We start from the raw sequence: 57671 nt of genomic DNA on the forward strand, positions 1-57671 counted from the left end.
ACGGACAAAACCGCGGGGTACTACATTACGGTATTCGAACCAATAGTCGAAAATATCCCCGAGCAGATAAATTGTCTGAGCATCGCCTTTAACCATATCGAGCCACCGGCAAAGCTTTCTCTCCACTTCGTGTTGTGGAAAATAATGATTGTCGACTTTGACCGAAGGCAGGGTCATTTGCTGATGCTTATCCACATTCTTTTTGTGAAAAGCAGACCCTAAATGTACATCTGATAAGAAATAGACTTTCTTCCCCACTCTGTCCTGTTTATAAAAATCCTAATTCCAGTTTGGCTTCCTCGCTCAACATATCCTTGTTCCACTGGGGTTCGAATGTCAGATTAACTATGACATTATTCACTTCCCGGATAGATTCTACCTTATACCTTACATCTTCGAGAATAAAGTCGGCAGCAGGGCAATTGGGCGCAGTCAGCGTCATTGTGATAGTCACATTATTATCGTCATCTACCTCCACCTCATAAATAAGGCCGAGATCGTAAACATTGACAGGTATTTCGGGATCGTAAACAGTTTTCAACATGTTTACTATTTTTACTTCTAAGTTTAGTAATTCGCTCATAATTCAAATTTATATTTGTTATAAACAATTCCGGATATTATTAGTTTATAACTATTTTAAGGCTGCAAGCCTCTTTATTAACTATTCAAGTATAATGACGGCTGATTGTCATAGTTTCAAGCGCGTCATTAAATACTCTCTTCTAATTGTTTCGTGCCACAAAGGTAATACTAAGTTACAAGTTATGAGTTATAAGTCGTGAGTTTTTTGAGTACCCAATGTCCTACATCCTCCCTCTGTCCATATAGCTGTAATATGAATGGTCGCACACTATAATATGATCGAGAAGCCTGACGTCCATTATTTGCCCTGCCTCTTTCAGCCGGAGGGTAATATTATCATCATCACCGCTCGGATCAGAGTTGCCCGACGGATGATTATGACAAAGTACCATAGCCGAAGCAAGAGAATCTATCGCTTCTTTCATTATCATGCGGATATCGGCGACAGTACCGGTAACACCTCCTTTGCTAACCTGTATTTTCTTCAATACCTTATTCGCTCTGTTCAATAATAATACCCAGACTTCCTCGTGCCTCAGGTCAGCCAGTATAGGATGGAACATCTGATAGACTGTTTCACTCGATGTTATCTGCGGCTGCACAACTACTTCCGATAGTTTCCTGCGTTTTCCCAGCTCCATCGCTGCAGCTATGGTTATCGCTTTAGCCTCGCCGATACCGTTAAAGTTCTTGATGAGGTCTTTTATCTCCTGCTTACCCAATATATTCAGATTATTGGATACGCTATGGAGGATGCGTTGCGCCAGTTCGACCGCAGTCTCGTTCTTATTTCCCGAACCAATAAGGATACCCAGCAATTCGGCGTCGGACAATGCTCCGGCTCCTTTCATAAGCATTTTTTCCCTCGGACGGTCTTCTTCTGCCCAGTCTTTGATATTCAGTTTTGTTTTGTTATCCATAGTTCAAAAAGTAAAGTCTGTTTGTGTTTTATTTACTATATATCGTTAAAAAGTAACAAAGGTAACAGTTTTTTCAGTCAACAGTCAACAGTTAGCAGTCAACAGTATTTCATCCAGAGACGCTAAGGCGCAAAAGGTAACAAAGGTAACAGATAATATCAGTTAACAGTTAGCAGTCATCAGTCATCAGTCAACAACTCGTAAGATGTAAAACTTTGCGCCTTTGCGTCTTTGCGTGAAACAAAACAAAACGCCAGCCAACTTGTAACTCGTAACTGCCCGAAGGGCGAAGTAACTCGTAACTGTTAAAAGGTAACAAAGGTAACAGATATATCAGTGAACAGTAAACAGTCAGCAGTTAACAACTCGTATCTTGTATCTCGTCTACTGGTAATCCGTCGACTTTTTTGTAACAGAGTAATCTAAAAATGAGAAAGAACGCTTTTGGTATATAGATAAACGTCCCTAAAATAAATTGATTTTTACAGAATAAATATAATGGACTGCAAACTCTCTCTTTTTGCTTACCTTTGTCTAAAAATTTTTCTATGGCATCTTTTTTACAGGTAGACGGACTAACAAAAAGCTTTGGCGACCTTATACTGTTTCGTGAAATATCTTTCGGAATAGCTGAAGGAGAACGTATAGGATTGATCGCAAAAAATGGTTCGGGCAAAACTACTTTACTCAATATACTTGTCGGAAGGGAATCGTACGATAACGGCGCGGTTGTTTTCCGTCGCGATTTACGCGTGGCTTATCTGGAGCAGGACCCTGTATATCCTGGCGATCTTACTGTTTTGCAGGCTTGTTTTAGTTCAGGAAACGAGATCACGGAACTGATTGCGGAATATGAGAAAGTGATAAATTCAAAAGACCATTCCAATCTCGATAATATCCTGCAAAAGATGGATATGTTGCAGGCATGGGACTATGAGCATAGGGCAAAGCAGATTCTGGCACAACTCAAGATTACGGATTTCGAACAGAAAATTTCAGAATTATCGGGAGGGCAGCTCAAGCGGGTAGCCCTTGCCAATGTGCTGATTACCGAACCTGACCTTATTATACTGGATGAGCCTACCAACCACCTCGATCTGGATATGGTGGAATGGCTGGAGGAATATCTTCAACGTTCGCGCCTTAGCCTGTTGATGGTTACGCATGACCGTTATTTCCTCGACCGGGTTTGCAACGAGATTATAGAGATAGACCAGCAGCAGCTCTACCAATATAAAGGAAATTATTCTTATTACCTTGAAAAAAGGGATGAACGGGTCAGCGCTCAGAATGTGGAGATAGACCGGGCCAATAACCTTATGCGCAAGGAACTCGAATGGATGCGCCGCCAGCCGCAGGCACGGGGGACAAAGGCAAAATCGCGAATCGACGCATTCTACGATCTGGAGAAAAAAGCACAACAGGTGCGTGATGCCGGAAACGTCCAGTTGCAAATGAAAGGCTCCTATATCGGTAACAAGATATTTGAGGCGAAGCATGTATATAAGGCTTTTGGCGATATTAAGATTGTAGAGGATTTCAATTATGTATTTGCCCGTTATGAAAAGCTGGGGATTGTCGGTAATAACGGGACAGGGAAATCTACTTTTATAAAAATGCTGATGGGGGAAGTTGCTCCCGATAAAGGAAATTTCGATATCGGCGAGACGGTGAAATTCGGTTATTACAGTCAGGACGGACTAAAGTTCGATGAACAAATGAAAGTGCTGGATGTGATACAAAATATAGCTGAGGTTATTGATTTAGGTAATGGCAACCGTCTGACAGCATCCCAATTCCTGCAACATTTCCTGTTTCCGCCCGAAAAGCAGCATAATTTTGTCTATAAGTTGTCGGGAGGAGAGAAACGCCGCCTGTATTTGTGTACGGTGCTGATAACCAATCCTAATTTCCTGGTATTGGATGAGCCTACCAATGATCTGGATATCGTCACGCTCAATATATTGGAAGAATACCTGCAACAGTTTAAAGGCTGTGTGATAGTGGTTTCCCACGACCGTTATTTCATGGATAAAGTGGTAGACCATCTGCTTGCTTTTCAGGGGAACGCGAAGATTAAAGACTTTCCGGGTAATTATACTGAATACAGGGAATGGAAAGAGATACAGGAAACCATTGAGAAAGAAAAAGAGCTGTCCGCGAAGCCAAAAGAAAATAAGCCTCAGGCTGTATCACCGAAGAGTGATGATAAAAAAAAGCTGTCGTTCAAGGAAAAACGGGAATTTGAAGAACTTGATGTCCTGATTCCGAAACTGGAAGAGGAAAAAGAGAAACTTGAAAACGAATTGTCGAGCGGAACTCTTTCTACTGACAAATTGCTATCCAAATCGAACCGCATCAGCGAATTGATTGATGAGATAGATGAAAAAACAATGCGCTGGATGGAACTTAGTGACCTCCTGTAACGTTAATGTGTTATGGAAATCCAAATTGCGAAACCGAAGCTATGGTCGTTAAGCTATCTGAATGTTTGCCTTGCAAACTTCCTGATGGCCTGTTCATTCAATTTACTGATGCCCTCTATCCCTCTTTACATAACAGAGCAGATGGGAGTTGCCCAGTCTAAAACGGGGATCGTACTGGCATCATATGCTATTGCCCTTATGTTTGTTCGTCCATTCTCCGGTTATATAGTCGATTTGTATTCCCGGAAGAAAGTTCTCCTAATAGCTTTTTCATGCTATGTCCTTATCTTTTTCGGTTACTTCTGGGCTACAACAGTCATGCTTTTTATCCTTGTGCGCTTCCTGCACGGTATTACATGGGGGCTTTCCACCGTATCGTCCAGTACACTGGCGATAGACGTAGTACCAACCGAGCGGCGGGCTGAGGGCATAGGTTATTATGGTACTTTTATGAATGTGGCAATGGCCATAGGGCCTTTCGTCGCAATACATATATACAATAACTGGGGCTTTCAGATATTACTTTGGTGCGCCATTGCTATGGGAACATTGGGTATTGTGGCCACTGCGATGATTAAAGCACCTGAAAGGCCCAAAATAGAACAAGCCCAAAAACTTTCGCTGGACCGTTTTTTCCTCCTGAAAGGCTGGCCTGTATTTCTCAATCAGTTGCTGCCGTGTTTTGCCTGGGGTACAATAGGCCCTTTTGTAGCGCAATACGGGAAGCAGATCGGGATATTTAATGCCGGTATCTTCTTCCTGTTCTGGGCGGGCGGTATCATCGCATCTCGGGTATTCGCGGGTAAGCTGGTAGACAGGGGTAAAATACATGAGGTGAATGTATCGGCAATGGCCATTGTGGCTATTGCATTCTTCGCTTTTGCCACTATACACAATATTTATGCATTCTGTATATCGGGGCTGTTTATCGGTGTCGGTTTCGGGATGATGTTTCCGGCTTTGCAGACCCTGTATATAAACCTTGCCGAAAACAGTCAGCGGGGAACTGCCAACTCCACGTATCTTATCGGTTTCGATCTCGGGTTGGCAATAGGCATGTTGTTAGGCGGATATATTACAGGCTTCTTTTCATTCGAGACCTTATACCTTGTCGCATCCGGTTTATGTCTTATCAGTGTCGTTATATACTGGACCTGCTCAAGGGTCTTGTTCGAAAGAAACCGGTTAAGATAACCAGCCACCCGGCTCCTTTGGGGAGGCTAGGAGGGGTTGATTATCATATCCATCACCCTTGACGTCCTTGCGCCTGATATTCCTGTAGACGGACAGGTTCCTGCACCCCTCAATTCATCGACAATGGTTTGAATAAGCGGCTGCTGGATATGTTCGGGATGTTCGGTTTCGAACAGTTCGGTTCCTTTTGCCGTGGTCAGGCAAATAGGACGGAAGTCGAATGTGTTGAAACGGATAAATCCATCAGTACCGTTGATAATGATTGTATCCTGCCGGGCATGTCCGGATGAAACGAAACACCATTGTCCTGTGCCTGTGACTCCTGATTTGAACTGCATAATCGCAGATATAGTGTCCGAAACGGAATAATAACCTCCGAGATTCTGTGCATATCCTTTAGCTTCTTCTATCTCCCCCAACAGGAAATCGAGGATGTCGAGCGTATGCGGGGCCAGATCGAAGAAATAGCCGTCTCCTGCGATCTCCCTGTTCACACGCCATGTTTGATTCCGGGTATCCATATCGGATTCACTGGCCGGACGGAAATACTTTACATCAACAGTCAGGACTTTTCCTATTCTGTTATTGTCGATCAATTCTTTTACTTTCAGGAAATAGGGCAGGGCGCGACGGTAGAAAGCTACGAATAGTTTCTGGTTCGCATTTTTGGCAGCATCCACTATTTCCATACATTCTGCATAGCTCATCGCCATCGGTTTTTCCACATAGACAGGTTTTCCCGCTTTCAGGGCTTTGATGGCGTATTCCTTATGTGATGCGGGCGGAGTGGCCACATATATCATATTTACGCCGGCGTCATTTATTAACTGCTCTGCATCCGTATAGTATTTACTCACACCATGACGGGCGGCAAAATCTTTTACTTTGGTTTCATCGCGGCGCATTACGGCAGCAAGTTCAGAATGTTCTATTTTGTAAAAGGCAGGGCCGCTTTTCTTTTCACATACATTCCCGGCTCCAATTATTCCCCATTTTATTTTATCCATAATTCTTCGGTTTTTTATTGAAAGTACAGAGCCCTAATTTAAGAAATAATCCGGATATATTCTTCTTTATCCGAAAGTAAATCAATTGGCAGATTGGCAGCTTTGCCAATACCCTGATCCGGAAATGTGCTAATGACGCAAACCGTAAAGCTTGTAGCTTTTGTTTTTTATACTACATTTGCATAGATATAACGTATAACGGATGAATATACAATCAAATACATTTGAACGTGCTCTTTCTTCACTAAAGGATATATATACCAGGACAGAGCGTGTAATTGACAGGATAGGCGATAGCAAGCTGAAAAAGTCATTCCTGTGGACTCTGACAGTTCTTTTCTGCCTTTCTGCTTTACTCTTTCTGAATATACTTACCCCGCTTATATCCGATGATTTTGCCTATCTGTTTATCTATGGAGAAAACATACGTGTCGCGTCTATAGGAGATATTGTCCAGTCCCAGATTAATCACTATTATCAGTGGGGAGGACGCAGCGTAGCGCATTTTATAGCGCAGGCACTGCTATTATTGCCTGCTTATTTTGCCGATGTATTGAACACATTGGTGTATCTGGGCTACGCTCTTCTTATCTATTTTCATGTTACAGGACGAAACAAGGCGAGTTTATCCCTGTTCATATTCATCAACTTAGCCATCTGGTTTATGCAACCTGTATTTGGAGATACGGTATTATGGCTTACGGGTTCGGCTAATTATCTATGGTGTACGTTCCTTATTCTTTTATTTCTGCTTCCATACCGTTTTTATAAAGGGGGCGAATTAAATGTCGCAGGGAAGATACTGGTATCGGCAGGGCTTTTTCTTTCCGGTATTATCGCCGGATGGACCAACGAGAATACAGCAGGCGCGATGGTCCTTATTATAGCCTTTTTCTTTATCTATTACAGGTCGCATAAATGGAAAATACCGGTATGGGCTGTTTCGGGGTTGCTGGGTGGTATCATAGGCTATGCGATTTTGATTCTGGCTCCCGGTAATTTTGAGAGGGCAGGGGAGTCTGCATTTGGCTTCTCGGTCATTGCCTACAGGCTATTCAATTGTACACTTACATTCTTTTTTTATTCAGGCACATTGATCTTGAGTTGTCTGGTAATATATATATTATACTACCGTTTTCCCGGAGGGGGGAGAAACGATAAATTGAAACTGAGTATTATCTATTCCATAGCCGCTATCGCTGCAGTGTATGCGATGTTGTTTTCACCTACTTTTCCCCGCAGGGCATTGTTCGGTGTTGTCACTTTTCTTATTGTCGGGGCGGGGATTTTATATTACAACCTCGATTTCAGTCAGAAACTCCTGCGTCAGTTACGCTTGTCGGTCATAACAATAGGAACCATCAGCTTTTTTTTCACGTTCTATCTGGCGGCAAAAGATATTAATACCTTCAGGAATATAATGGAAGAAAGGGAAATAAAGATAGAAGAGGCCAAACGGAAAGGTGTCGCTTCCTGCGAATTCGAAAGATATGAAGGTAGTGCATATATACATGGAGAAGATCCGTTTTCAGAAGAGTTGATGACTCGCCACTATGGAATAAAGATCAGGCTGAAAGGGCGTGATTAGAAGAAATCTATACCCATCAGTGTTCCGGTAATGATACCGGCAACTCCTAATCCGATAAGTAACAGTCCTATTATCCGGTTAAATATCTGTAATCCTCTCGGGTTGAACCGGCTACGCAGTTTATTCACAAAGTAGGTTACCAGCAACCACCACAGAAATGCTCCTATCCCGATAAACAGAATCGTTATGAGGTCGTAACCGAAAGGTTTATCGGCATCAATAACATTGAACCGGGCAAAGAGTGCTATATAAAGGAATAAGGTGGCAATATTGGAAACGGTAAGGATAAGAGAAGAAATGAACACTGTCCAGGTAGAGACCGACTTCTCTTTTAGTTTTGTGAGGCTTTTCGAGGGGTTTTTGTTAAATACGATATATCCGAAAACGATGAGGACAATACTACCCACGACTTTGAGCGGACCTTCGTGCTGTTGGATAAATTCCGTGCTGAAACCCAGTCCCAGAGCGGCAACAATGGCTAACAACGCTATCAGCATATCGCCTACCACAGCGCCTATACCCGTTATTAAACCGTTTTTTCTGCCTTCATTCAGGGTGCGCTGTATGCAAAGCATACCCACAGGCCCCATTGGAGCTGAAGATAAGAATCCGATAAACAAACCTTTTATAATGATATATACCATTAATTACCTTTTATGTCAGACGTTTCGCCCTTGTAAAGTAATGTACAAAAGCTATATTATCCGCCGATCTGACTGCGCTACAGCACAAAGATAGTATCAAAATCTTAGAAAATATCACATAAATGGCTAAAAGCAAGCGAGCCGTTAGATTAAAAATGCTTAACGGCTTGCTAATGTTAATTATAGGGAACTAATTTTCAGCCCGATAAAGAATGTGCGGGGCTGTGACGGCCCGTAGATATATTCCGAGTCCCGGTCAGGGCCTCTGTCATAATCTTTCTGTATCTGGTTAAACATGTTCTGTATCCCCCCGTTAATCTCTATTTTATTTGTTGAGCTAATATTGAAGAAGTAAGATAATTTGATTGTTGTATCGAAGAAACTCTTTGTTTTTACGGTTTCATCCCTTGTTACACCCTCTGCTCCGGCAAAGTGGGGTGTGAGCATAGAGCCTGTATATACTCCTGACAGGGATACGGCATAACTTTTTTTCGGAGTCGCTGTAGCAGAAACGAATCCGTATGTGTCGGGCGAACGTAGCATCCTTTTTACAGGGGCTACATAATCTTCTCCCGACCAGCTTACAGGTTCCGTATACCGGCTTTTCTGCCAGGTAAAGCCCCCTTGCAACTCGAGCCAGTTTACAGGTTGTATGGTGGTCTCCAGATTCAATCCGTATACATATGCTCCATCACCGTTCCGACGGGTCATTATTGTATTTCCTGCGGCATCTGTTCCGGTCTCTTCAACAATGAAGACCCTGTTTATTTTGGTATAAAATCCTTCCAGAAGAAAATAGGAATATACCTTTTCGTTGTAGAGGCTGAAATCAATCCCCCCGTTTACGGAGTTCGAATATTCCCTTTTCAGGTTTTCTCCCAGTTGGGTAATGGTTGCACTACCTCCTATAACGGGTATATCCAGATCCGAGGCAATGATCTCAGGGGCACGGTACCCCATCGAATACGCTGCTCTCAGATTGGTATTTTCTCCAATGCGGTAACGGATACTGCTTCTGGGAATAATGTTGACATTGTCCAGCTTATTGTGTTTATCTCCCCGCAGGCCGACAATGAAAGTAAGGTTGTCGTCCCTCCATTCATTCTGGACATACAGGCTGCTTATGTTCTTTATTTGCTTCACAGTGCGGCTGTGAATCGTATCATGGAGGTTTGTATATTCCTGAGTGAATCCGGCTGTGAACTTGGCCGGCATAAAAAGGAATCTGTCCATATTTATTTCATAACGGACTGTTCCTGTCAATGCCAGTTCCGATGTATTTCCATATCCATCAGGGTCGTATCCTCCCCCATAGTAGCTATCCCGTCCGGTCTTTTGAGCAGACAGGTTGATAGTAAGCTTCTTTTTGTTGTCATCGCTTGAATGGGTGTATCCGGCACTACCCGAATGTATCCTGTAATCAGTTGTTTCGGCAATCAGTGCTTCGTGTGGCGGACGGCTCATATTGTCCCCGCCGCGACGGTATTCAGAAATATAATGATACTCCAGTGTAAACTTATCATGTAAGGTTGGTTTGGAGAAAGATCGGAAACCGATAGAAGAAGCCCTGTTTTTCCCTATTTCCGAAAATCCGTCCCCATTAGCGTCCCAAGGATTACGGTTACGCATATTTGCAAACAGGGATATACCTGATTTCTTGGAGCGGTCTACAAAAGACGAATTGAGGGATAGGATATTATCCGCCGATTTGCCATCGATGAGAGACATATTATATTTTGCCTGATAAGAGTTCTTTTCGGGCTCTTTTGTTATAATATTTATAACTCCGCCGATCGCATTAGCTCCATATAGCACAGATCCTCCCCCACGCACGACTTCGACCTGCTCTATCATATTGGCCGGTAATTGTTCCAACCCGTACATTGTAGATAATGAGCTGAATACAGGTTGTCCGTCGATTAAGATCTGAGAATATTGTCCCTCCAGTCCGTTAATCCGTACTTCCTGTGTTCCGCAATTCTGACAGTTTGTTTCTACTCTCAGTCCCGGCATATAGTTCAGCCCTTGCGAAAGAGAATTGGAATTGGTAGCCTCAAATGTCTTGGCCGTCAGCTGGTTTACAACTATGGGCGACATTTGCCTGTTGAGACTCCGGGCAGAAGCTGTAACCATTACTTCGCCGAGCAACTGGTTTTCGGGTTCTATATAAAGGGAAACGTTTTTGGTAGTGTTCCTCTCTATTGTGACTTCTTGCTTCAGAGATGAATATCCAATATATTGTGTCACTATGATGTACGTTCCTGCCGGAATATTTTCTAAGGCAAAATGTCCCGATTCGTCTGTTACCGTAGTCATTTGGGTGCCTTCTATTGAGATTGTTACACCCGGTAAATGTTCATCTGTCTGCCCGTCCAGTACATGGCCTTTGAGAGATGATCTGCTTGTTTGCTGAGCTAAGAGCCCAATAACACAAAATATATAGAATGATAAGAGTATAATCTTTTTCATATTGAATTATTTAGAGTCGATAATCCGGCTGCATGAATAAAAAATGCCGCTACAGGTTATCGATATAAGTGAAAGATAGTGTTGATAATACATTTTTTAAGCTAGCTACTTATTGTATTTGAAATAGATAGGTCTGTAGCCTTAGGTTATTTCGGGGTAAACAGTCATTGTTTACACCTCTATTTCAATCTTTTCCGAAATTTTATCGAGAATAGATCGACCGTATGTTTATACAAGATTGGGATTGAATACAGAAGTGTATCAATCCTAAATTATATTTCTTGAATCGAAAAAATATTGTTATTAAGAATTACGATAATCTAGGTGGCGCCCTGAGGCTGAAGTAAGCTACAACAGGAGGTGTAACTATTTGTGGAGAGAGTTGTTTATATGTAACAATTTGTACAGGCTGGATTATTTCGCCTATATTATTATTCTCCAATGCTTCGAATGAAGCAAGGTTTGATAACTGATTGAAAGTAAAGAAGCCCGCCGATGTATGATGATGGGTTTCGAAAGGTGGTGTCTGGCTGTCGTCTGCATCTTTTGCAAACTTATTATAGGGGTGGGAATGGACATATATAACCCCGTTATAGACGTGTGTATGAATAAAATAAGAAACACAGCTAAAGTATCCTATATATAATAAGAGCAGTACTTTAGCTGTATTTCTTATCTGTTTTGCAGACACGGTTATATTATGTTATCTGTTTCGTACTATTAGTATTTACTGTATATAATAGACATTTTCATATTCTTCGGTTCTGTTCTTAATATGGCCGATGTAGGAAACATCTGATTGTACAGATCCGTTATCACATTGACAGTATATCCGCTCGAGTTTGTCGTTTGCGTATATGCAGCTGATACCGGAATAATAAGATATTTCAAGTCGGGAAGAGGCGATACCCCTTTCTCCTTGTAATATTTTGCATAGTGATTGATGACACTTGCCAGATTTCCAAAGTCATATGAATTGTTGCTGGAGGAACGGGTCGTTATAAAGCTGGTTTGCGCATCGTGTAATTTTCTGTTAAAGAAGAAATTCGGTAACGAGTCTCTGTTTATAAACAGGACATCCGAAGGTCTGCTCAGACCCGATCCTGCTTCCATTTCCGTATTTCCCAGTATTTTAAAGTTAGCGGCATTGATAACCGCATCTTTACCTGCACCAGCTACCGCGGCATTCACTATAGCATCCAATGGAATGGTCACTTCTGTATATAGTCCCGCAGGAGTACTCATATATGTTTTGGTAGGCCATTCGTTGTTGATAGGCTTTTCCAATTTCTTGTCGAGGATATCCATATCAGCCGGAGGCGAATTTTTGACATGGTTCAACTGTATAACCTCAGGTGTCACAGGTAAACGGAATACACCCAGAGTATCTCTGTCAACGGTGTTTTCCGAGGCATCTCCTTTTTGGTATGTATATGTATAGTAGATATCGAATTCTGTATAGTCTACATTGATAATGCTGCCCGAACCGAAGTTAGTGGTTACATATACGCCTTTGAAGAATTCTTTCAGGGCATTGGAGTTTTTGAAAGTAGCTCCGTCCGAATTTTTCCACTCGTTATAAAAACGGAGACCCAGTTCTAAATTGAGATTGGTTGAAATAGTCCTGATTCTGGTGCTGCTGATGACTGTGTCGGGAACATCCTGTATCGAGAAGATACTTTGCCCCAGCAACTTTTGCATATCGCAGTAATTTTCAGGATTTACGCTTGTAAAGAAGAAAGCCTTCAGAGGTTTTGTGACCTCATATACGGATAGCCCCATAGGTGATACGGTATCTCCTGTATAATATGTAAACTCCGTATTCAGCCTGACAGAATCAATGGTTATTCCCATTTTATACGGATCTGCGAAAGCTGAATTTTCTGCACAGTAGAACTCGCATAAGTAGTCGGATTTTATCTTGCCGAATACAGGATCGGTGTACTCTCCGAGTAGACCATAAACAGTGCGCGCATATACAGAATCGTTAAATGAACGGGTTACAGCTGTGAGGTTAAGTGTGTCGGATCCTACGAATATATCGTCACCGCCAGGTTGTATACTGCTACCGAGGGAGGTTAGGTCATCATCACAAGCCACAAATGTTATCGTGGAAAGAGTGATCGCCAGAATCAATAATGTCTTAATTTTCATTCAAACTATTGTTAAATTCAATTTGGGGTTCAAATATCAAAAAAAATGCTATTCTCAAGAAATAAAACAGCAATTTTCTGTATTTATTTTAGATACTTTAAAGATTCTCGTAAAAATTATTGATGGCATCTACGGAAACGTCTAAATTACCAGGGTAAGACAGGAATTTTTTTCCTGATTTATTAACGTTGTCAAGGATGTTATTATTCACATTCTCTTCACTTTGTATAACGCCATCTGCATATTTCACGGCAAAGTTAGAAAGTGTTTCGTAATCGACAACACCTTTTAGTGTGTCAACATCTTTGTCCTTTATTCCGTCAAATTTTAGTTTGTCGATAAATTTATCGCTGAACGGTTGCTTAAAGTCGTCATTGTATAAAGAATATACAATTTTCGAGTTTTTAAAACAAGGATCGTCAGCGTATGCTGTTTTTATGTATAAGCCGGTCAGTGCGGTCATCCATCCGTGGCAATCTATCACATCAGGTATCCAACGCAGTTTTTTTATTGTTTCCAATACGCCTCTTACATAAAATATGCTGCGTTCATCATTATCGGTGAACTCCACATTCTTATCGTCAGCTATTGTATGCTTACGCTTAAAGTAGTCGTCGTTATCTATAAAATAGATTTGCATCCGGGCAGCCTGTATAGATGCCACTTTGATAATCAGGGGGTGATCGGTATCATCGATGATTAGATTCATACCCGAAAGCCGTATCACTTCGTGAAGTTGGTTCCGCCTTTCATTTATGCTTCCGAATTTGGGCATGAATGTTCTGATTTCCTGGCCTTTTTCTTGTATAGCTTGAGGTAAGTATCTACAATTTGTCGCAATTGGTGAATCAGGCAGATAAGGCGTTATCTCCTGTGTGATGTATAAAACTTTTTTTGTACCCATTTAATTTACTCTCTTCTGAATTCGATTGAGAGTACAAAGATAATAAAAAAAAAACTTCTTTTTTGCAAACTTTGCTTCACAAAATGTTGAATTCTCTCTTTTTACGAGGGATGAGTAGTCTTTTGAGCAATTTTATACGTTAAATTACCGAACAAAAAACCTGGATTGTTTCGCCAATCCATAAATATTTACTTGCTTTGTATCCGTTTTTTATTGATGTGGATAAATGGATTTGATTAAAACAACTCAGGGAGTGTGTGACAAAGTTACAGCCCTGCGTTCGGAAGGTAAAACGATTGGTTTTGTTCCCACTATGGGGGCTTTGCACGAGGGGCATCTTTCTCTTGTCAAACAATGTATTGCCGATAACGATGTTTGCATTGTGAGCATCTTTGTAAACCCTACCCAGTTTAATAATAAGGAAGACCTGCAAAAATATCCGAGAAATCTGGAACGGGACTGTGAATATATGGAATCGGCAGGGGTTGGCGTGGTTTTTGCTCCTTCTGTGGATGAGATTTATCCGCAACCGGATACGCGGCAATTCGATTTCGGGCAGATAGATAAGGTAATGGAAGGCGAGCATCGTCCGGGCCATTTTAATGGAGTTGCCCAGGTGGTAAGCCGCCTGTTTGATATAGTGAAGCCTGACAGGGCATATTTCGGGGAAAAAGATTTTCAGCAACTGGCAATTATACGCGAGATGGTGAAACAGCTGAAGCTAAATGTCGGTATCGTCCCGATGCCTATTGTAAGGGAGCCCGGCGGGTTGGCTCTAAGCAGCCGCAACGAGCGACTGACCGCTGCTCAGAAAGAAGTTGCGGTAAATATATCCAGGATTCTTGCGGAAAGTAAGGAGTGGATGAAGAATAGTTCTGTAGAGAAGGTGATAAAGGAGGTGATAGCTGTACTGGACTCTTTTGCCGAACTGAAAGTTGAATATTACGAAATTGTGGATGGCTATACTTTACAGTCGGTGGCAGATTGGAAGGATAGCGATTATATAGTGGGTTGCATCGCTATATTCTGTGGCGAAGTACGATTGATAGATAATATTATATACAAGGCGAATAGCTAAATTTAAGGAAACGAAAAAATGATTGTAGAGGTTGTAAAATCGAAGTTACATCGTGTTACGGTAACCGAAGCCAACTTGAATTATATAGGAAGTATCACGATAGACGAAGACCTGATGGATGCCGTAAACCTGATCGAAGGAGAGAAGGTGCAGATTGTCAACAACAATAACGGGGAACGTATCGAAACCTATATTATAAAAGGGCTGCGAGGTTCGGGCGCTATATGCCTGAATGGGGCGGCGGCCCGGAAAGTCCAGCCCGGAGATATTGTTATCATCATGTCGTACGCGCATATGGACTTTGAGGAAGCCAAGACTTTCAAGCCGTGGGTCGCATTTCCCGATACAAAAACTAACAGGCTGATTAAATAAAACTGACACTTTAAAGATGCTAATAGCTATGTGCTAATAGCTATCGGCGCGGATTATGTATTCATACAAAGATATATGGAAGGTAAGTTTGCCTATTATGTTAGGCTTGCTTGCTCAGAATATTGTCCAGATTACCGCTACTATCTTTCTGGGCAGAGTAGGTGAGGTGGAGCAAAGTGCGTCCGGACTGGCCGGTATCTATTATATCGCTTTTTTTACGCTTTGTTTCGGATTCAGTATCGGAGGCCAGATTATGATTAGCCGCCGCAATGGCGAGAAGAATTATGATAAGATTGGCAGTATTGTAATTCAGGGAGTAATCTTCCTGGAACTTATTGCTTTGATGCTATTTATAGGTTCCTCCCTGCTGAGCGAATATGTGCTTCCCCGTTTCATGGAATCGGAGAAGGTTTACGAGGCTGTACATTCTTACCTTTCGTGGCGTATATACGGTTTTTTCTTTGCTTCCATAAATGTCATGTTCCGGGCTTTCTATGTAGGTATAGCCCGTACTCCTGTATTGACAATGAATGCGGTAGTAATGGCAGTGGTCAATTTTATAGGAGACTATGTCCTCATATTCGGTAAATTTGGCTTCCCCGAACTTGGAATAGAAGGAGCCGGCATTGCTGCCGTGATATCGGAAATAGCATCCGTGCTGTTCTTTGTAATATATACACTGAAGACAGTAGATCTCAAGAAATACGGTTTTATGAAAATGCGATTCAGATTCTCTATTGTAAAGAGTATCCTGAATATTTCATCCTTTACGATGGTCCAGTATTTAATATCCATGTCTACATGGTTCATATTCTTTATGGCAATTGAACAGCATTCTTCACGGGCATTGGCTGTCACAAATATCGTCCGTAGCTTCTATATGCTTTTCTTTATCCCGATGAATGCTTTTGCGACCACGGCCAATACTCTCGTAGGCAATACGATGGGCGCAGGGAAGATAAAAGATGTAATACCTCTTATAAAGAGGATTTGCTCGCTGAGCCTCGGAGTCATTATCATTGTGATGCTGGTAACTGGTTTTGGGGCTGAATTCTGGATATCATTAATAGCCTCGCACGAAGATGTGTCTTTGATATCCGAATCGGTAACGCCATTATTGGTAGTGGTATTTGCTTTGCCTGTCTGTAGTCTGAGTACGGTGATATTCAATTCCATTTCAGGTACAGGAAACACCCGTGCAGCTTTGCAACTCGAAATAATAACCTTGGTGTCCTACGTCCTGTATATGTACTGGATAGTAATATACAAATCGGCATCCGTGGCAGTATGCTGGACAGTGGAGTATGTATATTGGGGTGGCTTGCTATTGTTCTCGTCCTTGTATCTGAGATATGCCAAATGGCAGCATAAGATTGTGTAAATGATATATAGCCTGCTTATTATAGGTTACATCTTCAGATAAAAATTCTTAACCAATCCGGTAAATTCATCAGAATATACATGCCTATCTTTTTCAATGATCAGATTGGTCTCAATTAATGGCAGTTCTGTTTTTGAAAATTCGATCAGTACCCGCTTAGGCAAGGATACCGGAGTCGGATATACGTTGGTGACACGGGATGGGTATAAGTTGTGTTTTTTTGATAAAGAGAATAATGTTTCCTTATGTCCGAATGGATATATAATAGAAAGTTTACCATTGTCCGTTAATAAGGCTGCTGAAATTTCTAATAATTCGTCCGACGATAAACTGTCTGTATGACGGGCCAATGTTCGTCCATCATGCGGCGATTTTAATGATTGGATGAAAAACGGAGGATTGGAAACGATTAAGTCATATTGCTGGCCGCATAACCTGAAGTCCTGTAACGATGATCCGAGTATATGTATTTGTGAAAAAAAAGGTGACTGCCTGATATTTTCTTTTGCCTGCTCTATTGCATTACTGTCTATATCGATAGCATTTATGCATAGCTTGTTGTCCCTTTGGGCAAGCATCAGGGCTATCAGGCCTGTGCCCGTGCCTATGTCGAGGGCTTTCTTTGCTTCAGGAATATTTGTCCATGCCCCCAATAATACCCCATCAGTACCCACTTTCATAGCACAAAGGTTATGGTATATGGTGAACTGTTTAAACTTGAAATAGGGATTCGGCATGTTTTGTCTGTTTTATTCTGAAATGTCAATTCTGAAATCTATTATGGCACAAATTTTGTTATATATTAAAACAAAGTTAATTATAATTCTGTAATTTTACAGCCCCTTGCAGATGAGGGGGTAAATCCAATTTAAATAAAAGGATAATATGTCTAATAAAAAGAAAAATTTTCTTCATCTAAGCGAAAGTAACGAACCTGTTATTTCAATCATATCCAATGACTTTGATGATGGAGATTGCTATATAAACGAAAAAGACCTGAAAGAAGAATTACCGATTTTACCGCTTCGTAATACGGTGATTTTTCCCGGAACGAGTATGCCGATCTCGGTAGCCCGTAAAAAATCATTGAAACTAATAAAGAGTGTAAACCGTCTGAAAGGAAAGTATGTCGGCCTTGTCTGCCAAAAGGACGCAGAAAATGATGATCCGGAATCTGCCGACCTGTACTCAATGGGAGTAATCGGTGAGATTATACGCGTGATCGAGCTTCCCGACGATGAAAATGTAACTGTCATTTTTCAGGGCAAAAGGCGTTTCCGACTGACAGAACTGACACAGACCGAACCTTTTCTCAAGGGGCATTACGAAATACGAGAAACAGTACCTGTTCTTAAAAACGATACAGAATACAAGGCATTGTTGGATTCTATAAGGGATATGACAATACAAATGCTGCGTATGTATGGTGAACCGCCAAAAGAATTTATACAACGCCTTAAGTCGGATGTCGTGTCTTCGCTATTGGTGAATTATTGTTGTGCCAACCTTCCTGTATCCGGGACGGAAAAACAAAGTTTACTCGAGATAGATGATGACAAAGAGCGGGCATACCGCCTGCTTGTTATCCTCAACCGTGAAACTCAGATGATGGAGATGAAGCTCAATATTCAGATGAAAACACGTGAAGAGCTGAACCAGCAGCAAAAAGAGTATTTCCTGCAACAGCAGATCAAGACTATACAGGACGAACTGGGAGGAAACCCTCAGCAGGCCGATCTGGATGAATTCAGGCAACGGGGACAAAAGAAGAAATGGAACAAAGAGGCTGCTCAAACATTTGAAAAGGAAATGAGTAAACTGGAACGTCTGCATCCGCAGTCTCCTGATTATTCCACTCAGTTTACATATATAGAGACATTGCTTGATTTGCCCTGGGGCGAATATACCAAGGATAATTTCAACCTGAAAAATGCGCAGAAAGTACTGGATCAGGATCATTTCGGTTTGGAGAAGGTAAAAGAGCGCATAATCGAACACCTGGCAGTATTGAAGCTGAAAGGTGATTTGAAATCGCCTATCATCTGTCTCTACGGCCCTCCCGGAGTAGGTAAAACATCGTTAGGTAAATCCATAGCGAAAGCCTTGAACCGTAAATATGTACGTGTTTCGTTCGGTGGATTACACGATGAATCTGAAATTCGAGGCCACCGCCGTACATATATCGGGGCCATGCCGGGGCGTATTATTCAGAATATACTGAAAGCAGGCTCATCGAACCCTGTATTTGTACTCGATGAAGTGGATAAGGTGGGCAATGATTTTAAGGGAGATCCTTCGTCAGCCCTGCTGGAAGTGTTGGACCCTGAGCAGAACTCGGCTTTCCATGACAATTATCTGAATATTGATTACGATTTGTCGAAAGTAATGTTTATTGCTACGGCTAATAACCTGTCTACAATTTCCCAGCCATTACTCGACCGTATGGAACTGATCGATGTAAGTGGTTATATCATTGAGGAAAAAGTGGAGATAGCCCGCCGTCACCTGATTCCCAAGCAGCTCGAAAATCATGGGTTGGCTAAAGATGTTATAGATATTCCGAAAAAGACAATAGAGAAAATCGTTGAGAATTATACACGTGAATCCGGTGTGCGTGAACTGGACAAAAAGATAGCCAAGGTGATGCGCAAGGTTGCCCGGAAGGTTGCCTCGGAAGAAAAATATAAGAAGGTGATCGAGCCTGAAGATTTACACGAATATCTCGGCGCCATAGAATATACACGCGATCAGTATCAGGGAAATGGTTATGCCGGAGTGGTTACAGGTCTGGCCTGGACATCGGTTGGAGGAGAAATACTCTTTATTGAAACGTCTTTGAGCAAGGGTAAAGGCGGTAAACTGACGCTTACCGGAAACCTGGGCGATGTGATGAAAGAATCTGCCGTATTGGCATTGGAATATCTTCATTCCCATTCTCAATACTTCGGCATCGATGAAAAAGTGTTTGATAACTGGAATGTCCATGTCCACGTACCGGAAGGTGCTATTCCGAAAGATGGTCCGTCGGCAGGTATTACTATGGTAACATCTTTGGCTTCGGCCTTTACCCAACGTAAAGTGAAACCAAACCTTGCCATGACCGGTGAAATTACTTTACGCGGTAAAGTATTGCCGGTAGGAGGTATCCGGGAAAAAATACTGGCGGCTAAACGCGCAGGGATAAAAGATATAATCTTATGTAACGAGAATAAGAAAGATATCGACGAAATTAAGCCGCTTTATCTGAAAGGGTTGACTTTCCACTATGTGGATGATATAAAGCAGGTTCTGGATATAGCCCTGTTAAAGGAGAAAGTAAATGAACCACTGGATTTGTCTATAAATGAGGAAAAGGTAGCGAACTGATAAAACAAATAAGTGCAAATCCCCGATTTGCACTTATTTGTTTTTAAAGAATCCTTTTACATTTGTATTTACCCGCCTGCGCAGGCTTGCAGCCTGTGTGTTATTCATATAGTAAGTGAAGCAGACATGGTTTGCAACCGTGTACTTGTGATCTGTATCTTCACCTGCTTAGCGAGAAACTAAAATCAGAGATAGAAATATGCGAAAAAAAAGAAAATGTTTATCTATATTATTTTAGCTCTTTGAAATATTGATTAAAGCAGTTACGAGTTACGAGTAGACAAGATACGAGTAAACGAGATACAAGTTGTTAACTGATGACTGTTTACTGTTTACTGTTCACTGTTCACTGATATATCTGTTACCTTTGTTACCTTTTGCGCCTTAGCGTCTCTGCATGAAATACTGTTTACTGATGACTGTTTACTGTTCACTGATATATCTGTTACTTTTGTTACCTTTTAACAGTTACGAGTTTGCCTCGCCTTCGCTTCGGCGAATGTTATTTCTGCGCCCTTTGGGCAGTTACAACTTACAGGTTGGCTAGCGCCCTATTTTGTTTCACGCAAAGATGCAAAGGCGCAATTTTTTTTACATCTTACGGGTTAATGACTGTTTACTGCTAACTGTTTACTGTTAACTGATATGTGTTACCTTTTTGAGCCTTAGCGTCTCGGTGAGAGAAACTTTTTATAAAAGAGATGCTTCGTTCCTCAGTATGGCAACCAAATTATTAATTATTCATTCTTAATTATTCATTGTTTTCTGTTACCTTTGTACCACAATGATCGATAGTACGGATATAAAAGAAAGAGGAACGTCGTTACTCAGGTATGCCATGCATTATGGCGCTATGCTGGGGCTTTTTTGGATGTTCAAGTACATGTTTAAGATAGGGGCGGGATTTTCGGATCATGTCTTCATCTATATATTCTATTTACTAAATGTAGGCACGTTCCTGCTTATATATATTTTTACTTTTAAATATAAAGCTTCAGAACCGGATAAGCCGAAGGGTATATGGTCATGTGTCTTTTTCGTTGTACTGATCTGTTTCTTTGCTTCGTTTTTCGAAGCTGTGATTATGTACGCTCACTTTAAGTTCATCGATCCGGGTTTTTTCATGAAGATGACCGCCCCTTTTATCGCGATGGTAGATAAAATGCCTAATCTCCAGCCGGATCAGAAAGAAATATTTATGTATATCGTTACGGGGAAGCCATTATATATTATTTCCGAATTTATAGGTAATATGATATTGGGGGTGATCCTCGGTTTTCTTATGAGCTTTCTTGTAAATAGTACAAATAATAATATGAATAATAAATAGGCTTAGAGCCTCTAACGAACTATAGTAGTATCCCGATGGACATATCTGTTGTAATACCGTTGCTGAATGAAGAAGAATCTCTTCCTGAACTCTACGCTTGGATAAAGCGGGTGATGGATGAGAACGGGTATTCATATGAAGTAATTTTTGTAGATGACGGCAGTACAGACCGGTCATGGGATATTATAAGTAACTTAAAGAAGACTTCTCCTGAAATAAAAGCAATACGTTTCAGACGTAACTACGGTAAGTCTCCCGCCCTTCATTGTGCATTTCAGAAAGCGGAGGGAGATGTTGTGGTCACAATGGACGCTGATATGCAGGATAGCCCCGATGAGATTCCTGCTTTGTACAAAATGATAAAGGAGGATGATTATGATTTGGTTTCAGGTTGGAAAAAGAAGCGTTACGACCCGTTGTCAAAGACCCTGCCTACCAAATTATTCAATGCGACAGCCCGTAAAGTGTCGGGAGTGAAGCTGCATGATTTTAATTGCGGATTGAAATCGTACCGTAAAGAAGTCGTGAAAAGTATAGAGGTATACAACGATATGCATCGTTATATCCCTTATCTGGCGAAGATAGCCGGATTCAATAAAATAGGGGAGAAAGTTGTACATCATCAGGCGCGTAAATACGGTAAAAGTAAATTTGCAGGTCTCAGCCGCTTCGTAAACGGTTATCTGGATTTGCTTACACTTTGGTTCCTTTCGGTATTCGGACGTAAGCCGATGCATTTTTTCGGACTATGGGGAACGGTTATGTTCCTGCTGGGCCTGATAGCCGTAGTTATTGTAGGTGCGAATAAGTTATACGCTATCAGTAAAGGTATTCCGCATCCGTTGGTTACAAATTCTCCGTATTTTTATATTGCTCTGACTATGATGTTGTTGGGCACGCAATTATTCCTCGCAGGATTTTTAGGCGAAATTGTCTCCCGAAATTCCACAGTCAGGAACGATTATAAGATAACAGAAGAACTATAAATCTGAAATGCCGATGTAAAAATACCGGCATTTTTTGCAACTATAAGATCACTAATGAAACTAAAAGAACTCATCGAAAGTCGCTATTCGGTCAGGGCTTATCTTCCCCGGTCGGTAGAGGAAGATAAGATCAATTACATTCTCGAATGTGCGAGGCTCGCGCCTTCCGCCTGTAATAACCAGCCGTGGAAATTTTTTATCATCCGTAATCAATCCGTGATATCCTGCATACAGGAGTCGTATAACAGAGCGTGGTTTAAAACCGCTCCCGTTCATATTGTGGTGTGCAAAGATTCTTCCGTATCATGGAAAAGAACGGCATCGGATAATAAGGATTTCGGAGATGTGGATGCGGCCATTGCAGCAGAACATATATGTCTTGCGGCTGCGGAGAGCGGTTTGGGTACATGCTGGGTATGTAACTTTAATCCGGGTTTGCTGACGGAAGTGCTGAACTTGTCACCGGATCTTGAACCTATTGCCATATTCCCTCTCGGTTACATTGATATGGATAAAAGTATTGCAACAGAAAAGAAGCGTAAGTCCTTATCTGAAATAACCGAATGGATATGATTCAGATTGTTGCATTGGCAGTAGGGCTTTCGATGGATAGCCTGGTTGTTGCTCTTACTAGCGGGGCAGCAATAGGGAACCACAAAACAATTAATGTACTCAAAATAGCCGGTATGCTGGCCTTTATACAGATGAGTCTTACCATTTTCGGATGGTTTGTGGGATTTACATTCGCGTGTTATATTGAACAGTTTGATCATTGGCTGGCCTTTGGTATTTTATGCTTTCTTGGCTTCAGGGTTATAGTAGCCAGTCTGAAAGATGAGGAAAGCTCTCCATTCGATCCGCTTAACTTTAAAGTGATGCTTGGTCTGGCAGTAGCCACGAGTATAGATGCCACGGCGGTAGGATTGTCTTTATCTCTTGTGAACGTTGAAATACTGCTTCCTGCATTGATTATCGGAGTGGTAACTTTTATGATGTCTTCATTTGGTATCATTTTTGGATGTAAGGCAGGGCAGAGGTGTAATTTGCGTATAAATATTACCGGAGGTATAATTCTTATTCTTATCGGTTGCAGCATATTATTTCAGCATACGGTTATGGCCCGGACCCATATGGCTTTCCTGTGATTATTGTTTAAGATAATAAACTCTTGTTAAATAAATTGAAACCATCGAACTAACAGGTTGTTTCATAGTTTTATTTATCACCAGTGTATTATATTTGTCAGGGTTAGTAACTAATAATTTATATAAAATGACATTTTTGCTTTTTCTAATATTCGCCATAATTATATTCGGAGTAATGGTTCTGCTATCGATAGTTAGAGGAGTGTCGTCTTTTATCTTCGGAAAGCCTTCTACGTCACATAGCGGATATACTTCCAATAATAGATATACTTCAGGTAATACTTCATCATCGGGCAGAGCAGATACTGCTTCAAATAAAAAAATATTCTCGAAAGATGAGGGCGAATATGTAAAGTATGAGGAGATAAAAGATTGAACGATATACCCTTCTGTTTCATTAAACACTCATGGTTTTTCGTAGCCGGTATCGCCGGGTCAGGCTTTTTATACATTCTTTCCGGGTTGTAAAAATATGTCTTACCTTTAACTCAGGGAATATATGTGTCCCTTGATAAAAGAGATTGAATAGTCAGACAGGTTCTTTCGTCCGTGACTCCCGGATATTATAATGAGATGAAGCGGAATATTACTGAAATGAGTAAGAAACTCCAATCCGGCTTTTATCTGAAACAGATAGATACAATATTTAAATGTCATGAATAGAAACGGGTTGCATTTACAAAAAATGCAACCCGCTTTGTACTATAATAGGATTTCAATTCTTTCCTTTGAGCAAGCTGTTATACAGATTATCATCATGTATAATTTCATATGCTTTTTTGAATGTCTCACTGTATCCGTTATATATTTTGAGAGATGTTTCCGTATCATAAACATCCCGCGCCAGAAGCATCTTCAGCTGCATTCTGATTAAGTCCGAAGCCTTATTGAATTCATCCTCGTTATATGTAATTTTCTCTTCTTCTCCGGCAGCTACAATCTTCTCCAAGAGGCTCTGTGGAACAACGTATTTCTTCAGAAAAACTTCTTTTGTTGGATATTCTTCCAGAATCTCTTTACGGTGATTATCCACTTCACTGTATGCAACTTTGTAGATAAGTCCCCTGTTTGCAATATTTCTGAAATAGGGTGTATAATTTGTCGTGTCCAGCGGAACAAAGTAGTCCGGCATAATTCCTCCGCCCCCATATACAGTTCTGTGATTCATCAGGGTTGTATATTTGAGTGAGTCAGGAAAGTGGATACTGTCCGCATGCATCATTTCTCCTTTATTGTATCTTTCTATTACATCCATATTATAGGAGGTAAGGTCTCCACTTGTATAAGGTTTTTGTATAGAGCGTCCTGTCGGTGTATAGTAACGGGCAACGGTAAGCCTTATCATGGATTCATCCGGTAGGGGGATTTGCCTTTGTACAAGTCCTTTACCGAAACTGCGGCGACCTACAATCACACCTCTGTCCCAGTCCTGTACAGCACCTGACAATATTTCACTCGCCGAAGCCGAACCTTCATTAATCATAATGACCAATTTCCCATTCTCAAAATCGCCTTTTTCAGTCGATACTTCATCCCTTCTCGGTTGACGCAATCCTTCTGTATAGACAATAAGTTTACCTTTACTCAGAAACTCGTCTGACAGGTCGATTGCAGGAGCCATATATCCCCCGCCATTACCTTCAAGGTCGAGTATGAGGTTTTTCATTCCTTCCTTTTTTAATTTTGCTAAAGCGTCCTGAAATTCCTTTGTTGTTGTGGCCCCGAAGCGGATGATGCGTATATACCCCGTATTGTTATCCACCATATAAGAAGCATCTATGCTATATACAGGTATTTTTGCACGGGTTATTTTGAATTCCAGCAGCTCCGGCACGCCGCGGCGCAGAACCTTTACATTCACCTTTGTTCCTTTGGGCCCTTTAAGACGCGACATAACATATTTTGTCGACCTTTTTGTCCCTGCTATAAGCGTATCATTTACATAGAGAATTTTATCCCCGGCCATCAATCCGGCTTTTTCGGAAGGGCCTCCGGGTAAAGCTTCGATGACATAAAGTGTATCGGTCATCATATTAAATGAAATCCCGATTCCATCAAAATTGCCCTCCAATGGCTCATTCATATCTTTTACTTCATCTGTACTGATATAGGTAGAGTGAGGGTCCAGCTTTTCAAGAAGTGATTTAATAGCATCTTCTGCAAGCTTTTGGTCATTTACATCATCTACATACAGATTTTCGATGATTGCCATTGTAGTCGCTACCTTTTTCGACCCTTCACTCATTTTGAACTGGGCAGAGGCGGAAGCTACAATAGTAAGAAAGCACAGAGCCGCGATAATAACTCTTTTCATATATATTTATCTTGATTATATTTATGTTTCCGCAAAATGCGGAGTATTGTTCTGCGTAATTCAGATTTAATACTGGGTCTTCAGATTCATGCCTTCGGGTATAAACTCGCTGACATCATGCCCGAATCTTAACAACTCGCGTACTATGGTAGAACTAATATGTGTGAGTTCTGGTTCAGTGAAAAGGATAAAAGTTTCGATTCCCGAAATTTTCCGGTTCATGTCGGCAATTGTTTTTTCGTATTCAAAATCGTTTACCGAACGTATACCTCTTACAATAAAATTAGCTTTGACCGTTTTGGCAAAATCCACAGTCAGACTGTCATAGGTTTCTACCGATATGCGAGGCTCGTTTTTATAGAGGGAGCGTATCATATCGATGCGGTGTTCAAGAGAAAAATAGCTTTTTTTTGCATCGTTCTTTCCTATGGCAATAACGATCTCATCGACTAATGCGAGAGACCGTTTTACCAATGAATGATGTCCTATCGTAAAGGGATCGAATGTCCCCGGAAAGATTGCTTTTTTCTTCATTATTTTAATTCGCCATATCAGATATAAATTTGATACGGACCAGGCGGATTTCATCTTCTGAATATTCGCCTAACTCGTTGATTGCTTCTTCGAGATCGTCCGATTCGGCTTCCTGGAAATATTGGAATATATCGTCCAGATGATCTTCGTCTATTACTTCATGCAGGAAATAATCAATGTTTATCTTGGTTCCCGAATATACAATTGCTTCAACTTCATTAAGTAGTTCTGCAAAATCTATTCCTTTCGATTCGGCCAGATCATCCAGAGCCACTTTTCTGTCAATAGCCTGTACGATGGCTACTTTCAGTTTCGATTTGTTGGCAACGGTCCTTACACGTAAATCTTCGGGGCGTTCAATCTCGTTTTCTTCAACATGTTTTTTTATAATTTGCAGGAATTCGGCTCCGTATCTTTTAGCCTTACCCGCACCTACACCCGGAATATTCTGTAATTCCTCCATTGTGATAGGGTAGATGGTTGCCATCGCTTCCAATGATGGGTCCTGGAAAATCACATATGGCGGAACGTTATTGTTCTTAGCCATTTTTTTGCGAAGGTCCTTCATTATGGAAAACAATACCGGGTCTACGGCCGAACCGCCGCCACCACCTTTCACTACTACATCGTCTATGTTGTCATCGTCTTCCAGATCTTCTTCATCCGCAGTCGTGATTTTGAAAGATACAGGCTTTTTAAGGAAATCTTTTCCTTTTTTTGTAATCTTTAATAGCCCGTAATTTTCGATATCTTTATCAAAGTATCCTGCGATAATGGCCTGACGAATCACTGCATTCCATGTATCTTCATCGGCATCATCCCCGGAACCGAACACTTCCAGATCCTGATGCTCGTATGTTTCAATTTCGGATGTCTCTTTACCTCTGAGGATATTAATAACATAATCCGTCTTGAATTTTTCTTTTAACGCAACTACAGCTTCCAGAGCTGTTAACAATAAATCTTTAGCTTCCACCTGTTTTTTTGGATTTACACAATTGTCACAATTTCCACAATTTCTTACTTTATATTCTTCACCGAAATAGTGAAGGAGCACCTTTTTCCTGCATAATGCAGTCTCTGCGTATGCCGCTGTTTCAAGGAGCAGTTGTTTCCCTATTTCTTGTTCTGCAACAGGTTTTCCCTGCATGAACTTCTCTAGTTTCTGTAAGTCTTTAAAGGAGTAGAAGGCAATACATTTTCCTTCACCTCCGTCTCGTCCGGCCCGGCCTGTTTCCTGATAATATCCTTCAAGACTCTTTGGCATGTCGTAATGTATTACATACCTTACGTCCGGCTTGTCTATTCCCATACCGAAGGCGATCGTAGCTACGATAACGTCGACCTGTTCCATCAGGAATGCATCCTGGTTAGCCGAGCGCGTATTTGCATCCAATCCTGCGTGATATGGTAATGCATTGATATTATTTGTCTGCAGTATCTCTGCGAATTCTTCTACTTTTTTGCGGCTCAGGCAATATATAATGCCCGACTTATGTCCCTGCGACTTGATATATTTTATAATATCCTTGTCTACATTGTTCGTTTTGGAACGCACTTCATAGAAAAGATTTTCTCTGTTGAATGAAGCTTTGAAAACATCGGCTTCGACCATCCCCAGATTCTTCTGGATGTCGAGCTGTACTTTTGGCGTAGCTGTCGCTGTGAGCGCAATAATCGGATGTTTACCTATCTCGGTAACGATAGGACGTATCCGCCTGTATTCGGGGCGAAAATCATGTCCCCATTCCGATATACAGTGTGCTTCGTCTATAGCGTAAAACGAAATCTTTATTTGCCGGAGGAAATCTATGTTTTCTTCTTTTGTCAAGGATTCAGGCGCTACATAGAGCAACTTGGTTTTGCCTGAAAGGATATCGCCTTTTACCTGTTCTATAGCCGCTTTGTTGAGTGATGAATTGATGAAATGGGCAACCCCGTCTTCTTCACTGAAATTGCGCATCGCGTCTACCTGATTCTTCATCAGCGCTATAAGCGGAGATATGATAACAGCTGTACCACCCATCAATAAAGCCGGCAACTGGTAACAAAGCGACTTTCCTCCCCCTGTAGGCATCAGGACAAAAGTATCCTTCTCGTCCAGAAGATTCTGGATGATTGCCTCTTGGTTTCCTTTGAATTTATCAAAGCCAAAATGCTTTTTTAAAGCAACGGTCAGTTTATCGTTTCGGTCAGGCATATTTGTAAAAAAATAGGCTATTATGTTATACGAAGATAAAGTCCTAATTTTAAATCTCCAACTTAAAATAGGCTATTTTTTATGAAAAAAACAAACTTTATTGTGAATTTTTGAGTTTTATCATTTGCGACTTCTCGAGTTGTTCCCCGGCATAGTCTTTGGTGATGTGTAATTGCGTTTGTTTTGTAGAAGGTATGGTAAACATTGCGTCCATCATTATATTTTCTACAATAGAGCGCAATCCTCTTGCTCCCAACTTGTATTCTATCGCCTTGTCCACAATAAATTCGTATACATCTTCGTCGAATGTGAGTTCCACATCGTCCATTTTGAAGAGCTTGATATATTGCTTTATGATAGAGTTTTTAGGTTCGGTAAGAATTCGGCGTAAAGCACTCCGGTCCAACGTATCCAGATATGTCAGTATTGGCAGACGCCCGATGATTTCGGGGATTAGTCCGTAAGATTTTAAATCCTGGGGCGCTACATATTGCAACAGGTTTTCTCTGTCTACTTCTGCATTTCTCAGAGAAGAGGCATATCCTACTACTTTAGTATTCAGGCGTTGGGCAATCTTCCGTTCTATGCCGTCAAACGCTCCTCCGCAAATAAAGAGAATGTTTTTGGTGTCGACAGCGATCATTTTCTGGTCAGGGTGCTTACGGCCTCCTTGTGGCGGTACATTTACGATTGATCCTTCCAATAATTTTAGTAGTCCTTGTTGTACCCCTTCGCCGCTTACATCACGGGTAATGGATGGGTTGTCGCTTTTGCGTGCTATCTTATCTATCTCGTCAATGAATACGATTCCTCTCTCGGCTGATGCTACATCATAGTCCGAAGCCTGAAGTAGCCGGGTAAGGATACTTTCTATGTCTTCTCCTACATATCCGGCTTCGGTAAGTACGGTTGCGTCTACAATGGCGAAAGGTACGTGCAGCATCTTTGCTATTGTACGGGCCAGAAGCGTCTTTCCGGTACCGGTAGGTCCTACAAGGATAATATTCGACTTTTCTATTTCAATATCATCGTTCTTTTCCTGTAATATCCGTTTGTAGTGATTATAAACGGCAACAGCCAGATAGCGTTTGGCGTTATCTTGCCCGATAATATATCCGTCGAGGTATTCTTTTATCTTTTTAGGGTCAGGTAATTGTGTTTTATCAATGCCTATCGACGATTTTTGTTTAGCTTCGATGCTTTCTTTTACTATTTGATAGGCCTGTTCGGCACAGCTGTCGCAGATATCTGCGGACAAACCGGATATAAGCATGTTCACATCCTTATCGCTTCGTCCGCAAAAGCTGCATTGGTTTATTTCTTTTTTTGCCATAAATTGAATTATAAGTATTGAGTTCTAAGCTTTATCCGAACCCATTACTTATTATTACTTATTTCTAATTAAAACGTCGTCTACCATACCATAATCTTTGGCTTCGGCCGAAGTCATCCAGTAGTCACGGTCCGAGTCTTTTTCAACCCTGTCGAATGGTTGTCCTGAGTGATCGGCTATGATGGTATATAGTTCTTTCTTTATTTTTCCTATTTCGCGTGCGGTGATTTCAATATCGGAAGCCTGTCCCTGCGCGCCGCCTAGTGGCTGGTGGATCATTACGCGTGAATGTTTCAGCGCAAAACGTTTGCCTTTTTCTCCTGCTACAAGCAGTACGGCTGCCATAGACGCCGCAATTCCTGTACAGATGGTAGAGACATTACTGTTTATAAACTGCATGGTATCGTAGATGCCGTATCCTGCATAAACAGAACCGCCGGGAGAATTAATGTAGATAGATATATCTTTTCCGGAATCAGCGGAATCAAGATAAAGCAGCTGCGCCTGAATTACATTAGCAGTATAATCGTCTATTTGGGTGCCAAGAAAGATGATCCGGTCCATCATCAGACGGGAGAATACATCCATCTGCGCCACATTCAGCTGACGCTCTTCTATGATAGTGGGTGAAATATAGCTGCTTGTGATATCTACATATTTATCTAGAGCAAGTCCGTTCATTCCTAAATGCTTGGTAGCATATTTCTTAAATTCATTGTTCATAACGTTTTCCTTTCAATAAGTGAATAATTAAATACTATAAGTCTTATAAACAATTATCATGCCATTGTAACCGGCACAAAAAAGAGGCTAATATTCAGCCCCATTTCTTATAAACAAAGTTATAAATAAAAAATTGAAAAGCTGAGATATTATTCACTGTATTTCTTCTATTATTTCACTGAAAACGGGCAGAAAGAGTAATTATCCTTCTGCCCGCTATATAATTTCATTCAGGTTTAAGCTTCTTCCTGTTTGTCATCTTCTTTTTCGAAGAATTTACGAAAGTCATCCAGTGAAATGGATTTTTCTTCTATTCCTAATTTTGTTTTCAATGCATCGATTATCTTGTTTTCCATTGCGCGATCGAGCAGGTTGCGGGCGTTGTCTTTGTTTTTCAACATGTCATTCGCATAATTTTCAACCATTTCATCCGGCAGGTTCATCATGCCATATTGAGCGAACTGTGCTCTTGCTGCCTGCATCGCAATAGTTTTCATATCTTCATTCTCGATCTTGATATCATAGTCTTTTGCGATTTGTTCCTTAATGAGGTGGAATTTCAGGTCGGCAACGATTTTCGGATAATCAGCTTCAATAGATTCTGCAGTTCTTTCTTCACCTGATGCTAGCAGCCATCTTTTCAGGAAAGCATCTGGAAATTGAAGGTCTCCGACTTTTTTCTCCAGCAGTTCTTTTGCATCCAAGAGGAATTTGTAATCACTATCCGGAGCAAACTGGTCTTCGATAGTTTCTTTTACTTTAGCCTTGAACTCAGCTGCATCTTTTACTGTATCTGCGCCGAATACTTTGTCGAACAGATCTTTATCCAGCTCAGCTTCTTTGTAACGGGTGATTTCAGTAATTTCGAATTTAAATTCAGGAGCAATGGCTTCTACTGCATCTTTTTCGATGTGAAGTAATGAAGCTATTTCCGTTTCGTTTCCTTCATATGCTTTGCCCGGATTGAATGTGATTACATCCCCGGCTTTTGCACCTACGAATTTGGCTTGTTCGTCGGCATCTTTCATGTAAGATGGCATTACTACACCTGCTTCTACGTTGATACCGCCTTCTTTTGCTTTCCCGTCTTCCAGTTCAGAGATAGTGCCTCTGATAAGGTCAGTTGCGATGGCGCCATCCTCGATCTTGTCGTACTTACCATAGTTTGCTTTGTAAGACTCGATTTGCTTGTCAACAAGCTCTTCGTTTACATCAATCTTGTAGTAAGTCACTTTGTCTTTCTTGGTAAGCGACAGTTTAATTTCAGGGGCAAGGGCGATATCGAAATAGAAATCATAGTCGCCTTCTGTTGCAAAATCGATTGCCTGTTGTTTTTCTTCGTTAGGAAGTGGTTCGCCAAGCACGTTCAATTTGTTTTCCTGAATATAGTTATATAGGCTTTCACCTACTATTTTGTTTATTTCTTCGGCCATTATGGATTTACCATACATTTTTTTTACCATACCCACAGGCACGGTTCCCGGACGGAATCCCGGTACATTTGCTTTTTTGCGGAAAGTTTTCAGTGCGCTGTCAAGTTTTTCCTGATAGTCGGCTTTAGCAACACTGATTTGTAGAATAGCGTTTACACTATCGACATTTGTTAGAGATACATTCATCTTAACGGGTTTATTTTAAATTATTACAAGTTTATTCAAATGTATAAGAAAAAGTTAGCTTTCCCAGCTCTCTTTTTTGGTGGTGCAAAAATAGTCTTATTATTGTAATATTCAAAGAGAAATAATAATTAATCTCAAAGCCCTTTTTATAAAAATAAGGCATAATGCGTTAAAAATATGTTTTGTAACATGTTTTATATAAAAAAATACTAACTTTGTTTTTAAGTTAATTATTGAACCTGATTTATATATCAAGCTTTTCTCTATGGTAGCAGATAGCAGCAATGTTGTGAGTATATCGGAATGCATTCCGGAGATTTGGGATTTGTTGAATAATAAGGAACGTGACTTAATTTCGGCAAACGCGAAGATTCTTGACTATAAAAAGAATGAGGTGATCTACAGAGAAGAAGAAACGCCTCAGGATCTGATGTGTCTGTGCAAAGGCAAAGTCAAGATATATAAAGATGGGGTAGGAGGACGTAGCCAGATAATCAGGATGATACGTCCAACCCAGTATTTCGGTTACCGGGCCTATTTTGCAAACCAGCCTTATGTGACTGCTGCTTCGGCATTTGAAGCCTCCACCATCTGTCTCATATCGATGCGGATTATTGAAGAGATAGTTTCCGTAAATTCAAAATTAGGTATGTTCTTTATCCGTGAGTTGTCGACAGATCTGGGAATTGCGGATGAGAGAGTCGTTAATCTTACCCAGAAACATATCCGGGGACGTTTGGCCGAATCGCTTATCTTCCTTATTGAAAACTACGGGCTGGAAGAAGACGGCGCTACTATCAGTATCTACTTGTCACGGGAAGACCTCGCCAATTTGTCGAATATGACGACCTCGAATGCCATCAGGACATTGTCTACATTCGTCGATGAGCATATAATTACACTCGACGGTCGAAAAATCAAGATAATAGACGAAGAAAAGCTACGAAGAATAAGCAAAATCGGATGATTACCAATATTGCTCATAAATATCTGGACTTCAAATATAAAGAGGTTGCCGGATTCATCAATAAACCAATCTGTACTCAGGAAAAAGTACTATCCTATTTGCTTCGCAACGGAGCTCAAACATCAATAGGAGATCAATATAACTTTTCCTCAATTGAGAATAAGGATGATTTCAGGAAGCAGGTTCCTGTTTTCCATTATGAAGATTTACGTCCCTATCTTGATAAGATACTGATAGATAAACAACAGAACGTGTTGTGGAACAAACCTGTAAAGTGGTTCGCCATGTCGTCCGGTACTACCGAGGATAAGAGCAAATACATTCCCGTAACTCAGGAATCTCTGGCAAAGGGTCACTACAAATGTGGAGAGCAGATGCTCGCTATATACGGGCAGGCAAACCATAAGGCCGGATTCTTTTTCGGAAAGACATTAGTTCTGGGAGGGAGTAAACAGATAAACAACATAGGGGACGGGATCTTTACCGGAGATATATCCGCCATCTTGATTAAGAATCTGTATTTCTGGGCTAAGAGAAGCCGTACACCTGAGAGTATCTCGCTTTTACCCGATTGGGAAGTGAAACTGCAGGCATTAGCGGACTATGCTGTAAAGAATGATATCAGGGCATTTATGGGCGTGCCTTCATGGCTGCTTGTCCTCTTGAAAAAGATAAAGGCTGATACAGGACGTGAACTGACTGATATCTGGCCTAACCTGGAAGTCTTTTTCCACGGGGGAGTCAGTTTCACTCCATTCGAAGAGCAATATAAGAAGATCATACGAAAACCTGAGATGCATTATTGGGAGATATATAATGCTTCGGAAGGATTCTTCGGAGTACAGTTCTCCGATAAGTCGAAAGATATGCTTCTGATGCTGGATAGCGGTATCTACTACGAATTTGTGCCGATGAGCGAATGGAATAGCGAGTATCCCAGGACACTGACATTGGACGAAGTGGAGACCGGGCAGAATTACGCTCTCCTCATCTCTACCAATGGCGGGCTTTGGCGCTACATGATAGGGGATACTATCGAATTTACTTCTACTACTCCTTATCTGTTCCGGATAACGGGCCGTACGAAGAACTTTATCAATGCTTTCGGAGAGGAGATCATTATAGACAATGCCGAGAGAGCTTTATCCGAAGCGTGTAAAGATACCGGTGCACAGATAACTGAATATACAGCAGCCCCCGTTTATTTTGGGGACGAAAATACCGGAGCTCATGAGTGGTTTATCGAGTTTTCCGTCGAGCCTGACGATTTGGATGAGTTTGTCAAATCTTTGGATGATAACCTGAAGAGAGTAAACTCAGACTATGAAGCCAAGCGTTCTTATAATCTCTCTTTAGGTTTGCCTATCGTAAAAAGTTTGCCAAAAGGAACATTCAATGAGTGGCTGAAATCGATAGGGAAACTGGGCGGCCAGAACAAAGTGCCTCGGTTATCGAATAATAGGGACTATATAGACAGGCTAAGGCTGTTTATAGAACAGACAAGATAAGATGAAAAAGGATGGTTGTACGACCATCCTTTTTTATTCTTGCGCGTTATTCCAGCAAACTTGCCGCTTCAGCGTCCAGGAACCAATACAAATAGCCCCTTTTCGGATTTACTTTCGCCGCAGGGTATTTATTCAGGTATTCCTTCCGGTTCTTTATTATGTCTCTGACTTTTTCTGCCTTGTTATTTCCTGTGGCAAGGAATACGACATACTGTGAGTTGTTCACCACTTTGCCGCTGATAGTTACCCGCTGCATACCTGTTTCAGGATGCTCTCCGATAACACAGATATCTTTGCTGTCCCAGAGTTCAATCTGGTTAGGGAAAATAGATACGGTATGTCCGTCATCTCCCAGTCCAAGCATGACGATCTCGAAGCTCGGCATGTCCTGTTTTTGCATTAGTTTCGATTTCAGAACCGTGCCGTACCATAACGCTTCTTCTTCCGGTTCGTTCTCTCCGTGTATGCGGTAGATGTTATTATTCGGAATGCCGGGCACCTTGTCGAACAAATGGTCCTTTGTCATCCCGAAATTATTCATCACATTTTCCGGTGGTACGCAACGTTCGTCCCCCCAGAAAAACGAGATACGGTTCCAGTCGATAGACTCTTTACAGTTTTCAGCCCAATGGTCAAAAATTACCTTAGGCGTGGTTCCCCCCGACAGGGCCAGGTTGATGTGCGGATATACATCCAGCAACTTTAGTACAAACTCGGTGAATCCTTTGCTTAAAGCCTTAGGATCTTCATAAACTTTAATCTCTTCTTTTATCATAGTTCGCAATATATACCATCGTCAGACAGATTCTTACAAGGATATCTCCATGTCAGATTTTTTTCTTCAATCAGGTCATCGGCACAATTAGGTCCCCATGAGCCGGCAGGATAACCATGTAGCGGCGCATCCGGATTCTTCTCCCAAAAATCGAGCAGGGGTTGCACAAATTTCCATGTGGCTTCCAAGGCATCGCCCCGGATATATAACGTAGAATCGCCTACCATACAGTCGAGCAGCAGACGTTCGTATGCTTCGGGCAGATAGGTGTCTTGCAGTTGCGAATAATGGAAATCCATATTCACATTCTTTACCTGATAACCGCTTCCCGGTACTTTCATCTTTGTTTTCAGCAGAATGCCTTCATCCGGCTGGATTCTTATTACCAGTTGGTTGTCGTCATTGTTAAGGTCAGTAGTTTCCGGAAACAATCGTTGCGGAGCCGGCTTGAAGTGTATAACTACTTCCGATACCCGTGTCGGTAAACGTTTTCCGGTGCGGATGTAAAAAGGGACATCCCCCCAGCGCCAGTTGTCAATAAACAGTTTCATAGCCACATAGGTTTCGGTGCGTGAGTCCTTGTCCACATCTTTTTCTTCCCGGTAACCTTTGGCATATTTACCTTTTATGTTGGCAGCTGTATATTGTCCGCGAATGACATTTTTGAACAGATCGTCATTTGACATAGGGCGGAAAGCCTGAAATACTTTCAGTTTTTCGTTCCGTATCGAAACTGAGTCTATAGACATCGGAGGTTCCATCGCGACAAGGGCTACTAATTGCAGCAGATGATTTTGTACCATGTCGCGTAATGCACCTGAATGGTCGTAATATCCTCCGCGATTTTCCACGCCAATACTTTCGGCAGCCGTGATTTCGACATGATGGATATAATTCCTGTTCCACAGAGGTTCATAGATACCGTTTGCAAAACGGGTAACCAGCATATTCTGTACAGTTTCCTTGCCCAGATAATGGTCGATACGGTATATCTGCTCTTCATCGTAATCTTCGCGTAAAGAGGCATTTAGTGAAATGGCAGATTCCAAATCTGTGCCGAAAGGCTTTTCTATAATGATCCGTCTGAAATTATCATCTTCTTTGTTCAATCCCTGCTCTGCCAGGAATTTAGGTATGAGAGGATAGAGCGCAGGCGGAGTAGATAAATAGAAAATATAATTTCCCGCAGTATTTTCTTCTTTGTCCAGCAGGTCTAAACGGTCTTTCAGTTTCGGGTATTCTTTACCGTCATCTGTATTGATAGACAGATAATGAAGTTTCTGGCAGAATGTATTCAATTCTTCATCAGAGACGTCTTTAGCCGTAGCGAATTGCTTAATACCATCTTTCATCTTTTCACGGAAAGAATCATCCGTAAAAGGACTGCGAGCCACTCCCAATACTGCAAAGTTTTTAGGAAGTGAATTCTGTTTATGCAAATCGAATATAGCAGGAATCAGTTTCCTGTATGTAAGATCTCCCGATGCACCGAATATGACCAGTGCCTGATCTTTTATAATTTTTGGTTTCATCGTATTTTAGTTACGAGTTACGAGTTACAAGTTACGAGTTTGTAGAAGCGACTTATTGTGTGTCCGACTTATTATAACCCGTAACTTGTAACTGCCCGTAGGGCGAAGTAACTAAGTTAGTCTTTCTTTATTTCGTGGCCGCCAAACTGATTTCTCATGGCTGCGAGAAGTTTCATTGCATAAGATGATTCCTGTCTCGATTCGAAACGGGTAAAGAGTGAAGCTGTAATAACGTGTGCCGGTACATCAAAATCCATCGCGGTCTGCACTGTCCAACGGCCTTCGCCGCTATCGGCTACATAATCTTTGATGCCGTCCAGATTTTCGTTCCCTTCAAGTGCATTGCCTATCAGTTCCAACAACCATGAACGGACAACCGAACCCTGCATCCATACACGGGAAACTTTTTCTAAGTCCACATTGTATGGCGAATTTTTCATTATCTCAAATCCTTCTGCGTATGCCTGCATCATGCCATATTCGATACCATTGTGTACCATTTTCACCATATGACCGGAACCGCTTTCGCCACAACGCATATAGCCGTTTTCGGGGGCAAGGCTCTTAAAGATAGGTTCGGCAAAGTCACAGGCTTCCTTATCACCGCCATACATCAGGCAGTATCCGTTCTGAAGCCCCCATACACCGCCGCTTGTACCACAATCGAGGTAATGGACCCCGTGTTCTTTTATCTTTTTTCCTCGTTCTACGGTCTCTCTCCAGTAACTATTACCGCCATCTACAATTATATCGTTTGGATTAAGTAATGTAAGCAGTTCGGCAATGTTGGCATCTACCGGCTTACCCGCAGGAACCATTAACCATACTAATTTGCGTCCATCCAATTTATTCACAAGGTCTTTCAGGCTGGAGGCAGGTATAGCTCCTTTTGCAACTACTTCATCTATTTCTTTTTGGGTTAAGTTGTAAGCAACTACTTCGTGTCCATAATTCAACAGGCGTTCTACCATTTTACCGCCCATCTTGCCTAATCCTACAAATCCGATTTTCATATTAGCTTCTATTTTTGATTTTTATAATATAAACAAGTTAGTATCTGAAAAGATTTTGATAATTAATCTTTTAAACCGTACGAAGTTAGTGTTTTTTTATGATTTTAAGTTAAAATAGAATAGTATATTATTCCGCTGATCGATAGTGAATATTGGTTATCAATAATTTATATCTAAAAAATGTTTCATAAATATTATCTATTTATTTTGTCGTTATATTTCAATTATCAATATTTAAAAGAGAGTAGGGTCTGTTTCGGTAATTCATGAAATACTTTTCCTGTGGCAGCTTGTAATGGCAAATAAATATTCGCCCTTTGCACCGAATAAATACTTTATGCTGTTTAATGTTGCTTATTGTCCCGAAATTATATGCATTTTATAATTTTCCTATCTGTCGACTTTTCAGAAATAGTTTTTAAAAAAGTTGCAGATATATCAGTAAACAGTCATTAACCCGTAAGATGTAAAAAAATTGCGCCTTTGCGCCTTTGCGTCTTTGCGTGAAACAAAATAGGGCGTTAGCCAACCTGTAACTTGTAACTGCCTGCAGGGCGCAGTAACTTGTAACTGTTAAAAGGTAACAAAGGTAAATGGTATTTGTAATCAATTGATAATAAATACATAAGCCTACTTTTTAAAAATAGTGAGTAACAACCGGGTAACAAAAATGCAGAAAACAACATTCGCCTGGAAAGATTAAGTCTGTAAAGATACATTTCTTTTCCGATACCACCAACTACCTTTCTTTTCCTTTCCATGACATCCCTGTACGGCCATAATCAAGCGTCAAAAATAACGGTTGCAAGATATAACATATTTTATTTATAACGGGTACTGTTTTTACATGATTTTAAATTAAAGCCTTACATTTGCAATCTAACAACCTGTTTTTTGTAAGCGGTCATGAGGGCAAAAGATTATATCGAAAAAAATAAAAACAGCATCAGCCATTTGGAGGAAGTTAGCCTGGCCATAGCCGGCCTGTATCCCCTCCGTTCCGATGAGGTTGCAACCGGTGAATACCATAAGTGTATCCTGACCGCCGACTGGCGGTATCAAAAGTACAGATACTCCGCGATGGATTATGAACTGAATAAAGGCATTATGGCCGGGCAAAAACCAGTCTTTGCCTACAATCCCGGTGAAATAAATAAAGATACGGCCCCGGCAGTGCGCCTTGAATTACTGCAAGCCGTTGAACAGGATAAAAGCTTCGGCTACCTGTTTTACCTGCTGGCAAGCGAGCAGAACAGGAATCCCGGCCGCCTTTTTACGTATGACTGCGTGCCGGACAGGGAAGAAATAGAAAAGGCCATAGGCTTTGACTGGGACGATGAGAAAGAGCACCTGGCAACAATCGAAAGCTATCCCGGAAAGCTGGCGTACCTGCTGGAGCGTAAAACGGCCTTTTTACAAAAATACCGGGATGCAGATGGTACTCCGGAACAAAACACCTTTACCGGTAACTGCCTGCTGGAAATAGGGCTTATAAAGGAATTGATAAGCATAGGGCAATCCGGTCAGCCTGCACATCCGGGAGTAAAGGAGGACAGGCCTCAGCGGATAATAGATGCCGGTAAGTTGAAAGACTATTTTAGCCCTGCCTTCAGGGGCATGGGAAATAACATCAACTATTTCGACACCCTGGTCGATGAATTACATACAGACCGGACAGCCAAAGAGTTTGGCCAGATCGCTTATATGATATACACAGGCAAGCATATGAACAGCAGGAAGCCTGCAACATTCTCCCAATGGTACGGCCTGTTCTGTGAGGCCATTGGCATTGAGAAAGGCAAGGGATACAAGCCCAATAACCTGGACACACCCTCGGGGGATCTCAAAAAGCTATTCGGTTACCTGTAAAGTATAACTAAAAAATTATAAAAGGGAATTGTCGTTTATAAATTCCCTGCCTGTTCCCTGTAGCAATTCCCTCTTTTTCCTGCAATATTCTGTATATTACATTATTACCTGTTTTCGAAAATTCCCTTTTCTGTAAACAGGTATCCTTTGTGCAATTTTGTATTGTCTAAAACGGCAGGTACTTACGGACTGCCGGACGTGCGGGATAGGCCGTAAGCTACCGGAACACGGGCAAACCAAAAATTTTTGCATAATGAACTTGTATGACTTATTAAGCGACAATGCCAGCCTGAATGTAACCATCAATGCCGGGCAACTGATCGAAGCAATCGATTATTGTATAGACAAAACCCGGGAAGAACCGGGGCATCAGGATACGGACGTTGAAAACGGAACCTGCCTGAGCGCCGGACAGGCGGCGCAGCTACTGGATGTAAATACAGGCACGCTCCGGCGCTGGAATAAATCCGGCTACCTGTGCCCTGTCTCCACCGTGGGGAGAAGGAGGTACCGGGTGAGCGATATAAAGAAAATACTACGGATGAGTCCATAAATACAGGATTTCCGGAAAATAAGCCGGAAGCCCCTGTATAGGAGGTAAAGCCTTTGCCACATAACTAATATGAATCCAATAATATTAACCTGATAACCTGATATGCGTATGGGAAAGGGTTATCCTGAAAAGATAAATAAAACAGTAGTCTGAACAACCGGATAGCCGGCATAGATAATTGAATCGCCGGCATAAATGTAAATAACAAAACAGGTAATACAAAAAAAATGGAAAACGAAGGATATATCAAGCTATACAGGTCGCTGCCGGATAAACCGATCTGGCATCTCTCGACCCCCGGGCAAAAAACAGTACTCATTACATTGCTGCTGATGGTCAACCATAAAGAGGCCGGATGGGAATGGCAGGGCAGGAAGTTCAACTGCCAGCCGGGACAGGTGGTTACCAGCCTGGAGAAGATCACCCGCAGGGCAGGCAAGGGGATATCGGTACAGCATGTCAGGACAGCCCTGGCACGCTTCGAAAAATACGGGTTCCTGACAAACGAGTCGGCAAAGACAGGCAGGCTGATAACCATCTGTAACTGGGACTGTTACCAGCAGGCGAAAAGCGGAGGGGACAAAGATTCCCGCAAAGGCATAACAAAGCCTTCACAAAGGGGCAGCAAAGACCTCACAACTAACAAGAATGATAAGAATGATAAGAACGAAAAGAATGATAAGGAGAAAGAATCTTCATATAAATATTCAGATTCTTCTTTATCTTCTCCCGGTCTTTCTCCTTTACCTTCCCCCTGCCTTTCTTCTTTTCCTTTACCTTCTTCCCTTCCTGCATGCGTATCCCCTTCCCACTCATCCGGGGAAGATAAAGCGGCTGCCAGTGCTAAAAACTGGAGGGATGATTTCGGTACATACCTGGACGGGTTAAGGAAAGCCTATGACGCCCTTATGTCGGATGAAGGCCTGCTGAACAAAATGCAGCGCTACCATCCGAACGTGGATATCAAATTATCGGTCGAAAAAGCCTGTGTCGAGTTCTGGTCATTGGAAGCCGGATGGAAAAACAAGAAAAAGGCCAGGTCGCAGGCCATAGACTGGCAGGCAACCTTCCGTAATGCGTTAAACATACAATCAAACAGGGTATACACCAGATGAAAAAGCAGGTACATACAGATACTCCGGCATATATGCCGCCGCATGACCCGGAACTGGAAAAGATCGTGCTCGGTACGGTTATCTCCAACCGCCACGGATATGATGAAGTCCGGGACATCCTGCACGAAGACTGTTTCTATGATGACTTCCACCGGAGGGTATTCAGGATCTTCAGGGAGATAGAGGCCAAAGGCGCCGAGCCCGATATCGCCGGCATAGCAAGCCTGTATAAAGCCGGAACCGGCGAAATAAAGCTTGTGGAGCTGGCAGGGATGGGCGAACTGACGGAAGTAACACAGGTGTACAGCCATACCCTGCGGCTCTCCGACCTCGATACACGGCGCAAGCTGGTGCAACTGGCCGATAGGGTCAGGCTCGAAGCTTATACGGACTCTACGGATATAGCCGACATTACGGCATATTGCGGCCAGGTACTGAAAAACCTCTATAGCATGCCGCAGAACCCGGTAACGACGATACAGGATGCCATCAAAGGCGTATACTCGATCATCGAGGCCAATAAGACCAATAAATGCCTTAGCGGCTCCCCTACGGGATTCCGGGAGCTGGACAGCAGGACAGGCGGCCTGCAAAAGTCCGACCTGGTCATCATCGCCGGGGAGACCTCACAGGGCAAGACATCGTTCGCCATGTCCGTCCTCAACAATACGGTCAAATACGGGAGCCGTGTAGCCGTCTACTCGCTGGAGATGAAAAAGGAACAGTTGACGGCCCGCCTGATGGCCATGGAAAGCGGGATACCCGCCGCAAAGCTGTTGTACGCCCCGCTGGAAGACCACAGGTTCGGGCAACTGGACAAGTCCATATCACCCCTGTACCATTCGGGCATCTACTTTGACGACAGGAGCACATCCAACATCGACAATATCCTTTCGTCCATCCGCATGATGAAAGCCCGTTATGATATCGACGGGGCGGTGGTAGACTACCTCCAGATCCTGACCGTAAACATGAAGGGAGCCGGCAAGGAGCAGCAGATGGCGGATGCGGCCAGGCGGTTGAAGAACATAGCCAGGGAGCTGGACATCTGGGTTATCGCCCTGTCGCAGTTAAGCCGGGACGCATCCAACCCGGAACCGAACATCAACAGGCTGAGGGACAGCGGCCAGATAGGGGAAGCAGCGGACAACATCTACTTTGTTTACCGTCCCGAACTCTACAGGAGGGATTTCCCGGAGCCTTTCAAAGCTTACGATACGCAGGCGAAGGCCCTTATCATCGGGGGCAAGGGACGCAATACGGGGCTTGTCAGCTTCCTGGTGTCGTTCAACAGTGAAACGACGCAGTTTACGGACATAGAGTCCCCGGTATTGAAAAATGAGGGCAAACGTCCCTTCTAAATATTTAAATACATTTAAACACATGGGGAAATGAAAATAAATATAACAATGAAATCCGCAGACCGGGATTTATCCGGCATCGTTATCCGGCAGGAGACAAAAACGGGCTTCCTGAATGTACCGGATTAACGAAGGCTTACAAAACAGAAAGGAACAGGAAAGGCTGGAGCTACAGGAGGACTGATGAGATATCCGATTCTACGGCTAACGCGGAAAGGATATTTTATATCCTTCAGAAGCAGGGCTATTTTATTGATCCGGGATGTGACCCCGTAAAGAAGAATATCCGCCCTTTTATGAAAAACAGTGGAAATAAAGATAATCCCATAAAATGGGGAATTTCCCACTTTATGAAAGATATTGAGGAACAGTGGCTTAAATAATTTATATAAATACGCAACACTTAAAATTAAAAAAAAATGGAACGGAAATTTTTAAAGACAGCGGCTAAAAAGCCTTACATGATTGACAACAACGAAGGTATAAATTTCAGCCTACAGGTGGTAACGCCTAAGATTGACGGGATTCCGGCACAAAAGGAGCTCTTATTCCTGGCCGGGGATATCATACCTGATGGACTGACAAAAGACGGATCTTTGGTTATATCCGTTACGAAGGATGATGCAAGGAAACTCATTGACAGGCTTATAAGGCTTGCAGATGAATTATAACAGGCATAACGGATATTTTATGGGTTGCAGCAGGGTGTTTTACATCCTGCTGCAACTATCCGGTAAACGACAGGAGCTTAGTCCTGGAATAGTTTAAATACCTCTGACAGCTTCCCTGCCTTTAGGAATGTAAGCATTTGGTAAACCGTGTATTGTAAAATAATAAAGGATTTATATGGGCCTGAATCCGGGCCCATATTTTTTTTTGCAAAGGTCTGTAAAGGCATGCATCAGGATATCAAGGTGTGTTTTTATAGTTTGTTGTAGCTTGTACTTTCCTGATTGTACAAGTTAGAAGCGACAGGTGTAGCAGATAAGCGGCAACAACCAACAAAACACGACCTGCACACCGGATTCATTTTTGTTAAATACAAAAATAACAAAAACAAATCCCGTATAACTCACTGTATATCTGCGGGTAATCGTTCACGCTTGTTTTTGGTCATTTTTACACTTGTAGTTGCTGTCCGGTGTTGCTTTTAGCTTGGGTTGGTTGCTTGTGTGTTACTGCTTGTAGCTGATGGAAGCAACAGGAGCAACTGACAGGCAACAGGACAGTAGAGGTCATTGGATAGTCTGTGTATTTCAATCCTGTTTTATTTGATATATACAGGAATTGGTAAAGCGGATTCAATGTAATTGTTTGGAAATCATATTTATTGATGCTTATAATCCCTTGATATCCGTTACAGGCAGGAGCAATCTTATTGGATTATTTATTTCTGGTTCTGTGATCTGTATATCATAAGAGTAAAGGAGCAGAAACAAGATTTTTGCAACCAAAAGCAGCAATAGCCTTATTAATTTGCAAGCAACCAGTAATCTATACAGGATAGTTTAATAGGAAGTGGCTATCCATTAGTAAGCAAGGTGTAACAGATGCAAGGTTGACAGTAGCAACATTATTCACACCAGCCCTATATTCTGGATAGGTTGTATCCTATTTTGTCAAAGAATCGTAGCAGATTTTCATATTCTTTGTTTTTAACCGGTATTATTTACATTTGAAAAAAAATTAGTTATGATTAATAAGATACTTATATCCTTAGCTGTAGTACTTGTAACCTGTTCAGTCTGGAATTTCAGCAACGGTGAAATATCCCTAAAGTCCTTTATTTCCCAACTGGTTTCGGCAATGCTTATCGTTATATCACAGGTATTGGTGTTAAGGGGTAAAAAGGATAAAAGGGAATAACGGGTGTTGTTACTTAGGATTTTTCATCATAGCCTGTACTTATTTAAAATTTAAACAAGACCGGAACTGTATCTAATAACATTTATATATCAAGGAAACGAAGCTATCACTTTTTATTGATACATCTCTGGCGTGATAGCGTATTCGAAAAATATGTCCCCATTATTGTCATAATATTTATAAAGCAACGTGATTTTCATTTTACGGAATGAATGGAGTCCCGCCTCATTTTTTGCATTGTTTAAAAGATTAGGTACAATATTCTCTTTGACAGAATCATAATCTACCTCTTCTTTCAATACATCCACTGTAATATGGTAATTTACAATCATGGAAGAGGGCATTGAGACACTGTCCAATACACTATATGCATCTAATTTTTGTGGTAATTGCTTATTATATTTATCCATCTCTTCCTTTAAGGCAGATTCCGGACTACCATATATGAGCCTGTTTGTTAAATGAAAACCCAAAGCAGCAAATATAACCCCGAAAATAGCTCCGATAATTGTTTTTGTACCATTACCTATATTTCTCATATTAAAAAATATTAGATTACCCCCATAGTCTAAAAAGAATAATTAAACATAGACCGAAGATAATAACTTTTTGTAACTTTTGATAAAGTAAATATCTTTTCTCTCCATTTTCGTATCAATAAGCACTGATTACATATGCTTAAACAATTCAATCAATTCAATCCATTTTTGTTATTATATCCGGGAACTGCGCAATATTTGTCTTGTGCCCGGATTTCATATCGTTTCAGTAGTTCGGGGATATCCGCAAGAGGGGCTGTGAAACAAAACAAGGTAGTTCTATCGACATGTATAGTGTATTGATAGAGGAATCTGTATATAATTTGCTTTAATTTTCCGTGTACCATGCGAATAATCATCCATTCTGGTTCCCAGTCATTTTTACGGTTGTAGCTGTTGTCCGGTGTTGCTTTTAGTTTATGTTAGTTGCTTGTGTGTTACTGCCTATAGCTGATGGAAGCAACAAGGGCAATATCTAAGCAGCAGGACAGTAGAGGTCATTAGATAGTCTGTGTAATTCTATTCCGCTCTATTTGATAAATACAGGAGTTTATAAAACAGCTTAAATGTAATTAATTGTAAATCACATTTGTTGAGGCATATAATCCCTTGCCGTCCATTATAGGAAGGAGTAAGATTATTGTATTATTTATTCCTGGTTCTGTGACCTGTGCATAACAAGGACAAAGACAGTGATACAAGATTTTTGCAACCAAAAGCAGCAATAGCCTTATTAATTTGCAAGCAACCAGTAATCTATACAGGATAGTTTAATAGGAAGTGGCTATCTATTAGTAAGCAAGGTGTAACAGGTGCAAGGTTGGCAGCAACAACTTATCAATAGTCTTATATCAACAATATCAGCAGAAGTAATCATCTACCCAACCGGATTATAACAGATGTGTGATATACTATACAGGTGAAGCATACGATTGATAAGTAACAGGTAGTTGTAACCGGAAGCAACCACCTTGTAATACCACACCGGTAGTTTACCGCACACCGGTTTTATTCCTATGATACAGGACAAAACGGGTTCCGGTTGATTCGACATATTGAAAATATGGATTTTTATAAATTAAAATTTTATATTTGCAGTGTGTAACAACCTGCTTTAATACTGATGCAAGCTTTGACTCTAAAGAATCAAATAATAAATGTCCAGAGATAGGCGTAATCCCAAATAAGCTATAAATACACGGAAGCTATTTCCATTTAAAAATTATCAATTATGATTGAATTTCATCTAAAAGTCTTATAGGTATTCATTTGTTCCGGATTTATCCGGGACATAAACCTATGAGAAAAATGAGTAGAAGCAGAAAAAGAACACCTGTAAGTACGATTGCCTGTTGTAAATCGCAAAAAGCGGATAAACGCATTTGTAACCGCCTGTTCCGCCGGGAAAGTAAGGTCTTGCTGAAACAGGGGAAAGATTTACCTTCCCGCCTGCGTGAAGTTATGGATGTCTGGAGTTTCGCCGGTGACGGGAAACGCTATTGGGACTATGATTGCCGGTTCATTGAAAAATTAATGAGGAAATGAGGACAGTTATTGATTTAAGAGAGTTTAGGGTAATATCCACGTTCATATTAACTATAATTGAACGTGATGATGGAAAAAAGAAACAAACTGTGGAGGATTGGACAACGGGACAGGCTCTATGCTGCTAAAATGAAGCTGGAAGCTTCTTATGGCGGCTCATTTATCCTGGACGGTGAAATTACCTGTAATCCCCGTTGGATTGAACTGTACAAGGCAAACTGGAATCCGGTTTATAAATCGGTTCGTACAGCGTGCAGTTGCCCGGTGTGCCGGGGTGAGAGATATAACCGTTGCCAATATAAATGGGAAACCGGAAGGATCATTGAGGGAAATTTGTAAGAAATAAGGCTGTAATCGAACCATTACAGCCTTATTTGCTTTATTCTTAGATTCAAACCCAATCTAAACAAAAAAGGAAGTCCACAAAATCACTTCGTTAACTTCCCAACCTTAACACAAACTTTACAAAACCAGACTCTTTAAACAGCATACGTATCGAAAAGTTTTACGGAAATTAAAATTGATATGAAAAGATATCAAGCTATCGATAAGAGAAAGGAAAAAATACAGAATACTCTGATATTTAATTTATAGACGATATCTGAATCTCCAAGTGGACAATTACTACAAGAATTTGACAATTTGCAAGCAACTATCCTAAAATAACAGACAACATGTAAGCAATAAAGTGGTAAAATAAAGGTGTCACACCAGCAAGACAAAGCAATTTGCAAGCAATAAATTAAATACCTTCGGTTGAAAAGGGCAACTCCTGTTCCGGGCAGGATACTATCCTTACTTTACTTTAATATTGTCCTGTAAGAGCGCAACATATGTCCCGGAATGAAAGCCTTATCCAAACAGGCAGTGATATTTAGCCGGAGAATGTTTGTACAGTATTATATAAAACGATATGTTTGCAGGGAGAATATAAAAATCAGGTGAAAGTTAACTGAATAGACGCAGGTTTATGGATCATGCCGGACTTTTAAAACGGATTGCCGAACTGGAAGGGCAAATAGCGGCGCTGACTGCCGAGAAAGATAAACTGCTTTATGCCTTGACCCCACCTGAACCTGCCTCCCCTCCGGAAAACCCGTCCTCCGGTTCACCTGTCAACAAACATAGTCCACCCAGGCAAAAAATCGAATTATTCATGTCGCTGTTCCGTGGCCGGACGGATGTTTATGCCAAACGCTATTACAATAAGAAGCTGGATAAGGGGCTTTATGTACCTGCCTGCAAAAATGAATGGGATCAGGTATTATGCAAAAAGCCGGAAATAAAATGCAGGAATTGCAAAAACAGGGTACTCCTGCCCTTAACGGACGGGGTTATCGAACGTCATCTGCGTAACAGGGATGAATCCGGGAATGGTATTATAGGCATTTACCCGCTCCTGCCGGATGAAACCTGCCGGCTCCTGGCTGTCGATTTCGATGAAAAGGACTGGACGGATGATATCGCCGCATTCCGTACGGTTTGTGAGGAACTGGAAGTCCCTGTTGCTATAGAGCGTTCCCGTTCGGGTAACGGCGGCCATGCCTGGATATTCTTCGATGAAGCGCTTCCTGCAACATCGGCCCGGAAGATGGGAAATATACTGCTGACCAAAGCCATGAATATCCGTCATGAGATCCGTTTCTCCTCCTATGACCGGATGTTCCCGAACCAGGACGTTATGCCTTCCGGCGGTTTCGGCAACCTGATTGCGCTGCCGCTGCAAGGTTCATCACGCCAAAAAGGGAACAGCGAATTTGTCGATGCGGCTTTCAAGCCTTATCCCGACCAGTGGGCATACCTGTCTTCCATCCGCAAAATGAGCGCTGCCGGAGTTTCAACGCTGTTATCGCTATTCAGGTATGAGCCTGAACTGGGACAACTCGCTGAGGCTTTTGACGGGGAAGAGGAAGACCATCCAAAGCCATGGGAGCCGGGCAAGGCGGAAATACAGTTGAAGGCAAGTGATTTTCCGGGACAGCTCGTTATTGTGGAAGCCAACATGCTGTATGTAGCGAAAGAAGGAGTCAGCCAATATGCCCTCAACCACATCAAGCGCCTTGCTGCATTCAGGAACCCGGATTTTTACAGGAAACAAAAAATGCGGGTCTCGACTTACGACACGCCCCGTATTATATATTCGCAGCATGAAACAAGCGGTTATCTGGGAATCCCCCGCGGTTGCCGCAATTCCCTTACGGAACTATTGGACAAGTCATCCGCCGGTTACATCTTTGAGGATAAAAGGACTTATGGTGAAACTGCCGGTATAAGTTTCCGGGGAACACTCCTTCCGGAGCAACAGGCAGCCTTTAATGCATTATCGGAATATGAAAACGGAGTCCTTTCCGTACCGACGGCTTTCGGGAAAACCGTTATCGGCATGGCGCTTATCGCCCGGCGGAAATGCAAGACCCTCATTCTGGTACACCTGCATACACTGGAAGCGCAATGGAAAAAGGCAGTCAGGGAGTTCCTGTCCTTAAGTAAGAAAGACCCGGCAGGTATCGTGGATATTGCACTGGTTCAAAGTCTTGTTGCTAACGGGGAAGCCGAAGAGCGGATCAAAGGTTACGGTATGGTTATCGTGGACGAGTGCCACCATGCTTCTTCCCTGAACTATGAAAAGGTGCTTAGTACGGTTAACGCCCGCTATGTATACGGATTGACGGCTACACCCGTCCGCCGTGACGGGCAGCATCCGCTTGTATTCATGTATTGCGGGGCCATCCGCTATACGGTCGATACAAAGTCGCATACCCAAAAGCAGGGCTTTATGCATTCCGTTACCCCCCGCTTTACCACATTCGGGATACCGTCTACCCCGGATGATTCACTATGGCACATCACCCAGATATATGCTTCCCTTTGCGAGGATAATACACGCAACCGGCAAATAATCCTCGATGTGATAAAAGCCGTTGAAACTGGCCGGACGCCTGTTATCCTGACCCAACGGAAAGAACATGCAATCATATTGGCGGTAATGATTGAACAGGAAGCGGCTTCCGGTACGCATATCCTGACCCTTACCGGTTCCGCCTCCGCAAAAGCCCGGAAGGATATGACCGCCCGCCTTGCCGGGATACCGGAGGACGAGCCGCTTGTTATCGTCGCCACAGGGAAATACGCCGGGGAGGGATTCGATTACCCCCGGTTGGATACCCTCTTCCTGGCTACTCCTGTTGCATGGAAAGGCACATTAGCCCAATATGCGGGGAGGTTACACCGTAACTATTCGGGAAAAGAGGAAGTCAGGATATATGATTATGTGGACAGGCATGTGCCTGTACTGGAACGGATGTACCGGAAACGCCTGGCGGGTTACAAGCAAATGGGATATAAAGTCGTGCAGGAAGAAAGTACGGGACAACAGCTATTCCCTTTTCCCTGAACAGGCCGGGTTTCCTGTTAATAAATACAATATAAAACAAAAGCGGCACCGTTCAGGAGCCGCCTTTGTTTAAGGATTGTGCACAGGATTCAGAACTTATATCCCAGGCTTATATATGCGTTTGTGTTCTTTATTTTTACATTTTCTGCATCAGTATTTTCTATCTGGCCGGCGTATATGTTAGCAATACTAAGGTCGCTGTCCAGGTCTGTTCCAGCATCGATTTTTTTCAATTAAGTATCAGGCGGGGTTTGTTAGTGAAACCAGACTTCCAGTTGATATTTTTTTGAATCTTGCCGGAAAATTTATATAATATGATTAATTGTTTTGAGTCGGCATGAAAACTACTTTATGTATTAGAATATAATATCTAATTTATATGCTAAATAATTAAAACACATAGTCTTCGTTTTTAATAATTTTCTTTATCTTTGAACGCAAACAAAACTACACTGTAAGCGAGTTAACAATTAATAGTTATTAAACAAATTAAAATCATATTTGTATGAACACAAACTATTTAAACCGATCTCCCTTTTGTCAAAAAACGGCAGTTAGTTTTTCATGCATTCAGCTTATCTCACCGGAGAAAAATACATGTTATTCAAAAAATAAAATGATGCTCCCGTTTTTTAGTCCGCAATGTATTTTCAGGTACGAACCTTTTCATTTATCAATCAGCAGTTAAAAAAGTTAAAGAATTACAGGATCTCGTTCAACGTTAGCGTATTTAACCCATCGGTTCATATACCTTGCGATTGAAAAAGTGGAGCTATGCTACGACAGTGTAAGCATATGGGGAATTCCTGTAAAGACTATACAAAAAGACATGGTGGAAATTCAAAAAATATTTAGAGCAAACAAGATGTAAAATTATTGTTATGAAAAACATTCTTTTAGGAGAAGGAGAACAACCTAAAATCCGCAATCGCAAATTAGAACATATCACATTGCTATTAGTATCTGTTGTAATCGTATTGGCATTTTTTACGCTATACATCAATCAGGAAAAGAAATTTACAGATATAAACAATGGCTTGAAAAATAAATCTGTTATTGTACTTAAAAAAGGATTTAAACCTAATGAGTTGTCGCGACTTTTATTAATCAATAACTATTTTTCAGATAAAAAAGATGCAGAAGCCATAGCTAATATTATTCATAACAAATTGGAACAAGGACAAGCTTTGCCCAATTTGGGAGCATTGAACTTATCGAAATTTAGAATATCGGCTGACTCCGCTGAAATGATCGGGGGGAAAGCATTGCGTGCACAAGTAGATAAATCCCGTGGAATTTTACATGGAACTACTAACATGGATAGTCTTTATAAAACTTTGCCCTTACCTCATGATTCTATGGACTTGAAAGAGGGGGATTGTGTCATAATTGTAAAAGTGCAAGAAAAAATCGATTCGGTTTCGTGGTTTACAAAATTTCGAAAGGAAAACATTAAAGATATCCCGAATGTTATAGTGCAACTAAAAAAACACTATTGGCTTGCAGCAGGAATAGATAAAAATAAAGACACTATATATGTGGCGAAAGATACCATTATCGGGTATGCTACAACAAACAAACATGGTACCGCGTTTTTTACCGGGTTGAAAAAAGACGGATATTATAGTGTCTTACCTATACGAAAAGGCTTTGAATATGGCTCATCGAAAGGAACTGGTAACGGAAAAACATTAGGAGGAAACCAAGTATATTCTTTCGTTCAAAAGGCACATACAATACGCTTAATCGACCCGCTTACTTATTCCCAGATAAAAGAAGATTCTACTGTAACTGTCCGTGCGCCCCAAGATTTTATTGACAGTCTGGTAAAATATATTATCCTGTTTTTTGCGGTCTGGTGGGGTCTGCATTTCTTTTTGATTGCCCGTAAAAAAGAGGCCGACCCGCTTATCTTACCATTGTTAATGACCTTAACCGGTATCTGTTTAGTTATCATGTATGCTATTCATGATCCTCTTACCGACAAAATGCTTGGGGAGGATATGGCGAAAGGTATCATAGCGGGTGTGATTTTGATGGCTTTGTGCTCTGAGGTTAATTTCTTGAAATTTGTTAATTCACAAAGTGGAATTAAAACCAAAAGAAAACGGATTACCATCCCTTTTGATTTGTTTTTAACCTGTTTAAGGAAAGTTTTAAGATTCCACATATCAGGTCGAAAAATATATCCATTGGGTGTGAAAGTATATCAATCAGCCTGTAAAATTCCCGATGGCTTTGGCTACCTGTTTGTAGCCTTGCTGCTTGCTTTTTCGCTCTTTCCTTTTGGTTCGGGGCCCGAAGGTAGTGACGTGAAAGTAAACCTGTTTTTCTTTCAGCCTAGCGAAATTACCAAATATTTAGTCGTACTGTTTTTAGCGGCTTTCTTTGCAAAGAGAGCAGACTACTTCTTAAAAATAACGGATATTAAGAGGCGGATCTTAAACATTTCGATGATTGCTGCCGGAATAGGCGTTTTGCTAGGTATTTATATGTTTTTGGGGGATATGGGCCCGGCCCTTGTATTGGCTCTCACTTTTATTATTATCTATTCTGTAGCACGACAGGATTTTCCGCAATTAATCCTGGGTACTGCCTCTTTTGCGCTTGTACTATGTGTATCCTCTAAGTTCTTTGGCGGGTCGCCGACGATTCTGGCCACATTTGCCCTGCTTTGGTTTGTATTGTGGATAGCTTATGGTATGATAAAAAAACAAATCTATGAAAGCACTATCTTCCTCAACTTAGTCATTGCAGCCTTCATATTCGGCGAAAATATCCCGAATGTCGGGGAGCGGTTACATGACCGGAATGCCATATACACCGATCTCTGGAACAATGATGTGACCGGAGGCGATCAAGTGGTTCAAGGCTTGTGGGGTTTAGCTTCAGGGGGTACCTGGGGGCAAGGTTTGGGCGAAGGAAACCCTAATTTAGTACCAGCATTCCATACCGATATGATTTTTACAAGTATTGGCGAAGAATTAGGATGGATAGGGCTGTTGCTTATCGTGCTCTGCCTGGCTATCCTACTGCATCGAAGCCTGCTTATAGGACGTCGAGCGGCACAACCGTTTCTCTTTTACCTGGCTGCGGGCATTGCTATTGTAACAGGTATACAATTCCTTATCATTACCCTGGGTAGCGTAGGCCTCATTCCATTGACCGGTATCGCTGTGCCTTTCCTCAGCTATGGCAAGGTTAGTTTAATTATTAACCTGGCTGCTTTCGGTATTATACTGTCTATTTCAAGAAACCGTGGTTCAAATCTTCAAAAGAATGATACTACAAAAAGGTACGATACGATTATTGGCGTGGCTAGTATGGCATATACTGCTTTTTCACTGGTATTATTGGGTGTGTTGGCTAATTATCAGATTTTTACGCGGGATAATACACTTGTAAAACCGGCTTTTGTCGTCACACGGCAAGGCGAGCGGATGGTTGAATATAACCCGCGCATCGGTTTGCTGATGAAAAACCTGGATGCAGGGATTATTTATGACAGAAACGGAGTGATTTTAGCAACTAATAGCGCTGATTCCATCAGGATAAAAGAAAATAAAGAGAAGTTTGCCGCAGCAGGCGTTGCCGACACGATCTATACAAAGGAAGCCGGAATGCGTAAACAACGCTATTATCCTTTCGGCAACAATATGTTCTTCTGGACGGGCGATTTTAATTCCAAGCTTTTATGGGACGAGGGCGAAAGCGCAAGGGGATATATTGCCGAACGCCGGCACCTGAACTATTTAAGAGGTTTCGATAATGAACCTGAAAAAATAAAATTATCCACAAAATTACCCGGTAATAAATTTTTAAATGATAAACCGATAGAAAAAGAATTCGTTTTTTATCACTATCCAGACTTGATTGTGGATATGCTCAAAGACGGGATAAACGGGGATATAGTCAGGGAGCATAATGAAACCGAAAACCGGAAACAACGCGATATATACCTCACCGTAGATGCTGCATTACAAACAAAGCTGCAACAGTTTATTCGAGAAAAGGCTGCTGGTTTCCACAGGCAATCGCGTGTTTCAGTGGCCGTTTTAGGGGCGGAAAACGGGGAGGTACTCGCTTCGGCAAATTATCCGCTTCCTGACCCAAACCAATTGAAAGCATTTTACGAAAACAAAGATTATAAACCTAAAGAAATCATTACAGACAGGGATTTAGGTATGACTGAGCCAACAGCACCAGGATCTACGGCAAAAGTAATGTCGGCTTTGGCATCATTTATCAAACTTGGAAAAGATGCGGAAAAAGAAAGATATTATGTAAGTCCGGAAGAAATTATCCATAGTGATAACGGTGAAGAGCCCAATGGACAAGAAGTAAATATGCATGATGCTATCGTGAAATCTTCCAATGTATATTTTATCAAACTGGTAAACGACAAAAATTTGTATGAACCATTAGCCGGTATTTACTGGAAGACTGGAATAAGGGTCGGCCTCGATTTACCATATGTTTTCTATAAAAACGATAAGGAAGATGATTATCTGAATTTCCATGAGCAAATGGATAAACTTTCTGTAAAAGGTACAACTAAATATAAGAAATATGTTGCAGAACGACAAAACAGAAAGCTAAATGATGGCGAATTTCAGTTGGCATGGGGGCAATCGCCTATTTCCGCAACGCCTTTGTCAATGGCAAGAGTGGTTTCCATCATTGCCAACGGAGGTATATTGAAAGATACGAAATATGTGATGACAACTGTTGAGGATATTCCCGAACAGAACGAAACGGAAATAGTAGATAAAAACCTTGCCGAAATTTTAAAAGGCTATATGAAAAATGAAAGCGCCGGACGTAAACTATTTCCCGGAAATGTAGGCGGAAAATCAGGGACGCCCCAAATAACAAAGCGGGCCAACCATAAAGCGGATTATGACGGCTGGTATATCTTTTTTGTGGAAAATACAAAAAAACAGGGTACGATAGCGGTAGCTGTGCGTATAGAAAACGTTAAAAGCGGTACTGCCGCACGATTGGCGGCAGACTTAGTGAAAGAATTCTGGGCACAGACTAAAGAATAACCAATGGCTGAACCGAGATGAAAAATTTAAAAGGAATATTTGTTTATTTACTGCTATCCGTCTTCCTCATACTTACAGCCAGGCAATTTTGCAGCATTGTATGGTGGAGCATCTCACATTATAAACTGTTTGCATGGTTTGCCGCAGGTGTAGTGGTATATTTTATTGCCCGTAAATTTTTAAAGAAGAACGAAGAATTTTTGCAGACTTTTACGCATGAACTTACCCATACTATTGCAGGCTTTTTGTTCGGACATAAGATTCACTCCTTCCGGGCAAGTGATGGCAACGGAGGAGAGATTTACCATAGTGGGCGATACGGTGGTATTTTCATTGCGCTTACGCCATACTGCCTGCCGGTATATACTTACGTCCTGATGCTTTTGCGTTTGATTGGCGAAAGGCAGGCATTGTATGTTTTTGATTTGCTTACAGGCCTGACAGCAGCCTTTCATGCTGTTGCCTTTTTTAAGCAAATACGACCATATCAAACTGATATTCAAAGCCAGGGATATTTAAAATCTTACTTGTTCATAACCGCTTTTTTACTTTTCAATTCCGCAGTGATTTTGCTGACTGTAAGAAAAGGACTAAGCTATGCCTTTCAGACGTCGGTCAGAGATTATTGGTATGATATAGAGGCTTTTTTTAATTTCATAACACAATAAATAACAATTAAACCATATAATCATGTCACAATTATTTTTAAGCGAATATGAAATTTTAAGCAGCAGTACCTCCCACGAGGGCGCATTCGCTACCGTCTATAAAGTGCGCCACAAGGGGTTGGGTTATATCCGCGCTATCCGTGTATTGCGCGAAACCATCGTAAACGAGAGTGACCTGAAATACCAGAAGTTCCTTGCCGAATGCCGTCTGCTGTTGCGCCTGGGCAACGGCGGGCACCCCAACATCGTGCGTATCGCCCAACCGCGCCTGTTGCAGGGGCACGCCCTGGTGGAGATGGAATATGTACACGGCAAAGACCTGAATGACTATATCATTGAAAAGAGCCGTTTTATCCCCATAGACGAGGTACTCCGCTTTGTGCGAGAAATAAGCAGCGCGTTGGCCTACTGCCATGAAAGGATCTACGAGTTCTGCATGGACAGGGAGGAAGACAACTTGCGCGACGATCCCGAGGACGGCAGCAAGGTATTGCTCGACGCCTCCGCCAAACAACGCCTGACAGACAAATACAAGGTAATACATAACGATATCCACTCCAAGAATATCATCCGGAAATACGACGGGAGTTTTATCCTGCTTGACTTCGGCCTGTCCATCCAAAACGGCACAGTGGTAAAAAGCAGCACCCGCAAGGGAGGTGCAGCCGAGTATAAGGCGCCTGAGAAATGGGAGAACGAAGGCCTTATCACCGAGCAGACCGACATGTACAGTTTCGGGGTATTGATGTACGAGATGCTGGCGGGACAGGTTCCCTTCCCGTACAATACGGATGTCCCTTCCACCAAGGCCGAATACGACCTGATGCAGCAGCATGGGCAGGAGCGGCCCCCTGCGATAGAGTCTTTGCGCCGTTCTGCATTTGAGGAAGCGAATCCGGGCAAAAAGTATGAAAAGGATTATCCTGCCTGGCTGGAAGCAATGATCATGAAATGCCTTGAAAAGAAGCCGGAAAACCGCTACAGGAACGCACAAGTATTTTTTGACGAGATTGAAAGGAATCTTGCCGGCAGTAAGGGGTGGGCAGATAATGAATTGGCAGGGAAATTGCAGGCTGAAAATACACGCCTTACACAAAAGATGAATAATCTGTATCTATACAATACTGATTTGGAAACTCAGGTAGAGAAATTGAAAAAAAATGCAGATGCAAAAGATTTTAGTATTCAACAGTTGGGACTGCATAATTTTGATGCGACAGAAAAGCTCAAACAGTTGGAATCTAAAAATCAAGAACTGCAAAAGCAATTAGCAGCTGAACAGATGAGGCAAATACCTGAAACAGAGATTAAGCACAATCCATTTTTTATTGCTTTGACAATCGTGTTTGCCGTCGTTGCCCTTGGTTTGAGCGCTTATTTATTGTCTCACGAAAGCGGTGATCAAGCTACCATCGAACAACAAGCCACAGAACTTTCTGATTTAAAGCAAAAAAATGAAATAATCCGGGACTCGGTGCAAATTATTCCGTCTAACTCCGGTTCTGACGCGGAAATAAAAAAGTTACGGGAGGAGATCAGCCGCCTGAAAAACCAGGGAGGAAACAGCAGCCAGGTATCGGGATTGAACCAGGAAATTAACAACTTAAAATCACAGTTAAGGACAAAAGACAATGAGATTAAAGCAT

Annotated in this window: 48 protein-coding genes (2 of these 48 running past the window's edge); 26 read left to right on the top strand and 22 right to left on the bottom strand. The window is 41.7% G+C overall.

The genetic code is table 11. The annotated features are described in order from the left end of the window. The 3 genes from ACYQ3L_RS08460 to radC all read right to left on the bottom strand — a co-directional run. Window positions 1-258, bottom strand: partial view of a UDP-2,3-diacylglucosamine diphosphatase gene (locus ACYQ3L_RS08460; protein ID WP_379996394.1) — the 5' portion only. 564 nt of this gene lie to the left of the window's left edge; 258 of the gene's 822 nt are visible here — the first part of the coding sequence; it begins with the start codon at window positions 256-258; its stop codon lies beyond the left edge, outside the window. A gap of 10 nt (window positions 259-268) precedes the next feature. Continuing rightward, on the bottom strand, window positions 269-583 hold the full coding sequence (locus tag ACYQ3L_RS08465; protein ID WP_379996397.1) for a metal-sulfur cluster assembly factor: 315 nt from the start codon (window positions 581-583) through the stop codon (window positions 269-271). Between the two features lie 223 nt (window positions 584-806). After that, window positions 807-1505: a RadC family protein gene (gene radC, locus ACYQ3L_RS08470; protein ID WP_379996399.1), complete on the bottom strand. Its 699-nt coding sequence runs from the start codon at window positions 1503-1505 to the stop codon at window positions 807-809. 548 nt (window positions 1506-2053) lie between these two features. On the opposite strand from radC, the gene ACYQ3L_RS08475 reads away from it, so the two are divergent. Beyond that, window positions 2054-3931: an ABC-F family ATP-binding cassette domain-containing protein gene (locus ACYQ3L_RS08475; protein WP_379996401.1), complete on the top strand. Its 1878-nt coding sequence runs from the start codon at window positions 2054-2056 to the stop codon at window positions 3929-3931. 12 nt (window positions 3932-3943) lie between these two features. Further along, a complete protein-coding gene (locus ACYQ3L_RS08480) occupies window positions 3944-5125 on the top strand; it encodes an MFS transporter (protein WP_379996404.1) in 1182 nt (393 codons plus the stop codon). Between the two features lie 26 nt (window positions 5126-5151). On the opposite strand, the gene ACYQ3L_RS08485 is transcribed toward ACYQ3L_RS08480, so the two are convergent. Next, window positions 5152-6132: a Gfo/Idh/MocA family protein gene (locus ACYQ3L_RS08485; protein ID WP_379996406.1), complete on the bottom strand. Its 981-nt coding sequence runs from the start codon at window positions 6130-6132 to the stop codon at window positions 5152-5154. Window positions 6133-6334: 202 nt separating this feature from the next. Between ACYQ3L_RS08485 and ACYQ3L_RS08490 the strand changes: the two genes are divergently transcribed. After that, window positions 6335-7720 carry a DUF3329 domain-containing protein gene (locus ACYQ3L_RS08490; protein WP_379996408.1) on the top strand — a complete coding sequence of 462 codons (1386 nt, stop codon included), beginning with the start codon at window positions 6335-6337 and terminating at the stop codon, window positions 7718-7720. On the opposite strand, the gene ACYQ3L_RS08495 is transcribed toward ACYQ3L_RS08490, so the two are convergent. From ACYQ3L_RS08495 to ACYQ3L_RS08515, 5 genes are all read right to left on the bottom strand, one after another. After that, complete coding sequence (locus ACYQ3L_RS08495; protein ID WP_379996410.1) at window positions 7717-8364, bottom strand: LysE family translocator; 648 nt, start codon at window positions 8362-8364, stop codon at window positions 7717-7719. The two genes, ACYQ3L_RS08490 and ACYQ3L_RS08495, sit on opposite strands and share 4 nt — an antisense overlap. Window positions 8365-8544: 180 nt before the next feature. Next, window positions 8545-10833, bottom strand: coding sequence for a TonB-dependent receptor (locus ACYQ3L_RS08500; protein WP_379996412.1), 2289 nt, complete (start codon window positions 10831-10833; stop codon window positions 8545-8547). Window positions 10834-11143: 310 nt separating this feature from the next. After that, complete coding sequence (locus ACYQ3L_RS08505; protein ID WP_379996414.1) at window positions 11144-11524, bottom strand: hypothetical protein; 381 nt, start codon at window positions 11522-11524, stop codon at window positions 11144-11146. A gap of 29 nt (window positions 11525-11553) precedes the next feature. Continuing rightward, window positions 11554-12987, bottom strand: coding sequence for a DUF4270 domain-containing protein (locus tag ACYQ3L_RS08510; RefSeq protein ID WP_379996416.1), 1434 nt, complete (start codon window positions 12985-12987; stop codon window positions 11554-11556). A gap of 97 nt (window positions 12988-13084) precedes the next feature. Continuing rightward, window positions 13085-13891: a glycogen/starch synthase gene (locus ACYQ3L_RS08515; protein ID WP_379996418.1), complete on the bottom strand. Its 807-nt coding sequence runs from the start codon at window positions 13889-13891 to the stop codon at window positions 13085-13087. Between the two features lie 226 nt (window positions 13892-14117). On the opposite strand from ACYQ3L_RS08515, the gene panC reads away from it, so the two are divergent. From panC to ACYQ3L_RS08530, 3 genes are read left to right on the top strand one after another with little or no spacing between them, the layout of a single operon-like run. Beyond that, window positions 14118-14969 (top strand): pantoate--beta-alanine ligase, encoded by an 852-nt coding sequence (gene panC / locus ACYQ3L_RS08520; RefSeq protein WP_379996420.1) that lies wholly within the window; start codon window positions 14118-14120, stop codon window positions 14967-14969. Window positions 14970-14987: 18 nt separating this feature from the next. Next, window positions 14988-15341 carry an aspartate 1-decarboxylase gene (gene panD, locus ACYQ3L_RS08525; RefSeq protein WP_379996422.1) on the top strand — a complete coding sequence of 118 codons (354 nt, stop codon included), beginning with the start codon at window positions 14988-14990 and terminating at the stop codon, window positions 15339-15341. 55 nt (window positions 15342-15396) lie between these two features. Continuing rightward, window positions 15397-16722 carry an MATE family efflux transporter gene (locus tag ACYQ3L_RS08530; protein ID WP_379996424.1) on the top strand — a complete coding sequence of 442 codons (1326 nt, stop codon included), beginning with the start codon at window positions 15397-15399 and terminating at the stop codon, window positions 16720-16722. Between the two features lie 26 nt (window positions 16723-16748). Here ACYQ3L_RS08530 and ACYQ3L_RS08535 read toward each other — a convergent pair whose 3' ends face one another. Continuing rightward, a complete protein-coding gene (locus ACYQ3L_RS08535; RefSeq protein WP_379996426.1) occupies window positions 16749-17459 on the bottom strand; it encodes a tRNA1(Val) (adenine(37)-N6)-methyltransferase in 711 nt (236 codons plus the stop codon). Window positions 17460-17607: 148 nt separating this feature from the next. Here ACYQ3L_RS08535 and lon point away from each other — a divergent pair, with 148 nt between their 5' ends. From lon to ACYQ3L_RS08565, 6 genes are all read left to right on the top strand, one after another. Then, on the top strand, window positions 17608-20088 hold the full coding sequence (gene lon, locus ACYQ3L_RS08540; protein WP_379996428.1) for an endopeptidase La: 2481 nt from the start codon (window positions 17608-17610) through the stop codon (window positions 20086-20088). Between the two features lie 784 nt (window positions 20089-20872). Next, window positions 20873-21418: a DUF4199 domain-containing protein gene (locus ACYQ3L_RS08545; RefSeq protein ID WP_379996430.1), complete on the top strand. Its 546-nt coding sequence runs from the start codon at window positions 20873-20875 to the stop codon at window positions 21416-21418. Window positions 21419-21453: 35 nt separating this feature from the next. Further along, complete coding sequence (locus tag ACYQ3L_RS08550; RefSeq protein WP_379996432.1) at window positions 21454-22404, top strand: glycosyltransferase family 2 protein; 951 nt, start codon at window positions 21454-21456, stop codon at window positions 22402-22404. Window positions 22405-22458: 54 nt separating this feature from the next. Beyond that, window positions 22459-22977: a nitroreductase family protein gene (locus ACYQ3L_RS08555; RefSeq protein ID WP_379996434.1), complete on the top strand. Its 519-nt coding sequence runs from the start codon at window positions 22459-22461 to the stop codon at window positions 22975-22977. After that, entirely contained in the window at window positions 22974-23549 is a 576-nt protein-coding gene (locus tag ACYQ3L_RS08560; RefSeq protein WP_379996436.1) for a manganese efflux pump MntP, read from the top strand. Before ACYQ3L_RS08555 ends, ACYQ3L_RS08560 begins: the two co-directional genes overlap by 4 nt. Window positions 23550-23676: 127 nt before the next feature. Next, the gene (locus tag ACYQ3L_RS08565; protein WP_379996438.1) at window positions 23677-23925 is read left to right on the top strand and encodes a DUF4834 family protein; all 249 of its coding nucleotides are present in this window, start codon (window positions 23677-23679) and stop codon (window positions 23923-23925) included. A 339-nt stretch (window positions 23926-24264) separates the two neighbouring features. Here the strand turns inward: ACYQ3L_RS08565 and ACYQ3L_RS08570 are convergent, their stop codons facing one another. The 6 genes from ACYQ3L_RS08570 to tig form a co-directional block, all read right to left on the bottom strand. Further along, window positions 24265-25863 (bottom strand): S41 family peptidase, encoded by a 1599-nt coding sequence (locus ACYQ3L_RS08570; RefSeq protein ID WP_379996440.1) that lies wholly within the window; start codon window positions 25861-25863, stop codon window positions 24265-24267. 66 nt (window positions 25864-25929) lie between these two features. After that, entirely contained in the window at window positions 25930-26397 is a 468-nt protein-coding gene (gene coaD, locus ACYQ3L_RS08575; protein ID WP_379996442.1) for a pantetheine-phosphate adenylyltransferase, read from the bottom strand. A 4-nt stretch (window positions 26398-26401) separates the two neighbouring features. Then, window positions 26402-28597, bottom strand: coding sequence for a DNA helicase RecQ (recQ, locus tag ACYQ3L_RS08580; protein ID WP_379996444.1), 2196 nt, complete (start codon window positions 28595-28597; stop codon window positions 26402-26404). A 97-nt stretch (window positions 28598-28694) separates the two neighbouring features. Continuing rightward, on the bottom strand, window positions 28695-29930 hold the full coding sequence (gene clpX / locus ACYQ3L_RS08585; RefSeq protein ID WP_379996446.1) for an ATP-dependent Clp protease ATP-binding subunit ClpX: 1236 nt from the start codon (window positions 29928-29930) through the stop codon (window positions 28695-28697). Window positions 29931-29984: 54 nt separating this feature from the next. Beyond that, on the bottom strand, window positions 29985-30653 hold the full coding sequence (gene clpP / locus ACYQ3L_RS08590) for an ATP-dependent Clp endopeptidase proteolytic subunit ClpP (RefSeq protein ID WP_379996448.1): 669 nt from the start codon (window positions 30651-30653) through the stop codon (window positions 29985-29987). Between the two features lie 236 nt (window positions 30654-30889). Continuing rightward, on the bottom strand, window positions 30890-32272 hold the full coding sequence (gene tig / locus ACYQ3L_RS08595) for a trigger factor (protein WP_379996450.1): 1383 nt from the start codon (window positions 32270-32272) through the stop codon (window positions 30890-30892). A gap of 265 nt (window positions 32273-32537) precedes the next feature. Here tig and ACYQ3L_RS08600 point away from each other — a divergent pair, with 265 nt between their 5' ends. Beyond that, on the top strand, window positions 32538-33239 hold the full coding sequence (locus ACYQ3L_RS08600; protein ID WP_379996452.1) for a Crp/Fnr family transcriptional regulator: 702 nt from the start codon (window positions 32538-32540) through the stop codon (window positions 33237-33239). Further along, window positions 33236-34747 carry a GH3 auxin-responsive promoter family protein gene (locus tag ACYQ3L_RS08605; RefSeq protein ID WP_379996454.1) on the top strand — a complete coding sequence of 504 codons (1512 nt, stop codon included), beginning with the start codon at window positions 33236-33238 and terminating at the stop codon, window positions 34745-34747. The genes ACYQ3L_RS08600 and ACYQ3L_RS08605 overlap by 4 nt, the downstream gene beginning before the upstream one ends. 46 nt (window positions 34748-34793) lie before the next feature. On the opposite strand, the gene pgl is transcribed toward ACYQ3L_RS08605, so the two are convergent. The 3 genes from pgl to gnd form a co-directional block, all read right to left on the bottom strand. Beyond that, window positions 34794-35522: a 6-phosphogluconolactonase gene (pgl, locus tag ACYQ3L_RS08610; RefSeq protein WP_379996456.1), complete on the bottom strand. Its 729-nt coding sequence runs from the start codon at window positions 35520-35522 to the stop codon at window positions 34794-34796. Beyond that, window positions 35519-37054: a glucose-6-phosphate dehydrogenase gene (gene zwf, locus ACYQ3L_RS08615; protein ID WP_379996458.1), complete on the bottom strand. Its 1536-nt coding sequence runs from the start codon at window positions 37052-37054 to the stop codon at window positions 35519-35521. The genes pgl and zwf overlap by 4 nt, the downstream gene beginning before the upstream one ends. 116 nt (window positions 37055-37170) lie before the next feature. Further along, window positions 37171-38067: a phosphogluconate dehydrogenase (NAD(+)-dependent, decarboxylating) gene (gene gnd / locus ACYQ3L_RS08620; RefSeq protein ID WP_379996460.1), complete on the bottom strand. Its 897-nt coding sequence runs from the start codon at window positions 38065-38067 to the stop codon at window positions 37171-37173. A gap of 906 nt (window positions 38068-38973) precedes the next feature. On the opposite strand from gnd, the gene ACYQ3L_RS08625 reads away from it, so the two are divergent. The 6 genes from ACYQ3L_RS08625 (at window position 38974) to ACYQ3L_RS08650 (ending at window position 44831) form a co-directional block, all read left to right on the top strand. Next, entirely contained in the window at window positions 38974-39936 is a 963-nt protein-coding gene (locus ACYQ3L_RS08625) for a hypothetical protein (protein ID WP_459952387.1), read from the top strand. A 253-nt stretch (window positions 39937-40189) separates the two neighbouring features. Further along, window positions 40190-40489, top strand: coding sequence for a helix-turn-helix domain-containing protein (locus ACYQ3L_RS08630; protein ID WP_380002133.1), 300 nt, complete (start codon window positions 40190-40192; stop codon window positions 40487-40489). 227 nt (window positions 40490-40716) lie between these two features. After that, on the top strand, window positions 40717-41604 hold the full coding sequence (locus tag ACYQ3L_RS08635; protein ID WP_459952388.1) for a hypothetical protein: 888 nt from the start codon (window positions 40717-40719) through the stop codon (window positions 41602-41604). Next, window positions 41601-42965, top strand: a complete 1365-nt coding sequence (locus ACYQ3L_RS08640) for a replicative DNA helicase (RefSeq protein WP_459952260.1) — start codon at window positions 41601-41603, stop codon at window positions 42963-42965. The genes ACYQ3L_RS08635 and ACYQ3L_RS08640 overlap by 4 nt, the downstream gene beginning before the upstream one ends. Before the next feature lie 419 nt (window positions 42966-43384). Further along, a complete protein-coding gene (locus ACYQ3L_RS08645; RefSeq protein WP_380001150.1) occupies window positions 43385-43636 on the top strand; it encodes a hypothetical protein in 252 nt (83 codons plus the stop codon). Window positions 43637-44657: 1021 nt separating this feature from the next. Next, the gene (locus ACYQ3L_RS08650; protein ID WP_379993829.1) at window positions 44658-44831 is read left to right on the top strand and encodes a hypothetical protein; all 174 of its coding nucleotides are present in this window, start codon (window positions 44658-44660) and stop codon (window positions 44829-44831) included. Between the two features lie 113 nt (window positions 44832-44944). On the opposite strand, the gene ACYQ3L_RS08655 is transcribed toward ACYQ3L_RS08650, so the two are convergent. Both ACYQ3L_RS08655 and ACYQ3L_RS08660 read right to left on the bottom strand, forming a co-directional pair. Beyond that, a complete protein-coding gene (locus ACYQ3L_RS08655) occupies window positions 44945-45370 on the bottom strand; it encodes a hypothetical protein (RefSeq protein WP_379993828.1) in 426 nt (141 codons plus the stop codon). 877 nt (window positions 45371-46247) lie between these two features. Continuing rightward, window positions 46248-46424: a hypothetical protein gene (locus tag ACYQ3L_RS08660; RefSeq protein WP_379993827.1), complete on the bottom strand. Its 177-nt coding sequence runs from the start codon at window positions 46422-46424 to the stop codon at window positions 46248-46250. A gap of 254 nt (window positions 46425-46678) precedes the next feature. Here ACYQ3L_RS08660 and ACYQ3L_RS08665 point away from each other — a divergent pair, with 254 nt between their 5' ends. From ACYQ3L_RS08665 to ACYQ3L_RS08675, 3 genes are all read left to right on the top strand, one after another. Further along, complete coding sequence (locus tag ACYQ3L_RS08665) at window positions 46679-46915, top strand: hypothetical protein (protein ID WP_379993826.1); 237 nt, start codon at window positions 46679-46681, stop codon at window positions 46913-46915. Window positions 46916-46981: 66 nt separating this feature from the next. Beyond that, window positions 46982-47254 (top strand): hypothetical protein, encoded by a 273-nt coding sequence (locus ACYQ3L_RS08670; protein ID WP_379993825.1) that lies wholly within the window; start codon window positions 46982-46984, stop codon window positions 47252-47254. Between the two features lie 631 nt (window positions 47255-47885). Then, a complete protein-coding gene (locus ACYQ3L_RS08675; RefSeq protein ID WP_379993824.1) occupies window positions 47886-50309 on the top strand; it encodes a TOTE conflict system archaeo-eukaryotic primase domain-containing protein in 2424 nt (807 codons plus the stop codon). Between the two features lie 89 nt (window positions 50310-50398). Here ACYQ3L_RS08675 and ACYQ3L_RS08680 read toward each other — a convergent pair whose 3' ends face one another. Continuing rightward, a complete protein-coding gene (locus tag ACYQ3L_RS08680) occupies window positions 50399-50542 on the bottom strand; it encodes a hypothetical protein (protein WP_459952389.1) in 144 nt (47 codons plus the stop codon). A gap of 648 nt (window positions 50543-51190) precedes the next feature. Between ACYQ3L_RS08680 and ACYQ3L_RS08685 the strand changes: the two genes are divergently transcribed. The 3 genes in view from ACYQ3L_RS08685 to ACYQ3L_RS08695 are tightly spaced (at most 22 nt apart) and all read left to right on the top strand, a layout consistent with a single transcriptional unit that may run on beyond the window. Beyond that, window positions 51191-55357, top strand: coding sequence for an FtsW/RodA/SpoVE family cell cycle protein (locus tag ACYQ3L_RS08685; RefSeq protein ID WP_379993823.1), 4167 nt, complete (start codon window positions 51191-51193; stop codon window positions 55355-55357). A gap of 17 nt (window positions 55358-55374) precedes the next feature. Beyond that, entirely contained in the window at window positions 55375-56025 is a 651-nt protein-coding gene (locus ACYQ3L_RS08690; protein WP_379993822.1) for a M50 family metallopeptidase, read from the top strand. Window positions 56026-56047: 22 nt separating this feature from the next. Then, window positions 56048-57671: the 5' portion of a serine/threonine protein kinase gene (locus tag ACYQ3L_RS08695; RefSeq protein ID WP_459952390.1), read on the top strand. Its footprint extends 26 nt past the window's final position; 1624 of the gene's 1650 nt are visible here — the first part of the coding sequence; its start codon is at window positions 56048-56050; the stop codon falls past the right edge of the window.

The organism is Dysgonomonas termitidis, from assembly GCF_054657735.1.

Coding starts and splice junctions, on each gene's coding strand:
- ACYQ3L_RS08690 (WP_379993822.1), top strand. CDS start 55,375: ATGAAAAATTTAAAAGGAATATTTGTTTATTTACTGCTATCCGTCTTC.
- ACYQ3L_RS08665 (WP_379993826.1), top strand. CDS start 46,679: ATGAGTAGAAGCAGAAAAAGAACACCTGTAAGTACGATTGCCTGTTGT.
- panD (WP_379996422.1), top strand. CDS start 14,988: ATGATTGTAGAGGTTGTAAAATCGAAGTTACATCGTGTTACGGTAACC.
- pgl (WP_379996456.1), bottom strand. CDS start 35,522: ATGATAAAAGAAGAGATTAAAGTTTATGAAGATCCTAAGGCTTTAAGC.
- ACYQ3L_RS08480 (WP_379996404.1), top strand. CDS start 3,944: ATGGAAATCCAAATTGCGAAACCGAAGCTATGGTCGTTAAGCTATCTG.
- panC (WP_379996420.1), top strand. CDS start 14,118: ATGGATTTGATTAAAACAACTCAGGGAGTGTGTGACAAAGTTACAGCC.
- ACYQ3L_RS08475 (WP_379996401.1), top strand. CDS start 2,054: ATGGCATCTTTTTTACAGGTAGACGGACTAACAAAAAGCTTTGGCGAC.
- ACYQ3L_RS08550 (WP_379996432.1), top strand. CDS start 21,454: ATGGACATATCTGTTGTAATACCGTTGCTGAATGAAGAAGAATCTCTT.
- ACYQ3L_RS08495 (WP_379996410.1), bottom strand. CDS start 8,364: ATGGTATATATCATTATAAAAGGTTTGTTTATCGGATTCTTATCTTCA.
- ACYQ3L_RS08675 (WP_379993824.1), top strand. CDS start 47,886: ATGGATCATGCCGGACTTTTAAAACGGATTGCCGAACTGGAAGGGCAA.
- ACYQ3L_RS08645 (WP_380001150.1), top strand. CDS start 43,385: ATGGAACGGAAATTTTTAAAGACAGCGGCTAAAAAGCCTTACATGATT.
- ACYQ3L_RS08630 (WP_380002133.1), top strand. CDS start 40,190: ATGAACTTGTATGACTTATTAAGCGACAATGCCAGCCTGAATGTAACC.
- ACYQ3L_RS08555 (WP_379996434.1), top strand. CDS start 22,459: ATGAAACTAAAAGAACTCATCGAAAGTCGCTATTCGGTCAGGGCTTAT.
- ACYQ3L_RS08670 (WP_379993825.1), top strand. CDS start 46,982: ATGATGGAAAAAAGAAACAAACTGTGGAGGATTGGACAACGGGACAGG.
- zwf (WP_379996458.1), bottom strand. CDS start 37,054: ATGAAACCAAAAATTATAAAAGATCAGGCACTGGTCATATTCGGTGCA.
- ACYQ3L_RS08545 (WP_379996430.1), top strand. CDS start 20,873: ATGATCGATAGTACGGATATAAAAGAAAGAGGAACGTCGTTACTCAGG.
- ACYQ3L_RS08560 (WP_379996436.1), top strand. CDS start 22,974: ATGATTCAGATTGTTGCATTGGCAGTAGGGCTTTCGATGGATAGCCTG.
- ACYQ3L_RS08465 (WP_379996397.1), bottom strand. CDS start 583: ATGAGCGAATTACTAAACTTAGAAGTAAAAATAGTAAACATGTTGAAA.
- ACYQ3L_RS08655 (WP_379993828.1), bottom strand. CDS start 45,370: ATGAGAAATATAGGTAATGGTACAAAAACAATTATCGGAGCTATTTTC.
- ACYQ3L_RS08510 (WP_379996416.1), bottom strand. CDS start 12,987: ATGAAAATTAAGACATTATTGATTCTGGCGATCACTCTTTCCACGATA.
- ACYQ3L_RS08600 (WP_379996452.1), top strand. CDS start 32,538: ATGGTAGCAGATAGCAGCAATGTTGTGAGTATATCGGAATGCATTCCG.
- clpX (WP_379996446.1), bottom strand. CDS start 29,930: ATGGCAAAAAAAGAAATAAACCAATGCAGCTTTTGCGGACGAAGCGAT.
- ACYQ3L_RS08625 (WP_459952387.1), top strand. CDS start 38,974: ATGAGGGCAAAAGATTATATCGAAAAAAATAAAAACAGCATCAGCCAT.
- coaD (WP_379996442.1), bottom strand. CDS start 26,397: ATGAAGAAAAAAGCAATCTTTCCGGGGACATTCGATCCCTTTACGATA.
- ACYQ3L_RS08500 (WP_379996412.1), bottom strand. CDS start 10,833: ATGAAAAAGATTATACTCTTATCATTCTATATATTTTGTGTTATTGGG.
- clpP (WP_379996448.1), bottom strand. CDS start 30,653: ATGAACAATGAATTTAAGAAATATGCTACCAAGCATTTAGGAATGAAC.
- ACYQ3L_RS08535 (WP_379996426.1), bottom strand. CDS start 17,459: ATGCCGAATCCCTATTTCAAGTTTAAACAGTTCACCATATACCATAAC.
- ACYQ3L_RS08490 (WP_379996408.1), top strand. CDS start 6,335: ATGAATATACAATCAAATACATTTGAACGTGCTCTTTCTTCACTAAAG.
- ACYQ3L_RS08685 (WP_379993823.1), top strand. CDS start 51,191: ATGAAAAACATTCTTTTAGGAGAAGGAGAACAACCTAAAATCCGCAAT.
- ACYQ3L_RS08515 (WP_379996418.1), bottom strand. CDS start 13,891: ATGGGTACAAAAAAAGTTTTATACATCACACAGGAGATAACGCCTTAT.
- gnd (WP_379996460.1), bottom strand. CDS start 38,067: ATGAAAATCGGATTTGTAGGATTAGGCAAGATGGGCGGTAAAATGGTA.
- ACYQ3L_RS08640 (WP_459952260.1), top strand. CDS start 41,601: ATGAAAAAGCAGGTACATACAGATACTCCGGCATATATGCCGCCGCAT.
- ACYQ3L_RS08570 (WP_379996440.1), bottom strand. CDS start 25,863: ATGAAAAGAGTTATTATCGCGGCTCTGTGCTTTCTTACTATTGTAGCT.
- ACYQ3L_RS08530 (WP_379996424.1), top strand. CDS start 15,397: ATGTATTCATACAAAGATATATGGAAGGTAAGTTTGCCTATTATGTTA.
- ACYQ3L_RS08605 (WP_379996454.1), top strand. CDS start 33,236: ATGATTACCAATATTGCTCATAAATATCTGGACTTCAAATATAAAGAG.
- ACYQ3L_RS08635 (WP_459952388.1), top strand. CDS start 40,717: ATGGAAAACGAAGGATATATCAAGCTATACAGGTCGCTGCCGGATAAA.
- ACYQ3L_RS08660 (WP_379993827.1), bottom strand. CDS start 46,424: ATGTCGAATCAACCGGAACCCGTTTTGTCCTGTATCATAGGAATAAAA.
- ACYQ3L_RS08565 (WP_379996438.1), top strand. CDS start 23,677: ATGACATTTTTGCTTTTTCTAATATTCGCCATAATTATATTCGGAGTA.
- ACYQ3L_RS08485 (WP_379996406.1), bottom strand. CDS start 6,132: ATGGATAAAATAAAATGGGGAATAATTGGAGCCGGGAATGTATGTGAA.
- recQ (WP_379996444.1), bottom strand. CDS start 28,597: ATGCCTGACCGAAACGATAAACTGACCGTTGCTTTAAAAAAGCATTTT.
- lon (WP_379996428.1), top strand. CDS start 17,608: ATGTCTAATAAAAAGAAAAATTTTCTTCATCTAAGCGAAAGTAACGAA.
- ACYQ3L_RS08650 (WP_379993829.1), top strand. CDS start 44,658: ATGATTAATAAGATACTTATATCCTTAGCTGTAGTACTTGTAACCTGT.
- tig (WP_379996450.1), bottom strand. CDS start 32,272: ATGAATGTATCTCTAACAAATGTCGATAGTGTAAACGCTATTCTACAA.
- radC (WP_379996399.1), bottom strand. CDS start 1,505: ATGGATAACAAAACAAAACTGAATATCAAAGACTGGGCAGAAGAAGAC.